Origin of the sequence: Paenibacillus wuxiensis (genome assembly GCF_040195695.1) — a bacterium.
In the GTDB taxonomy this organism is placed as follows: Bacteria; Bacillota; Bacilli; order Paenibacillales; family Paenibacillaceae; genus Paenibacillus_B; species Paenibacillus_B suaedae.
The window spans coordinates 250,096-307,766 of record NZ_JBEFZI010000009.1; the positions used below are offsets into that span (position 1 = coordinate 250,096).

42 protein-coding genes (1 of these 42 running past the window's edge) are annotated in these 57,671 nt (G+C 45.8%); 40 read left to right on the top strand and 2 right to left on the bottom strand.

Annotated features, from left to right (window positions below; genetic code table 11):
- Positions 1–181 precede the first annotated feature (181 nt).
- The 31 genes from ABN764_RS21785 (at position 182) to ABN764_RS21935 (ending at position 35,800) form a co-directional block, all read left to right on the top strand.
- Complete coding sequence (locus ABN764_RS21785) at positions 182–964, top strand: hypothetical protein (RefSeq protein ID WP_446673091.1); 783 nt, start codon at positions 182–184, stop codon at positions 962–964.
- Positions 965–1,156: 192 nt separating this feature from the next.
- Positions 1,157–1,666 (top strand): hypothetical protein, encoded by a 510-nt coding sequence (locus ABN764_RS21790; RefSeq protein WP_446673092.1) that lies wholly within the window; start codon positions 1,157–1,159, stop codon positions 1,664–1,666.
- A gap of 6 nt (positions 1,667–1,672) precedes the next feature.
- The gene (locus ABN764_RS21795) at positions 1,673–1,921 is read left to right on the top strand and encodes a hypothetical protein (protein ID WP_446673093.1); all 249 of its coding nucleotides are present in this window, start codon (positions 1,673–1,675) and stop codon (positions 1,919–1,921) included.
- A gap of 365 nt (positions 1,922–2,286) precedes the next feature.
- Positions 2,287–2,697 carry a BlaI/MecI/CopY family transcriptional regulator gene (locus tag ABN764_RS21800; protein ID WP_446673156.1) on the top strand — a complete coding sequence of 137 codons (411 nt, stop codon included), beginning with the start codon at positions 2,287–2,289 and terminating at the stop codon, positions 2,695–2,697.
- Complete coding sequence (locus ABN764_RS21805; RefSeq protein WP_446673094.1) at positions 2,694–4,607, top strand: M56 family metallopeptidase; 1,914 nt, start codon at positions 2,694–2,696, stop codon at positions 4,605–4,607. Before ABN764_RS21800 ends, ABN764_RS21805 begins: the two co-directional genes overlap by 4 nt.
- Positions 4,608–4,756: 149 nt before the next feature.
- Entirely contained in the window at positions 4,757–5,167 is a 411-nt protein-coding gene (locus ABN764_RS21810; protein ID WP_446673095.1) for a BlaI/MecI/CopY family transcriptional regulator, read from the top strand.
- Positions 5,168–5,346: 179 nt separating this feature from the next.
- A complete protein-coding gene (locus tag ABN764_RS21815; RefSeq protein WP_446673096.1) occupies positions 5,347–6,105 on the top strand; it encodes a hypothetical protein in 759 nt (252 codons plus the stop codon).
- Positions 6,106–6,175: 70 nt separating this feature from the next.
- A complete protein-coding gene (locus tag ABN764_RS21820; RefSeq protein WP_446673097.1) occupies positions 6,176–7,144 on the top strand; it encodes a DUF5643 domain-containing protein in 969 nt (322 codons plus the stop codon).
- Positions 7,145–7,348: 204 nt separating this feature from the next.
- Entirely contained in the window at positions 7,349–9,928 is a 2,580-nt protein-coding gene (locus ABN764_RS21825; protein WP_446673098.1) for a PEP/pyruvate-binding domain-containing protein, read from the top strand.
- A gap of 13 nt (positions 9,929–9,941) precedes the next feature.
- Entirely contained in the window at positions 9,942–11,153 is a 1,212-nt protein-coding gene (locus ABN764_RS21830) for an MFS transporter (protein ID WP_446673099.1), read from the top strand.
- Between the two features lie 104 nt (positions 11,154–11,257).
- Complete coding sequence (locus ABN764_RS21835) at positions 11,258–11,854, top strand: TetR/AcrR family transcriptional regulator (RefSeq protein ID WP_446673100.1); 597 nt, start codon at positions 11,258–11,260, stop codon at positions 11,852–11,854.
- A 338-nt stretch (positions 11,855–12,192) separates the two neighbouring features.
- Positions 12,193–13,254, top strand: a complete 1,062-nt coding sequence (gene aroF, locus ABN764_RS21840) for a 3-deoxy-7-phosphoheptulonate synthase (RefSeq protein WP_028531878.1) — start codon at positions 12,193–12,195, stop codon at positions 13,252–13,254.
- Between the two features lie 156 nt (positions 13,255–13,410).
- On the top strand, positions 13,411–14,472 hold the full coding sequence (locus ABN764_RS21845) for an oxidoreductase (protein ID WP_446673101.1): 1,062 nt from the start codon (positions 13,411–13,413) through the stop codon (positions 14,470–14,472).
- 42 nt (positions 14,473–14,514) lie between these two features.
- Positions 14,515–15,252: a GntR family transcriptional regulator gene (locus tag ABN764_RS21850; RefSeq protein WP_446673102.1), complete on the top strand. Its 738-nt coding sequence runs from the start codon at positions 14,515–14,517 to the stop codon at positions 15,250–15,252.
- A gap of 567 nt (positions 15,253–15,819) precedes the next feature.
- Positions 15,820–17,244: a type I glutamate--ammonia ligase gene (gene glnA / locus ABN764_RS21855; protein WP_028531881.1), complete on the top strand. Its 1,425-nt coding sequence runs from the start codon at positions 15,820–15,822 to the stop codon at positions 17,242–17,244.
- Between the two features lie 217 nt (positions 17,245–17,461).
- Positions 17,462–18,757, top strand: a complete 1,296-nt coding sequence (locus ABN764_RS21860; RefSeq protein ID WP_446673103.1) for a sugar ABC transporter substrate-binding protein — start codon at positions 17,462–17,464, stop codon at positions 18,755–18,757.
- Between the two features lie 78 nt (positions 18,758–18,835).
- Complete coding sequence (locus ABN764_RS21865) at positions 18,836–20,152, top strand: sugar ABC transporter permease (RefSeq protein WP_446673104.1); 1,317 nt, start codon at positions 18,836–18,838, stop codon at positions 20,150–20,152.
- A complete protein-coding gene (locus tag ABN764_RS21870) occupies positions 20,153–20,986 on the top strand; it encodes a sugar ABC transporter permease (protein WP_138187246.1) in 834 nt (277 codons plus the stop codon).
- Between the two features lie 175 nt (positions 20,987–21,161).
- A complete protein-coding gene (locus tag ABN764_RS21875) occupies positions 21,162–22,913 on the top strand; it encodes a glycoside hydrolase family 13 protein (protein ID WP_446673105.1) in 1,752 nt (583 codons plus the stop codon).
- A 125-nt stretch (positions 22,914–23,038) separates the two neighbouring features.
- On the top strand, positions 23,039–23,953 hold the full coding sequence (locus ABN764_RS21880; RefSeq protein WP_446673106.1) for a LacI family DNA-binding transcriptional regulator: 915 nt from the start codon (positions 23,039–23,041) through the stop codon (positions 23,951–23,953).
- A gap of 25 nt (positions 23,954–23,978) precedes the next feature.
- A complete protein-coding gene (locus tag ABN764_RS21885; protein ID WP_446673107.1) occupies positions 23,979–25,325 on the top strand; it encodes an alpha/beta hydrolase in 1,347 nt (448 codons plus the stop codon).
- A complete protein-coding gene (locus ABN764_RS21890) occupies positions 25,322–26,665 on the top strand; it encodes an alpha/beta hydrolase (protein ID WP_446673108.1) in 1,344 nt (447 codons plus the stop codon). The genes ABN764_RS21885 and ABN764_RS21890 overlap by 4 nt, the downstream gene beginning before the upstream one ends.
- 97 nt (positions 26,666–26,762) lie before the next feature.
- Positions 26,763–27,485: a hypothetical protein gene (locus ABN764_RS21895; protein WP_446673109.1), complete on the top strand. Its 723-nt coding sequence runs from the start codon at positions 26,763–26,765 to the stop codon at positions 27,483–27,485.
- Positions 27,486–27,715: 230 nt separating this feature from the next.
- On the top strand, positions 27,716–28,291 hold the full coding sequence (locus ABN764_RS21900) for a sigma-70 family RNA polymerase sigma factor (protein WP_446673110.1): 576 nt from the start codon (positions 27,716–27,718) through the stop codon (positions 28,289–28,291).
- Positions 28,281–29,111: a hypothetical protein gene (locus ABN764_RS21905; protein ID WP_446673111.1), complete on the top strand. Its 831-nt coding sequence runs from the start codon at positions 28,281–28,283 to the stop codon at positions 29,109–29,111. Before ABN764_RS21900 ends, ABN764_RS21905 begins: the two co-directional genes overlap by 11 nt.
- Positions 29,108–29,983 (top strand): carbohydrate ABC transporter permease, encoded by an 876-nt coding sequence (locus tag ABN764_RS21910; protein WP_446673112.1) that lies wholly within the window; start codon positions 29,108–29,110, stop codon positions 29,981–29,983. Before ABN764_RS21905 ends, ABN764_RS21910 begins: the two co-directional genes overlap by 4 nt.
- 13 nt (positions 29,984–29,996) lie before the next feature.
- The gene (locus tag ABN764_RS21915) at positions 29,997–30,875 is read left to right on the top strand and encodes a carbohydrate ABC transporter permease (protein WP_446673113.1); all 879 of its coding nucleotides are present in this window, start codon (positions 29,997–29,999) and stop codon (positions 30,873–30,875) included.
- Positions 30,876–30,895: 20 nt separating this feature from the next.
- Entirely contained in the window at positions 30,896–32,056 is a 1,161-nt protein-coding gene (locus ABN764_RS21920) for an efflux RND transporter periplasmic adaptor subunit (RefSeq protein ID WP_446673114.1), read from the top strand.
- Positions 32,057–32,106: 50 nt separating this feature from the next.
- Positions 32,107–33,429 (top strand): ABC transporter substrate-binding protein, encoded by a 1,323-nt coding sequence (locus ABN764_RS21925; RefSeq protein ID WP_446673115.1) that lies wholly within the window; start codon positions 32,107–32,109, stop codon positions 33,427–33,429.
- Positions 33,430–33,490: 61 nt separating this feature from the next.
- Entirely contained in the window at positions 33,491–34,099 is a 609-nt protein-coding gene (locus tag ABN764_RS21930; RefSeq protein WP_446673116.1) for a hypothetical protein, read from the top strand.
- Between the two features lie 825 nt (positions 34,100–34,924).
- The gene (locus ABN764_RS21935) at positions 34,925–35,800 is read left to right on the top strand and encodes a lipoate--protein ligase family protein (protein ID WP_446673117.1); all 876 of its coding nucleotides are present in this window, start codon (positions 34,925–34,927) and stop codon (positions 35,798–35,800) included.
- Positions 35,801–35,997: 197 nt separating this feature from the next.
- On the opposite strand, the gene cydB is transcribed toward ABN764_RS21935, so the two are convergent.
- Both cydB and ABN764_RS21945 read right to left on the bottom strand, forming a co-directional pair.
- The gene (gene cydB, locus ABN764_RS21940; protein WP_446673118.1) at positions 35,998–37,014 is read right to left on the bottom strand and encodes a cytochrome d ubiquinol oxidase subunit II; all 1,017 of its coding nucleotides are present in this window, start codon (positions 37,012–37,014) and stop codon (positions 35,998–36,000) included.
- Positions 36,998–38,407: a cytochrome ubiquinol oxidase subunit I gene (locus ABN764_RS21945; protein ID WP_446673119.1), complete on the bottom strand. Its 1,410-nt coding sequence runs from the start codon at positions 38,405–38,407 to the stop codon at positions 36,998–37,000. Before ABN764_RS21945 ends, cydB begins: the two co-directional genes overlap by 17 nt.
- Before the next feature lie 431 nt (positions 38,408–38,838).
- On the opposite strand from ABN764_RS21945, the gene pdxR reads away from it, so the two are divergent.
- The 9 genes from pdxR to ABN764_RS21990 all read left to right on the top strand — a co-directional run.
- Positions 38,839–40,287 (top strand): MocR-like pyridoxine biosynthesis transcription factor PdxR, encoded by a 1,449-nt coding sequence (gene pdxR, locus ABN764_RS21950; RefSeq protein ID WP_446673120.1) that lies wholly within the window; start codon positions 38,839–38,841, stop codon positions 40,285–40,287.
- Between the two features lie 193 nt (positions 40,288–40,480).
- The gene (locus tag ABN764_RS21955) at positions 40,481–44,011 is read left to right on the top strand and encodes a discoidin domain-containing protein (RefSeq protein WP_446673121.1); all 3,531 of its coding nucleotides are present in this window, start codon (positions 40,481–40,483) and stop codon (positions 44,009–44,011) included.
- Positions 44,012–44,226: 215 nt separating this feature from the next.
- Positions 44,227–47,964: a hypothetical protein gene (locus ABN764_RS21960; RefSeq protein ID WP_446673122.1), complete on the top strand. Its 3,738-nt coding sequence runs from the start codon at positions 44,227–44,229 to the stop codon at positions 47,962–47,964.
- A gap of 42 nt (positions 47,965–48,006) precedes the next feature.
- Positions 48,007–53,262: a polymorphic toxin-type HINT domain-containing protein gene (locus ABN764_RS21965; RefSeq protein WP_446673123.1), complete on the top strand. Its 5,256-nt coding sequence runs from the start codon at positions 48,007–48,009 to the stop codon at positions 53,260–53,262.
- Between the two features lies 1 nt (position 53,263).
- Complete coding sequence (locus tag ABN764_RS21970; RefSeq protein ID WP_090509282.1) at positions 53,264–53,782, top strand: hypothetical protein; 519 nt, start codon at positions 53,264–53,266, stop codon at positions 53,780–53,782.
- A gap of 115 nt (positions 53,783–53,897) precedes the next feature.
- The gene (locus ABN764_RS21975; protein WP_446673124.1) at positions 53,898–54,230 is read left to right on the top strand and encodes a polymorphic toxin-type HINT domain-containing protein; all 333 of its coding nucleotides are present in this window, start codon (positions 53,898–53,900) and stop codon (positions 54,228–54,230) included.
- 287 nt (positions 54,231–54,517) lie between these two features.
- Positions 54,518–55,045 carry a hypothetical protein gene (locus tag ABN764_RS21980; protein ID WP_446673125.1) on the top strand — a complete coding sequence of 176 codons (528 nt, stop codon included), beginning with the start codon at positions 54,518–54,520 and terminating at the stop codon, positions 55,043–55,045.
- A 444-nt stretch (positions 55,046–55,489) separates the two neighbouring features.
- Positions 55,490–56,530: an efflux RND transporter periplasmic adaptor subunit gene (locus ABN764_RS21985; protein ID WP_446673126.1), complete on the top strand. Its 1,041-nt coding sequence runs from the start codon at positions 55,490–55,492 to the stop codon at positions 56,528–56,530.
- A 1-nt stretch (position 56,531) separates the two neighbouring features.
- Positions 56,532–57,671 carry the 5' portion of an efflux RND transporter permease subunit gene (locus ABN764_RS21990; RefSeq protein WP_446673127.1) on the top strand. The gene runs 1,962 nt beyond the window's last position, so 1,140 of the gene's 3,102 nt are visible here — the first part of the coding sequence; it begins with the start codon at positions 56,532–56,534; the stop codon falls past the right edge of the window.

A 57,671-nucleotide genomic window follows, 5' to 3' on the forward strand; every position in this document is an offset into this window, starting at 1 on the left:
AAGCAGGGTTTCGTAATCGGACGAAGTATATCGAGTAACCCCCGGGGAAGCTGTGAAGATTAGCAGTTTTTCAGGGGGTTGTTTTTTAGGGATTTTTTGATAATGATGTCACGAAAGGCATGGTGAGAGTTGTTATATAAGATAAGGCGTCAAAAGCTTAACTAGAGAGGGGCACTTTGATATGAAAATGACAATGAAACTTGCAATCGCAACGATAAGCGGCATCCTATTATTTGGTTCGATGAATCTCGCGGCAGAGGCGGCGTCTTCTCGTTCGATAAGCGATATAACGTTGAAGACGGCAGCGGCTAAACCAAAGACCATGACTGAGGGCGAGAAGTTGGAAAAAGCAGAGAGGGAGAGAATCAACAAATTACTTGAAAAAAATCCGGAAGATACCTATATCTTATATGTCAGTAATGAATTGACGAAAGTTAAAGGCAAAGCAGAGGTCGACATGTTGGGCAACAGCATGCCGAAATTTAGCAAGTATGAGGACTATCTAAAGAAGGCAGCCAGTTTGAAGGAAGCAACGCTGCAAAAACCTGCTAACTTGCCCAAAGGATATGTCTTCTCCGCAGCAGAGATTGTAGGTCCATATACCGCTGATTTTGCTGCAGAATTGAAAGCAGAAGCAAAAAAATTAAACAAACAGATTTACTCTAAAAAACTGAATTGGACAACTACAAATGAAACCAAATTAGAATTCAAAAATGGAGACAATTTTATCAAAATAAGCAGCCGTAAGCCTGATGCGGTGGATAAGAAAAATTATAGTCAAGAGTATACCTATACAAGCGCGGAAAAAATGAAAAAAGATAATCCATATGTAGGCGAGAAATATCTAGTAAATTCGTTGGTTTGGATCCAACACGGCAAGCTGCTTTCCGTTCATACGAATCCAAAGAATCCAATGACGAAGGAAGAGATGATCAAGTTGGCGAAAACGATGGTCAAAAAGTAAGAATCGCCATGTTATTGCTGCGAAACGTAAGATAATCCGATATTGAACACCCTCAGGGGAAGACGTGGATCAGCATGTCTAACCTGGGGGTATTTGCGTTTCTTCGATTGAAGTCATGTCACAAACCAGACGGTTGAAATTGTTATATAAATGGTAGATATTACATGTCAAACAGGAAAGGTGCGATTTTATATGAATACGAAGATGAAAATAGCAATTGCTTCACAATGCAGCATTCTATTGTTCGGATCCATGCACCTCATGTCAGGCACAGCGTCAGATCATGCTATAAGCGGCATCAGCTTGAAGGCAGCAGCAACGAAACCAATGACTGCAAATGAAGGCGAGAAGTTGGAGCAAGCCGAGAAGGCTAAACTTGACAAACTGTTGGAAAAAAATCCGTGTGATATGTATCTGATATACAGCAGTTATCAGCCAAAGGGATTTGAGGTTTTTGGTTATGGCAATTTTAATCCGCGCTATGAGAAATACGAGGACTATGAGAAGTTGTTGCGTGTTATGAAAGAGCCGGCTCCGCAGATGCCTGCTGATCTGTCGAAGAGCTATACGTTCGACGGGGTTATTGTTGCTGCGCCATATACAAATGAGTATGCGGCGGCCATGCAGGCTGAGGCGAAAAAGCTCGGCAAAAAGGTGTATTCAAAGAAGCTTGAATGGAAGGATACGAATATGATCCAGTAGCGTTTTGTGAACGGCAAAGATTATATTCAGTTCTCTAGTTATCGGATTGAAGAGATGGAAAAGAAACAACAAGGATATGTCTATATCGCTGCTGCGGATGTGAAAAAGAAAAATCCAAAACTTGATCCTAAATTTATTACGACCACATTAAATTGGTATGAACAGGGTAAGGGGTTCTCGATTTCAACCAATGCTGAGAATCCGCTGACGAAGGAAGACCTGATCAAGCTGGCGACAACGATGGTGAAAAAATAGCTTTGACATCGCTAAATTTTGGTGAATACATGTTGACATATATAAACTACGGTTGTAGTATATTAATTAACTACATCCGTAGTTTAATTTATTCCAATTGATCGTTGAAAGGAGTGTTGTGGAATGATTGCAGTATCAAAGTAGTATAGCGGCTCTAAGTAGCGTGTTGTTACTAGGTTCAAGTGTGGATCAATCCGTACACCATCATTTCTGCTGACGGTACAAATTATGAATGCATGCAGCATAAACGAGAGCATTTTGTATGTTAAATCTGTTGACATCGATGCAGTAAAAATATAGCATGTATTTATAACTACAAATGTAGTTAACTAAATGATTGGACTTTGGGGGTTTCATGCATGAATCTGAATCAAATACCACCGATTACGGATGCGGAATTGGAAATAATGCGCGTCTTATGGGCAAATCCGAATTGCCCATCCAGTGAGGTCGTAAAACAGCTGGCGGAGCGCATGGGCTGGAGTCCGAATACGACACGAACGCTTCTAAATCGCTTGGTGCAGAAGAAAGCGGCGGGGGCGAAGCTGGAAGAGGGTTCGAAGCGCACCCAGCTATTTTTTTCGATCATCAGCGAGCAGGAATACTTGCGATCGGAAACTACGTCTTTTATGAAGAAACTGTATGGCGGGGCCTTAAAGCCGATGCTGGCCCACTTCTTAGAGGATAAGACGCTAAATCCGCAGGAAATCGAGGATTTAAAGGCTTTATTTGACGAAAATCGCGGCGACGAACCGGAAATGAGAGATTGCAAATGAGTTCGACAATGCATGAATGTTTATTATCGTTTTTTGGCTGGGTGATTCGCGGCTCATTTATGGCAAGCATCTTGGTTTTACTGGTTTTGATGCTGCAACTTCTATTAAAAAACAAGCTTGAAGTCAGATGGAAGTACCTGCTGTGGATCCCTGTGGCGATTCGTTTGCTGCTGCCTTGGGCACCGGAGTCTTCACTTAGCCTGTACAATGTGTTTTCATTGGAGACCATAGTGCCCGATACTAGACAACAAACTCAAAATGCATCAGCTTGGCACAATTTGTGGAAAAGGCCAGGTGAAAAGGGAGAAGCGGCAGCTCAAGCAGAGAATTCTATTGATTCGGAGAAAAGCAACCTATTAAGAGGGAGTGCACAAATATCGGATTCGCCTCATGAATCTGGTGCTTTATGGGACATACGCTTCTGGTGGAGTGGGTTCAAGCAATTGGGCTTCATCAATATGCTTATGTCGGTTTGGCTATTGGGTATCTTGTTTTTTGCTGCGAAGACTGTCTTCGACCAACTTCGATTGAGCCGAGCCTTACGTGCGGCCAAAAAAATTGAAACGCCTTTTTTAACGACAGTGTTCCGTGAAACGAAGCGGCTAATGGGCGTAAAGCGTGACGTGCAGTTTGTCGCTAGCGAGATTATTCCCGGGCCTGCCGTTGTTGGCTATAGCAAGCCAGCGATCCTTATTTCGCCAAGTTTGCTCGTCACGCTGCAAGAGGATCAACTTCAATACATATTGGCGCATGAATGTGCCCATATACAGCGGCGGGATGTGGCGGTGAATTGGATGATGCATATCCTACTAATCTTCCATTGGTTTAATCCATTATTGTGGCTTGCCGTACATAAAGCAAGGCAGGATCAGGAGATGGCCTGTGATGCATACGTGCTGGATCGGATCAGTTCACAGGAGCATGTACAGCAAAACCATGCATACGGGCAAACGATTATCCATGTACTGGAGCATTTTTCGGGAGAACATCATTACCCGGGGGTTGCCAGCCTGTCCTCTACTCATAAACAAATGAAAAGGAGACTTATCATGATCAAACAATTTGACAAAAAATCCTACCGCTTATCTATTCTGGGATTGGCAATGATTCTTATGCTAAGCAGTGTGTCGTTGGTTAATGCAAAGGAAGGAAATGCTGCGAGTGCGCCACAAAAGAGCTCCGTGCAGGAGCAGGAACCACAGTCTGCTGTGAACAATGAGCCGGGTGCTGTCAATCCAGATGGGAAGATTGGGACAGCTAAACCAAAGGAAATGAGTGAAGGTGAGAAGCTGCAGAAAGCGGAGGAGAGTAGAATTTACAAATTGCTTGAAAAAAATCCAGACGACACGTATATCGTATACGTCAGCGGTGAGATCCTTCAACGTAAAAAAGCCAGCACATATTATATGGGAAGTGTTTATCCAAAATTCGATACGTATGAAGACTATCTTAACAGAGCATCTGCATTGAAGGATGCAGTACTTCAGCAACCTGTGGACATGCCTAAAGGTTACCAATTCATTATTGGAGAAATTAGAGGCCCTTTGGGCGCCCATGATGCTAAAGAAATTGAGACCGAGGCCACGAAGTTAGGGAAGAAGGTTCACTCTAAAAAAATCAACTGGACAACCTCGAGCGGGATAATATTGGAGTACACAAATGGAGATGATAAGATTACGTTGGGAAGCAGAAATCTTGATTCAGTAGATAAGAAGCAACTTAAACAAGGGCATTATACCTATATAACTGCAGCAGAAAACAAAAAGGAAAAGAGCGCTCTTAAAGTCGAGATACGAAATGATTTGATCTGGAGAGATAATGAAAAGTTGTACTATATAAGCACCAATCCAGGCAATCCATTGACGAAGGAAGACCTGATCAAGCTGGCGAAAACGATGGTGAAGAAATAGTTTGTGTCCAAGCCCATGCATTCTGAATAGGATGCATGGGCTTTAATATGGTCAAAAACATAAAACAGGTTGACATTGTAAAAGTACAATTATAGCATGAGTATAACTACATGCGTGGTCTTGAATGATTGAGTTTGGAGGTTTCATGAATGAATAAAGTACCGCCTATTACGGATGCTGAGCTGGAGGTTATGCGCGTATTGTGGGCGCGTCCCGATTGTCCTTCCATTGAGGTAGTCAATCAAATGTCGGATTTGATGGAGTGGAGCCCGAATACGACTCGGACGCTCCTGAGCCGCTTGGTTCAGAAGGAAGCAGCTGGTGCAAAGCTGGAGAAGGGGTCGAAACGAAACTATTTGTACTACCCGCTTATCAGCGAGCAGGAGTACCTGCGATCCGAAACCAAATCCTTCATGAAAAAGCTGTATGGCGGAGCTTTGAAGCCGATGCTGGCCAACTTTTTGCAGGATAAAAAGCTGAATGAGCAGGAAATCGAGGATTTAAAATCGTTATTTGACGAGAACCGTGATGACGGTGGATCAAAAAAGAGCGATGCGTAAATTCGAATTCATGCGCTACTACAACCCTTGGAGAAGACGGCGATACAGCCAGTCTTATTCTAAGGGATTTTTTTATTTATTTGATAAAAAGTCGATCCGTGTCACAATTCTCGTTTTTAAGTTGTTCATATAGATGAGAAGAAAATTTCCATAATAGAGGTGCAGGGGAGAATTGGTTTATGAAAATGACGTCAAAACTAATCATTGCAGCAATATGCGGGTTGCTAATGTTCAGCTATGTGAACAATGCCGCGGAGGCGGCGCCAGCCAAGAGTACAATTGACTATACCGTGAAAGGTCCTTCGGGAGAGCCGAAGGTCTTTGAAGATGAGTTGGCAAGACTGCACAAGCTGGTTGAGCAAAATCCAGGTGATGCTTATGCCGTATTTATCGACAATGAAAAGACGAAAAGCAAGGGGCAGGAAATTATCTTCACCGGACATGTCGCCCCTTCATTTGAAACCTATGAGAATTATTTAAAGAAGGCCACTGATTTGAAAGGAACCGTATTAGTAGAGCCTACAAATCTGCCAGAAGGGTATTCCTTAACGAAAGCAGAAATACGGTGCCCATATAGTCCGCAATTTAAGAACGATTTGCGAGCAGAAGCCAAAAAGAAAGGTGCAGCGGTGTTGTCGAAGAAATATGAATGGACGGAAGCGGGGCAAATTGTACTGAAATATATGAACGGTGAGGATACGTTGCTTTTGGAATATATTGCACTTGGTTCGAAAGCATCCCCTGCCCAGAAAGGGTATCATTATCAAACTGCTGAAGAGGCAAGACAAAAGTTGCAGCCAGAATATCGGGATAGCCCGCAGCAAAACACACTTCTATGGACGGAACAAGGCAAGCAATTTCGAATTATAACCAACGAAGGAAATGCATTGACTCAGGAAGACTTAATCAAACTTGCGGAAACGATGGTCAGAAAATAATGTCACAAATGAGGAGGTTGAAGTTGTTCTATATAATAGGTGATTCAAGAATGAAGGAGGAAATGTGGAAATGAGTACATATAAACAATCATTAATGAAGAAGATGGTAGCGGTAACTTGTATGGCAGCTATATTGGGTACAGGAGTAGGAATGACTGTTGTTAATTTGCCTACCGCAAGTGCAGCGGCATCCGGATCGAGTGTGTTACAGGAATGGGGGGACTCAGGGGCAAAGGCAGCCAGCAAAAAAGGCTTGACCACAGTGAAAAATGCGAAGGCAACAAAAGATGGAGTTACATTGATCGTGCCTGAGCTTATGTACGACGGTGCCCGCTTTGTCATGGTGTTGAAGGCCGAAGGCGGAGAGAATCCGCTATATGCTAGTAAGAGCTATCTGCTGAATGGACAGCCGCTTCAGGTGGACAAGCTGGCGATGATGGCAAGTTCAGTTCCTGTGGAAAATGGAAAAGAGAATAATATGTGCATGATAGAGTTTACAAATGCTGCTGATCCGAAAACGGGAGAGCCTATTCTTCCCAATGAATTTGAGTTGACGATTAATGCGAAATTTGAGGCAGCGGAGATGACTCTAGTCATTCCGGTGAAAAACATCTCCAAACGGGATATTAACATACAGCCGAATGCGAAGAAAAATACGCAGAAATTCAGTTACGAAGTAATGAATCTGCGAATGACCGACGCGACGACAATGCTGCAGATTCACAGCAAGGGAGAAATTCCAAGCAGCAGCACGAAGCGGCCGAATAAGTATCATCAATCCAAAATGTATTACGAAATCGTAGACGATAAAGGTAACGAGTTAGTTCAGTTTAGACTGGGCACGTATGCGAAAAAGCCGGATAAAGAGTATAATGAAAAAATCATGTATGCTCCATCTGTTTCTGGAACTAAATTTATTACTGTAAAACCATTTACTCTTTTTGTCGATAAGAACGGGCTGCCTCTTGAGGATAAAAAACGAAACATGATAAAGGACTACCACAAAGCACTGGAAATGAAGATTCCGGTTACTTCATAAAAAGTCATAAAAAATAATAGGAAGGAACTTATCACGAAAAGCCCGAGAAAAAACCGCGTACATCGCGGTTTTTTTTATTTTTTTACACGCACTTATTGACAACATGAAAGCTGAGGGTTATATTTCACTTATTAAGTACTTAGTAAATTAAATGATAAGCTAATGTCTATTATATCTTAAAAGGGTCAAGGAGGTTCGAAATTTATGGATGTCCAATTGGAAAATGACTTGGTGTTTTGGATTCATCATGTGGGAAAAGGAGACATCTCTCTGGTTGGAGGAAAGGGGGCGAATCTCGGGGAAATGATCCGGGCAGGATTTCCGATTCCGCGAGCTTTTAGTATATCGGCTTTGGCATATAAGCGTCAGATTGAGCAAACGATTATCGCAAGTAAGCTGGAAGAATTGGAAAGAGAACATAGCCATGATCCGGAATATCAAAGCCATTCTTCCAGAAAATTGTTTTTGGAAACACCAATGCTTCCAGAGATTGAGGAGCGCATTCGCGAATATTATCGCCAATTGGGCAACGAAGTCAGGGTGGCAGTGCGATCCTCGGCTACCGCTGAAGATTTGCCTGAGGCGTCTTTTGCCGGACAACAAGAGACCTTTCTGGGCGTTCATGGAGAAGAGGCTTTGCTCCACTCCGTTCGGGAATGTTGGGCTTCCTTGTGGGGAGAAAGAGCTGTACATTACCGCAATCAACAGGGATTTACCCACAGCTCCGTTGCATTGAGTGTCGTTGTGCAAGAAATGGTGGACTCCGATGCTGCGGGCGTTCTGTTCACAGTCAATCCCTTGAATAGTTGCCACGATCAGATGTTAATTACGGCGAGCTTAGGTCTCGGTGAAGCTGTAGTGTCTGGAATTGTTACCCCAGATACCTATCGCATTGCGAAGGAAACCCTTGAAATCATTGATTGCGAAATTGGAAAAAAGGAAGAGATGGTAGTCCAACAGGAGCAGGGAAGTGTCGTCGTGCCGGTTCCACCCCAGTTACAGACGAGACCTTGTTTGTCGGATTCGATGGTTATAGATCTTTGTCGCATAGCCAAAAAAGTGGAGGAGCATTATGGTTCGCCGCAGGATATCGAGTGGGCCGTGAAACATGACCGAATTTACTTGCTTCAGTCCCGTCCTATAACAACATTGCACAGCTTGCAGCATGCAACAGATGGAGCGATCCGTCTTCCCGATGAAGACGAGCAGGTGTACGCTGGTTGGATTTATCTCGGACGAATTCCTCGTTTTGCTCGTAAGCGATTTTTACCCGTACTCGTTGACCATTTTCCTGAGCCGCTGCGTCCGCTAGATTTTGATAGTAGTCTTACTCCAGCTCTTGCCGGAGTAAGGAGGGCAGCAAAAGAATTAGGTATAGAAATGCCTGAAGATATTTCCTATCAGCATCCGACTGGACTAATTTTATTCAATCCGCCGGTTCCAGCCAACTTGCGAACGATAGCTGCTCTTCCGGTTGCCTGGTTGAAGCTGAAAGGCTGGATCAAGTATGACCCGCTGCAAGAGTGGCTGCAGGTAGACCAACCGTATTTGCGTTCCCTGCTTCCTGTTGAATCCGTCCATCTGGATTCCTCACCGCAAGATTTGGTTAGGGAGATTAAGAAATTGGAAGGGGTGATAAGTGAGCTTATGTATCGCCGTTTCCGAAAATATATGGCCGCTGGCGTCGCGGCCCAGAGCAAGCTGGACAAGATGCTTCATCGTGCGAATGTAAAGCAAGTCTATTTAATGAAGCAAAAATTGCTGCAGGCTCTGGATTATAAAACGGCTGTTGCAAACCGGGACATGAAGGAGTTAGCTAGAGTTGCGGCTGCCAGTCCTGTTGTTTTGGACATATTGGAGAAGCAGCCGTTTGGCAGAATGTACGAGACTATTATGAATAGTGATGGCTGTAGGGCATTCAAGGAAGCGATTGGACGCTTCTTGAGCAAACACGGATGCCGATGTGCATCAGGAATGGAACCGCAGCCGAGCTATCCGTCATGGAGAGATGAGCCTGACAACGTCTTAAGCATGGTCCAAGCTCTGATTCAACATCCAGAGGGGCTGATTGATGATAAGAAGGAACGAACAGAAGAATATCATAATGCCCGTGCGGAAATCGTACGACGATTGAAAAAGCCGCAATGGATTGAAACATTCGAAAAGGCGCTGGATATGACTAGGGGATTTTGGGTCGCTCGCGAGGCTACGTTGGATATGTACGAAGAGATTGTTGCGATTCTACGCGACCGTATCAAGCGAGTTGCTGCGTGGCTCATAGCAGAAGAGAAAATACGGGATGAACGGGATCTGTATTTTGTTACGTTCAATGAATTGGAGAGCATGATTGCTGACAAACATGAAGCGGAAATGGCGGAACTCGCACTTCAGCGCCGAGAAGTATGGAACCGAATGAATAATTACAGAAGTTCCGATGCCATCAATAAGTCAGAAATTGAAGAAAAAGTACTCACTGGAGCCGGGGCAAGCCAAGGAGAAGCTCAAGGTGTCGTTAAGGTGATTCGAGGGCCTCAAGAGTTCCATAAACTGAAGCGGGGAGATATTCTCGTATGCGCGAATACGAATCCAGCTTGGACACCACTTTTCTCTGTAGCTGCAGCTGTTGTAACGGATACAGGTGGCGTATTGTCACACTCGGCAATTGTAGCCAGAGAATATGGCATTCCTGCGGTCATGGCATGCGAAAATGCTACGAAATTCCTTTCTGATGGTGATCGGGTTATCGTGAACGGAACAACAGGCATGGTACAACTGTTGCGATGAAGGCGGGGGCGACATGAGGCATAACTTTACTATCATTTGTATGATTATTGGAATATTTGTGGTTCCGCTCAATTCATCCATGGTTGCATTAGCTCTGGAACCAATAGCAAACGAGTTCCAAGTGCCGCTTTCCCAAGGGGCATGGGTCGTCACGATATATCTAATAGGGATGGCTGTCTTTCAAATCTTCGCAGGACGATTCGTGGATCGATTCGGCAGCATGCCAATTCTTTTTAGCGGTACAGTTATGTTTGCGTTAGGAACAATAATATGTTGGCTTGCCCCGACCTTTATGGGCTTGTTAATAGGCAGACTCATCCAAGCGAGTGGGGGCGCTGCACTCGTGCCAGCTAGTTCTGTACGATTGCGTGAGATGACGCCGATTGAAAGACAAGGGAGAATGTTTGGATTGTTAGGGGCTGCAGCTGGGATAGGAGCTGCACTAGGACCGCCGCTAGGTGGCTTATTTATTCAATATTATCATTGGCGTTTTCAATTTATAGTTACATTAATACTGATGCTTTTTCCTATTACGTTAATAGCGAACAAGAACCTAATATGCCGAGCTAGAAAGACGCAAAAGAAAATAAGGCAAACGAATGATTTTGTACTTCTTCGATTAGTAAGAGAGCTGTTTAAAATTCGCTCCTTTCGAGCTGCTGCTGCATCGGTATTCTTAAACAATTTCATGGTGTATCTGTTGCTGATGTGCGTGCCTTTGCTTGTAAAAGAAAAGTGGTATTTTAATTATGCAGGAAGTGGAACGGTAATGCTTGTCTTCTCCGTCGCTATGATCGCAGCTACAGCAGCAGGAGGTGCAATGAGCGATCGATTTGGAAAGCGCCCAGCTGTTCTCGCCGGATGTATACTCGCTTCCATTGCGGGTGGACTACTCTTGATAGCAAGCTCAAGCCAACTATTAGCACTGTTTATTGTTGGTGTCGGTTTGGCTGGGCTTAGCCTCGGAAGTGGAAATGCAGCAATACAGGCAACGGCATTGGAAGCTGGAGAAGCACAAGGAGCAGGAATAGCGGCTGGAATTTATTATGTCATACGATACCTAGGTTCGATTGTATCTACGTTGTGGCTATCCATAGCATCTATCGATGGGTCAGCAGTAAACTTCTCCTTGCTGTTGGCGGGGTTTATGGTCAGCGCCATCGCGGCAATACCTTGTGCTATTGGTATACCTATGAAAACAAGCGTTGCTTCGGAGAAAAATTGACATGTATAGATTGATTTGTTAGTTTGATAGTAAATCGGTCTAAAAGTTTCTAAAAGCTCAGCCAGACTTTTTGAACATGAAATATTCGTTAAATGGAGCCGCAAATGACAAAAATCACTCTTCGTCAACAAAAAGCACTTGAAACCAAGAACAAATTAATCGATTCTGCGTTAAGAGTTTTTTCTGAAAAGGGATATGACTCAAGCACGACCAAAGATATTGCTCGTGAAGCAGAGGTCACGGACGGATTAATCTATCATTATTTCAACTCCAAGGAAGAATTGCTCTGGGCAATTTTAGAGAAGCACACCATTAATCATGAATTGAAGAATACAGCAACTATGGATTCCTTGCAAAATCAACCATTAGATGTGATGCTCAATATGTATTTTGCAAATTTGATGGATATGCTGCATGACAAAAAAGAGCTAATTGTCATGTTTTTCGGAGAAGCGCAACGAAATCAAGAAGTACGGAATCGGCTTGTTATGACGATAGAAGAGGGAATGCAGCCTTTGTATCAATTATTGAAACAGCATGTGAGTAGGGATGATGAATACCTCTTCTCTGCAATACGTAATGTCCAGATGACATTGGTGATGTACTTCTTATTGTATGACAGATTTCAAACCGAACCCGTGGAGAGAGCACGTTATATTCAAATAACTGTTCAGCAGTTCATGCAAGTGATTTCGCAATGAGAAGAGCCATATATGGTTGTGCGAAAGTTTTAATAGCTGCCTCAATGAGAATGAGGATGCGAAGGAATCGTGCCTATTCAGCACGATTCTTTTTTATATATGACGAATTGTCAAAACTCCGATTGTGACAACTTACTCGAAAAATAGTTGCATCAAAAGGGTTGACGATCCGGTAGTTGTTCTGTATAGTTTCTTTAACAGTTAAAAGCATAAAAGCTTATACGCATTAAAGTGGTAAAGTAATTGTAAAAGTAAAACTACAATAAGAAGTGTCATCGATGAACGCATTTCTGCTTTAAGGGGTTAACTGGCACTGCGCATAGAAAGGGTGTACAATCATGATTGTTATTGTAAATAATGAGACATCTGAAGAACAGATCGCGAATATAGCCAGCATCATTGAAGGGCAAGGCAATCAAGTTCATATATCCCGTGGCACGGCTCATACGGTAATTGGGATAATTGGACATGCGGAGCCGAAGTTGGCAGAACATCTTAGACAAATGAAGGGCGTAGAGAACGTGGTTAAAATTACGAAATCATACAAACTGGCAAGTCGTGACTTCCATCCGGAAGATACGGTAATTGAAATACGCGGCGTGAAAATCGGCGGCGGCAATTTGGTAGTTATGGGAGGGCCGTGTGCGGTTGAATCACCTGCTCAAATCAATGAGATTGCACGGCTGGTGAAGGCAGCAGGCGGACAAGTTCTGCGCGGAGGAGCATTCAAGCCGCGTACTGGACCGTACAGCTTCCAAGGCATAGGCGTGGAAGGACTAGAGATGATGAAGGAAGCGGGCGAGAAGCACGGACTTCTTACCATTACAGAAGTGATGACGCCTGAATATGTAGATATTTGTGCGGAGCATGCGGATATTTTGCAGGTAGGCACACGGAATATGCAGAACTTCGATCTGCTGCGCAAACTTGGAGAATGCGGCAAACCGGTATTGCTCAAGCGCGGCTTCAGCGCAACTTATGACGAGTGGCTTAATGCTGCGGAATATATATTGGCAGGAGGCAATCCAAATGTCATGCTGTGTGAGCGCGGTATTCGCACATTCGAGACGTATACACGGAATACGTTTGATTTGACTGCAATTCCGGTTATGAAGCAGCTTAGCCACTTGCCGGTCATTGCCGATCCAAGCCATGCGACAGGACGCCGCGAGCTTGTTGAGACGATGTCGAAGGCTTCTGTAGCTGCTGGTGCGGACGGTCTTATTATTGAAATGCATACCGATCCAGACAATTCGATGACAGGCGATGGGGTGCAGTCCCTCTTCCCGGATCAATTCGCTGGCCTGCTGCGCGAGCTGGAGCAGCTTGCGCCACTGTGCGGCAAAACATTCGAGACGAAGAAGATGGATCCAGCCTTTTTTGATACGTGGGAAAAATAAAGGCGACGTAAGGCGTAAAGCGAGAGGTAAGAGGTAGACCTACATCATTGGGTTTGCCTCTTTTTTGTATCCTTTCAAATATAAAACTATATACTTTTAAATCAAAATATATATAATATTCTTAGAAGTGAATTTAAAAAAAGGAAGTTATAGCATATGACATTAACCATGGGCTTTATCGGGTTTGGGAAGTCAGCCAACCGGTATCATTTGCCTTACGTGAATACGCGTAAGCATATAAAAGTAAAAACAATTTATGTCCGGCACGTTAACGAACAATTAGCGGCTCCATATCGCGAAAAGGGTGTTGCCTTCACCACTGATTTGGATGAACTATTGAACGACAAAGAAATTCAATTGGTGACGATCTGTACGCCAGCACACACGCACTACGAATTGGCGAAACGAGTTATACTTGCAGGGAAATCAGTTATCGTTGAAAAACCATTCTGCGATACCGTTGAACACGCGAAAGAATTATTAGCTTTAGGCCGCGAAAAGGGTGTAGTCGTGATGCCTTACCAAAACCGTCGCTTCGATGGTGATTTCTTAGCTGTGAAGCAGGTCGTTGAACAAGGCTTCCTTGGCGACATTATGGAAGTTGAATCGCATATTGATTATTTCCGTCCTGGTTCAATCAGCCGCGAAGGTGCGAAAGAAGAAGGTTCATTCTATGGATTGGGTATTCACATGATGGATCGCATGGTTTCGCTATTCGGACGTCCAGATGTGGTGACCTACGATATTCGCAATAATGAAGTGGCAGGTGCGGTTGATAACTATTTCGATGTGGATCTTCATTACGGACACCAATTGAAAGTTAAACTGAAAACCAACCATGTCGTAGCAAAAGATTATCCGCGCTTTATCGTTCACGGAACAAATGGCTCATTCATCAAGTACGGTGAAGATCAGCAGGAAAATGATCTGAAAGCAGGCATTATGCCTGAGAGTGCAGGCTTTGGTGAAGATTCACCGATGTACTATGGCATTGCAAAATACCGGAACGCGAACGGTGATTGGATTGAAAAACAAATCAAAACTCCGCTTGGCGATTACGGTCGTTTCTATGATGCAGCGTATGAAACCATCGTACATGGCGCAGCAAAGCTTGTGAAAAACGAAGAAGCGATAACAAGCATGGAAATCTTGGAGAACGGATTTGCAGCACCATCCCCTTCCGTTTATAAGCTTGAGGCATTGCATTTGAATGAATAGAAGGTGTCTAAGCAGAACATCCAGCACATAGGAGGCGAGGAAATGGCAAGCGGGTCTACGCAAGTAAAATACCTCGCCATTTACCAAAAAATCAAACAGCAGATTTTAGACGGTGAGTATAAAGTCAATGAGAAAATCCCAAGCAGCCCGATCCTTGCTGAAGAATTCGGTGTGTCGGTTCTCACCATCAAAAAGGCGTTGGATCTGTTAGTTCGTGACGGCTACATCATCCGCCGACGGGGCAGTGGAACGGTGGTACAGGATTGGCATCAGCAGGAGAAGGCGCGAATGATTCAGACCTTAACCGGTACGAAAGCTGTGTACGGCAGTGAGGTTGAAAGCAAGATCATCGAGTTTGCGATTGTCGGAGCAGATGAAACCATTGCTGGAAAATTGGGGATTGCAGCCGGCGATTTTGTCTATAAAATCATCCGCCTCCGCATCATTCACGGTATTCCAACGATTATGGAGCATACATGGATGCCGATTTCGGTCATACCAGGTGTTGAAGCTTCGGTTCTAGAGCAATCAATATACTCGCACATACAAAACAAGCTTGGTCTTGAAGTGGGGACATCGATTGTCCGGGTCAAAGGAATTCGCCCAGATGAAAGGGAAAAGCAGTTTATGGACGTGCAGGATCAGGATTTCCTGATGCGGGTCGAACAGGTAGCCTACCTGACTGACGGACGCACCTTTGAGTACTCTTACGCCGACCATCTGCCAGAAACCTTTGAATTTGAAACTGTCATTACCGCGAAGAATTATAAAGAATCATAGACGTAACAGGATGGAGCGATTTTTTTGCCCATCCTGTTTTTATTTATCCTCAATTAAGCGTTAACCTCAGAATCACTTTTGTAGCCCGGTTTCCTTTGGAAATCTCGAATGCGTTCAGGAATGAAGTTTGATCGATGAACCTCCAGGTGTAAAAGTTGATGCTGGTGTAAGCATGAAAAAATACGGATATAAAAGATGATTTCTTAGGCGAGTAAGGAATTGAAGCAGCTGAATTTTTTAATGATAAAACTTATCTATATGTGTGATTGTGCAAATAAAATGAATGATAGGTTATGTACCGAAACGTAGTGTATTGATAAAAATTAGTTCAAACGATCAGGTATTGATGAAGTTAGTCTAAAATATACCGGAATGATCATGAGTATTTAAGGTGTGTAGGGAATGAAATCAATGTCAATGTTAGATAACCTTACATATAATAAAAAAATACCTTACATGAGTATTGACGAAAGAGCATCCTGCTACATATAATAATTTCAACAAATAATACAAAGTGAACATTCGGATGAAAAGAATATGAAATGTTCGGATTGGGGAGGAATCGAGATGTCAGTCAATACCGTGTTGGAGTTAATGAAAGAGAAACAAATTGAGTATGTGGATTTTCGTTTTATTGATCTGTTAGGTCGTGCGCATCATATCAGCTTGCCTGCATCCGAAGTGGATGAGAGCACGTTCGAGAACGGCGTTGCGTTTGACGGTTCCTCGATTACGGGTTTCCGTGGAATTGAAGAATCCGATATGGTCATGATGCCAGATACGGAGAGCAGTTATGTCGATCCATTTACGGCACGTCCGACGCTCATTATTATGTGCAACATCTTCACGCCTGACGGCGAGCGTTATGAGCGTGATCCTCGCAGCATTGCACAGAAGGCGGAAGAGTATTTGGCAACCACAGGAGTAGGCACGGATGCTTACTTTGCGCCAGAATCTGAATTTTTCATCTTCGATGATGTTCGTTATGAGAATACAATGAACAGTTCTTCCTTCTTCGTCGATTCCGAAGAGGCTTCTTGGAACACGAACCGTAAGGAAGAGGGAGGGAACCTGGGCTTCAAGATTCATACAAAAGGCGGATATGTACCCGTAGCGCCGATCGATACACAACAAGACTTGCGCAGTGAGATGTGCAGCCTGCTGCAAGAAGCAGGACTTCGCATTGAACGTCACCACCATGAGGTTGCAACGGCAGGGCAAGGCGAGATCAACTTCCGCTTTGATTCACTGACGCGTACTGCGGATAACCTGATGAAGTACAAATACATCGTGCACAACACGGCGCGTCGCTTCGGCAAAGTAGCGACCTTCATGCCGAAGCCGCTGTTCGGGGATAACGGAAGCGGGATGCACGTGCATCAATCGATCTTTAACGGCGATACACCGTTGTTCTATGAAAAGGGCGGCTATGCGAACTTGAGCGAGATGGCACTGCATTATATCGGCGGAATTTTGCACCACGCGCCAGCGCTTATCGCATTGACGAATCCGAGCACGAACTCCTTTAAGCGACTTGTGCCGGGATATGAAGCGCCTGTAAATCTTGTGTTCTCGAAAGGCAATCGTTCTGCGGCTGTACGTATTCCGGTAGCGGCTGTTACACCGAAGGGATGCCGGATTGAGTTCCGTACACCGGATTCTACGGCGAATCCATACCTGGCCTTCGCTGCAATGTTGATGGCAGGTCTCGACGGAATCAAGCGCAAGCTGGATCCTACAGAGCTTGGTTATGGTCCATATGACCGCAATATTTATGAACTGTCGGATGCGGAGAAGCGTGAGATTCGCAGCGTTCCAGCGACGATGGAAGAATCACTTGATGCACTTGAAGCTGACTATGAATTCTTGCTTGAAGGCGGAGTATTTACCAAAGCATTTATCGAAAATTATTTGCATATCAAACGCAAGGAAGCCAAATCCGTAGCGATCCGCATCCATCCGCAAGAATATAGCTTGTATTTTGATTGCTAATACCCACATTCATATCGTCATAGCCCTCGTGTCCCTAGCGGATACGGGGGTTTTTGTTTTTGGAACTTACTACGAACAGCAGCTTATTTTCTTCATGTTGTCCCTGGTTCCACAATTTTTATTTGACGGAATCGGGCATTAGAAGTTATCATGTTACTGAAATTACTTAAACGTTTAAGTTAACAACAACTAATAGATGGGATGGGAGGAGAAGGATGTGTCTAATCGCTTCTTCATTTCAATGTTGATGGTCTCATTGTGCACCATGATACTGCTCTCGGCTTGCGGCGTACAGCATGCGACCTCAACATCTCCGGAAGCTGGAGGGAAGAATGCACATCAGGAAGAAGGGCAAGCCGGAACGCACCCGGAGAAGGGAGCCCATTTGCTCGTATGGGAATCGAAGGGGCCTGAACTGGATTTTTTGAAAGCGGTCGCAGAAGATTTCGAACAGGAATATGGGATTGGTGTAAAAGTAGTGGCGGTTCCGTCAATCGACGCTGTCACGAAGCTGACGACAGATGGACCAGCCGGAATCGGGGCCGACGTGTTTTCCGCGCCGCATGATCATTTGGGGAATGCAGTCATGGCAGGGCTCGTGCTGCAAAATGATGCATACGACGAACAAATGAAACATCAAATTATGGATTCCGCCCTAGAAGGTGTCACCTATGATGGGGTGTTCTACGGTTTTCCAACCGCGATCGATACGTACGCGCTGTACTACAATAAAAAACTGCTGAATAAAGCTCCTGCCACTTATCAAGAGCTCATTCGGTTCGCTGATACGTATAACGATCCAAAAAACAAACAGTACGCCTTTATGTGGAATGTAGGGCAATTGTATCAGTCTTACTCGTTTCTGGCAGGCTACGGGGGATACATCTTTGGCAATGGAGGGAAGGATGCTGGTGATATCGGCTTGAGCAATGCGGAATCGATTGCAGGAGCCGAGTTCTTTCAATCTTTGAAAAAAATCCTGCCTGTCAACAGCAACGATATGAACGACAATATCATTACCGGATTTTTCATGGAAGGGAAAACAGCTGCTATCATAGGAGGGCCTTGGCTCATGACGGACGTGAAGAGCGCGGGCATCGATTTCGGAGTGGCGCCGCTTCCTCTGCTGCCTAATGGAGAACATCCACGAAGCATGTCCGGCATCCGGGCGCTGTATGTGAGTTCCTATACCGAATATCCGGTTGCTGCGAAGCTGTTCGCGAGCTATGCGACCTCTCGCAAAAATCTCGTCAAGCGATATGAAATGACAACACAACTGCCGCCGAGACAAGACATGATGGAGGAGCCGAGCATCAAGGGGAATGCGAACGCACTTGCCTTTCTGGAACAAACGAAGCATTCTGCTCCAATGCCGTCCATCCCAGAAATGGGCAACGTATGGGTGCCGGCGGGGGCTGCCCTTGCTGCAATATGGAATGACAATCAACAACCAGGCGAAGTTTTAAAAAAGGCAGTCGAGCAGATCAATACAGCGATTCAGACAAAAAAATAGCTTCATCCTGAATTACATCGTGCTCAAAGCGGACTTTTTGAACTACATCTAAAAAAATCGACGAAGGCGGTCTTCCGAATGGAACTGACAACAGGTGCCCGTCGGCATCGGACGAAAGCGGCTGTATTCTCCGCTGTGTGTATCGGATTAGGCCAGCTGTACAACAAGCAGTATATGAAGGGCTTGCTGTGGATGATCGCGGCACAGTTATTCTTTTGGATCTACTATCCGATTGCTTATCGAGGAATTAGAGGGCTGATAACGTTAGGCGACGCGCCTACGAAGGTGGTTGCCGGACAAGTGTTCGAAGGCGATCATTCTATTTTCATGATGATTGAAGGACTTATTACGTTGGTGCTCATTCTCTTGTTCGCCGGGTGCTATGTCCTGAATATTTATGACGCAAAGAGAAACGGAGCATTGCGGGATGAAGGACACCCTGCTCCGGGGTTCATCGAATCCATCAAGCAGACGAAGCTTCGGCATTTCCCATATCTGCTGCTGCTGCCTTCTATCTGCTTCGTGCTGTTCGTAACGGTAGTGCCGCTCATCTTCAATGTGCTGATTGCCTTCACGAATTATTCGGCTCCGAACCATATTCCCGACCGGAACTTAGTAGATTGGACGGGGCTAAGCTCGTTTTATGATTTATTTGCACAAGAAGCGTGGCGCAACACCTTCTTCGGCATTTCGGTGTGGAACGTCATCTGGGCTGCGGCCTCTACGGTGTCCGTCTTTTTTAGTGGGCTTCTGCTAGCATTGATGGTGAACCATCCCAAAGTGAAATTCAAAAAGTTTTGGCGTACGATGTTCATTTTGCCGTGGGCGGTTCCGCAATTTATATCGATTCTGGTATTCAGGGTGCTGCTGAACGGTTCGTTCGGACCTGTGAACGATATGATCACCAAGCTCGGATTAGAGCCAGTACCTTGGTTGTCTGATCCGACGATGGCCAAGTTTACGATTCTGCTCGTGAACTTGTGGTTCTCCACTCCGTTCCTGATGGCATTGATGTCAGGGGTATTAACGACAATGCCGAAGGACTTGTACGAAGCTGCCGCTGTGGATGGAGCAACGGGAACGCAGAGATTCGTCAAGCTGACGCTTCCGTTGGTATTGGCGGCGACGGCACCGATTTTAATCATGCAATTTGCTTTTAACTTCAATAACTTTAATTTGATCTACATGCTAACGGACGGCAATCCGACCCAGCCTGATTATTATTACGCGGGCAGCACGGATATTTTAATCTCTTGGATATTCAAGATGACGTTGAATCAAAGCCAGTTCAATATGGCCTCTGCTGTCTCGATCATTATGTTCGTCTTTATCACGGTATTCTCCTTATGGAACTATCGGCGGATGAAGATAACTCAAGAAGAGGATATGGTCTAAATGTCTAAATTGCTGAACAACTTGGTCGTGGCGGGCATCTACGCGGTGTTTGCCGTGCTGCTCCTGACAACGGTATATCCGTTGGTTTGGGTAATCGGAACTTCGCTTAACCCGGGCAATTCCTTAATGGTAAGCCGAATGTTTCCTGATCAGCCCACGCTCGCTCATTATACGGAACTGATTCGAAATACGGATTTCGTGCTATGGTTTTCGAACACAGTCACGATCGCTCTTGCGAATGCGGCATTATCAACGACATTGGTGGCAGCGACGGCCTATGCATTTTCCCGTTTTCGATTCAAAGGGAGAAAGCAAGGGTTAATGACATTGCTCATTCTTCAAATGTTTCCGGGCTTTCTGTCCATCATGGCAATCTTCGTGCTCCTGATGCAGACGAAGCTGCTTGATACGCATTTGGGTCTCATTCTCATCTATGCGGGCGGTTCTATTTCGATGGGAACTTGGGTCATGAAGGGCCATTTCGACACGATTCCGAAAAGCTTGGAGGAAGCGGCCTATATTGATGGCGCGGGCCACCTTGAGACGATGTTCAAAATCATATTGCCATTGTCTTTGCCTGCAATTACGTTTGTTGCATTGAACAGCTTCATTACGCCATTCATGGATTTTATCCTGCCACAAATCGTGCTCAGATCATCTGAGAAGATGACGCTAGCCCAAGGCTTGTACAACATGGTGGCGAATGAGACGAATTCAAGCTTTACGACCTTCGCTGCTGGCGCCGTTCTTGTAGCGCTGCCGATTACGTTCCTGTATATGTATTTCCAGAAGTATCTCATTCATGGGATGACGGCAGGTGCAGACAAAGGCTGACGACAGGGTACATCCTGAGCAATCTTCGTGATCAAAAGCGACCATAAATTAGTGTCTGAAAGTCGGTTTTCAGCACCGAGAAGGTTGCAAGAATTCGAGAGTGAATGCAAGATTCGATGTCGAGTTTACATCCTGAATAATCTTCGTGATCAAAAGCGACAAAAAGGAGTTTGTTATGTTACAGGAAGCGATCTACCATAGACCTGGAAATTCATATTGCTATTCTTACGATAACGACACGATCCATATCCGGCTGCGCGCGAAGAAAGGTGATCTTCAGTCGGTCACAGCTCTGTATGGTGATAAATACGATTGGGACAAGACCGTAAGGGAAGCTGCCATGTTCATCATGGGCAGTGACGAACTGTTCGATTATTGGCATGTGGAGGTAGCTCCTCCGCACAAGCGGCTTCGTTATGCCTTTGAATTAGCTGCGGGCGAGCAGACGATATGGTATACGGAAAAGGGATTCGTTGCCGAAAAGCCAGCTGATCCACTGACGTTTTTCGACTATCCGTTCTTATGGTCAAGCGAGGTGCTACAGCCGCCGGCGTGGGTGAAGGATGCGGTGTTCTATCAGATTTTCCCTGATCGGTTTGCCAACGGGAACCCTGACAATGATCCTGAACAGGTGCGGCCTTGGGCAGCCGACGATCCGGGGCAGGATGATTTCTACGGCGGTGATCTCCAAGGGGTGTTGGATCGTCTGGATTACATCAGCGAGCTTGGCGTTAATGCCATTTACTTTACCCCGTTGTTCGAGGCAAAGACGAATCATAAATATGACACGACGGATTATTTGAAGGTGGATCCGCAGTTTGGCGACGTGGCCCTGTTGAAGAAACTGGTGAAGGCCTGCCACGACCGGGGGATTCGCGTTATCTTGGATGCGGTATTCAATCATTGCGGCTATTGGTTCGCCCCGTTCCAGGACGTTATGAAGCATGGGGAAGCATCACGCTATCGGGACTGGTTCCATATCGAGCAATTTCCGCTCGTGCGGGAGCCGAGAGCATCTTACCGCTGCTTCGCCTTCGAATCTCACATGCCGAAGCTGAATACGGTCAATCCCGAAGTCAAAGCCTACCTGCTTGAAGTCGCGCAATATTGGATTCAGGAATGCGATATCGATGGCTGGAGATTGGATGTTGCGAATGAGATCGACCATGATTTCTGGCGGGAGTTCCGCAGAACATGCAAAGGATTGAAGCCGGATTTTTATATTTTGGGTGAGATATGGCATGATGCGATGCCTTGGCTGCGCGGCGATCAGTTTGACGCGGTTATGAATTATCCGGCTACGGCGGCCATTCTTGATTTCTTTGCAAAAGGGACAATCGATGCGGAACAGTTCTCTTATCAAGTGAACAGGTTGTTGGCTGACTATCCGAAGCAAGTGGGTGAAGCTACTTTCACGATATTGGGCAGCCATGATACCCCGCGTTTGTTAACCATGGCTCAAGATGAACGCAAAATGAAACTTGCAGCGCTGTTCCAGTTCACCTTCCTCGGTGCGCCATGCATTTATTACGGGGACGAGGTGGGCATGACAGGCCGGCCGGATCCGGATTGCCGGAAGCCCATGGTATGGGAAGAGAAGAAGCAGAATGGCGGACTGCTGCGTTTTTATCGGGAACTGATCGCTTTGCGTACCGCCCATCCAGCACTGCGGCAAGGCTCATTCCGATTCTTTTATGCATCCGGAGATCACTTGGTCATCCGAAGACAGCATGCTGACGAGCAAATGTATATTTGCTTCAATAATAGCGAGCAGGCAGGAGCGTTCTCCTTTTCGTTGGAGCAGGCCGATTCGTTGTCGTTATCACCTTCGATGCTCGGAGATGGATCATTTGCGTTGGAAAATAACAACGTTACAATTAACTTGCCTGCGTATGGTTGGGTGGTATTGATGGCTGAATCAAGCTAAATGAAGATAAATGGAGCTGCGACTAGATATGGTCTGCGGGAGACAAGGGCTAAATTGACACCCTATGGGCGGTATGCTTTAATTGGCTTAAACGTTTAAGTCTAAGCCGAGCGAGGTCGAATAAGATGAAGAAGACAACGATAAAAGATATCGCCCAAGCAGCGGGTGTGTCCATTGCTACTGTGTCCTATATATTGAATGACGTTAAGAATCAATCCATTTCGAATGAGACGCGCGTCAAGGTGTTAAAAATCGCGCAGCAGCTCAAATACGTGCCGAACCGAACAGCCCGCTCTTTAAAAGTAAAGAAGTCGGGCTTGATTGGAATTCTGGTATTCAAGGACGATCAACAAAGCCTTGGGTCAGATTTGAAGTACGCCAAGACCATAAGCAAGATCGAACAGCAATGCAGTGCGCTTGGCTATCATGTTATTTATATGCAAATCGACAATACGGAACCGTCATACAAGGTTATTATGGAACGGAATTTGGACGGCGTATTTTTAATCAATGTGGATCAGGAGCGATTTGCGACGATTACGCCCTACTTTGGCTTCGGGATTCCCGTGTTTGTCGTGGACAGTTATATTGAAGACTCGCTTTTTCATAAAATTATGCCTGATGTGGAAGCGGGCTTTCAACGATCCTGCGATTTGCTGAATGAAGCTCCGCAGTTTCTTATCATGGATCGCTACAACAATAACCAATGGGCGGATGTTATCAAGCAGGCATCGGGCTTGCCGGAAGAACGGATTCATGTATATGAACACAGCCAGGGGATGGAGTCCTTCTTGACCAAGTTCGATGGCCAGCCGGGCATCGTACTGAACGAATTTATTGCCAATGAAGCCGCCAAAGTCCATCCCAACTTGATTGCATGGTGCACGTGCCACTGTCCCGAAATTCTCGGTCAAGATACAGAGAGGGTCACTTTCGACTTGAGTAGATACGATTCATTTGTAGGCGTTATGAACAGCTTTATTGATGATGTGGAGTATGTGCACGAGGAGAAGTTTTTGAAATTGCCAGTCTCCTCGTAGATCAATATATGAGGAGAAATGCGTAGTGGATTCATCACGTCTTATTGAGATTGACGAATTTTATTCGAGCATCCTATCTAATCGAAGAAAAGTATTTATTTACTTGCCTCCGAGCTATCGGACGAACGAACAGAAGCGGTATCCCGTGCTCTATATGCACGATGGGCAGCATGCCTTTTTCGCGGATCACAAGGGAGACTCCTGGGATGTCCATCTTACGGTTGATCGTCTTGTAGCCGAAGGCAGGATGAAGGAAATCATCGTAGTGGCCATTTCCCATATCGAAGATGCACGGATTGCGGAGTACATGCATGCGAATCCGGATGGGCACAACCTATTTAACACAGCGAATCAAGGCGAGATGTACGAGCAGTTTCTCGTAGAGGAAGTGAAGCCTTATATCGATCGAGAATACCGTACACTTCCAGGCAAGGAGCACACTGCCTTAATGGGGTCATCCGCTGGCGGCTTGGTGTCCTACAATATCGGATTTCGCCAATCGGATACGTTCGGCATGATCGGGGCATTATGTCCGTTCGTCGTTAGCGTAAATCCGGATACGATGGAGGATCGCTGGCTAAGTCATATCTATACGGAAAAGAAGGATCTCAAGATCTGGATGGATGTAGGTGATGCGGAAGGCTTTACCGTTATGGAGAAGCATGTGCGGCAGGTCGTAGACACGCTCGTTCGGATCGGATATGAGCCGGGGAATGATCTGATGTATTACTATGCCGTCGGTTCCGGACACGCGCAGAAGGATTGGGCCGCAAGGGTTCATGCGCCACTCCTTTATTTCTTCGGAGATATCGGTACGCCTGTACATGCTGAACTGCACGGTTCCCATGTAGTCGGAATTCTGGGGCCGACGCTAAGGTTCAATGCGGTCGTTCATTACGACAGCGGTTTTGTCATGACGGATTTGAACGCTCGGTATGAAGTGGCCGATCCCCGCATCCTAGAAGTAACCGTGGATGGAACGCTCATTCCGAAGCGGTCGGGCAAGACGCGCGTCATCTATCATCATGATCAGCTCACAGCACATGCAGAAATTACAGTTATTCCGTATCTTTCGGAGACGGCTGCAGTTACGTTGGTCGTAAAGGTGCCCGAAAATACGCCGCCTACCGAAAGGCTGTATGCAGGGATCGAGCTGCCAATAATCGATGAAGGGCAATATGGAGGCACGTTCGAGGTGCCGCGGGATATGGCGTTCGAGTTCCGGATTTCCCGTGGCTTGGGCAAACATGAGACGGATCGTTACGGTCAAGAAGTGCCATATCGCAAATTTACGGTTACTGATGGTTTGGAGCTGTATTACGAAGTCGAGAATTGGATCGATTTAGCGTCGGAAAGGTTGGAGGAGCGATGAGCACGAAGTACGGATCAAGCATCCTGCGCGTTGAAACATTTCACTCGGAACATCTGAACAACGATAGAGAGCTGTTCATTTATCTTCCTCCGAGCTACCAACAAGATTCGAACAAGCGGTATCCAGTCTTATACATGCATGACGGTCAAAATATTTTTCATTCGGCCTTCAACGGCTATTCATGGAACGTGCACGCTGCCGCCGATAAGCTGATTGCCGAACAGCGTATTGAGGAGATCATCATTGTCGGCATTCCGAATATGGGGATGGAGCGGGCAGATGAGTTCACGCATGATTTGGAGGGCGTTTGTTATCAGGACGACAAGTTTTCAGTTCAACCGCGAGGCCATCAGTATGAGCGTTTCTTGATCGAAGAGGTCAAGCCTTATGTGGATGCCTTATTCCGCACGCTGCCTGAGCAGGAGCATACGGCCTTAATGGGCTCTTCGAGGGGCGGGCAGGTGACATACCATATTGGGCTACGGCGTCCCGACGTGTTCAGCATGCTGGGGATTGTCTCTCCTTACTTGTATTGCGTTTATCCCGAAACCTTGGAAGAAGTGCCTTTGTACCATACCTTTACCGCCAAGCAGTCCATTAAGAAAATTTGGATCGATCTCGGCAGCCGTGAAGGGCTGCTGGTCATGGAAAAGCATGTGCGCGAAGCAGCAGAAAAATTGCTTAGCATTGGCTACAAAGCAGATGACGAGCTTGTCTACCTCTATGAGCCCGGTGCGGCGCACGTGGAGAAGGATTGGGCAGCAAGAGTATCTGCACCGCTTCTTCACTTCTTCGGCAAGCGCGGCAAGGCTTGCTCTCTTACACTGCAAGGCGATCAAGTGGTTGGGATCGCCGGGCCTCCGTGCCGGCTGAATCCGATTATCGAGTTCGATTCCGGCTTCAAGATGTCAGTGCTTCGTGCTGCGTACTGTGTAGCGGATGAGCAAATCGCGCAGGTTCGGGACGACGGCAGGGTCATTCCGCTTCGCCCGGGCGTTACGGAAGTAACGGTGCAATTTGAGGGATGGGAAGCCTCGCTGCCTCTGCAAATTGTGGAGGAGCTCCGTACGCATGTTGATTTGGAGATCATTGTCCATGTGCCGCCTGGTACACCGCAGGATCTCAAGCTGTACGCTTGGTTCCCGTTGACGTACGATCCGAACAAGGATGTATATGCGACACGCCTGCGTATCCCGCTGCATACAGATTGGCTGTTCCAAGTGAACCGAGAAGACGGAATCGTGGAGGTTGATGGAGCGGGGGCTCGCGTCGAACGCAGCTATAAGGCAGAGCAGGATGCAACCTTAGAGATACATGTTGAGAGATGGAGCGGGCAGTAAGGATAAACGGATGGAAGCGCGATGTGAATGGACGAATAAATGAGTGATATGAGAATCGGCATTGGGAGAAGAATGAGACGAGAGGAAATGATACAGCATGAAGACATGGAAAACAGGCTTCCTATTTGGCGCTATCTTGTTCACGGGCATCGCATTAAGTACTTCGGCGATAATCGCCAATGCTGAGAAGAAAGGACTTGATGAGGAAGGAAAGAAACTGTCGATCGACAAGCTTGTAACGATAGACGATCATCTTCCAGTGCGAGAGCTGTCCGGGGCAATGGGCAATCGAACGATGTCGCCGATGGATAAAGATATCCCTAAGGAGTCCAGTATAGACGCTATCGATCATGGCGGTATAACGAAGGACGAGAATCGTAATCGTAAGAAGCCGGGAGTAAATCCTGACAGCAGCGACAAGAAGATGGACAAGCTGCCAGTAACCTATACGGTGAACGATGTAGAGGTTACGGTTCATTCGATTCGGGTTACGGAAAAGGCTACGGACTTCGAAGTGACGATTAAAAACAACTCGGATAAAGACAAGGTTACACTTGATATGCAAAAAGTAATAACGAAAGCGAACATCGGCGTTAAAGGGAGAACTACAGAAGCGGTCGAGATTGCATCGGATAATCCGGACTTTGCGGACAAAACGATTCGACCGAAGAAGGAACTGCATGGCTGGATCCGCAATCAAGGCTTGAAGGATCGAGATATTGTCAATTTGAAGCTCGCGTTATCCGTAAAAGGAGCCAAGGAGACAAGAACGTATTCGTTCTTTATCGATTGCACCAAGCTGAAGTTTCGTACCCTATAATCGGTAACTGATGCTGATGTGAACAAGGCGTGTGTGAGAAGAGATTTCTCATTCACGTCTTTTTCTTATGTTCTGCCATCTTTGCCCTGTAACGATGCCAACAACGACGCAAGGCTTCATTAACGATATAATCGAATATAATGGCTTGAAAAAAAATAAAAGAAAACCGAACCTTTTCGGGTGAACGAGGCAATATAGATTGTAAGCTTACCAAGGAGGGCCCTTTTTTCATGAAAGATATCAATATCGAGCATTGGATTGAACGGATGAAGGAAGGGGATTCGTCTGCATTTCAAGTGATCTATGATTGGTCATTCCCCGAAATTTACCGCTCCGTTGTCTTTTTGATGACGGAGAAAAATGAGATAGAGGATGTCATGAACGAAATTTATTTTCAGTTGTGGCGATCCATCGATAATTACGATGTGAATCGTCCCTTCCGATTTTGGATGCATGGCATTGCGCTGAAACAAATACAGAAGTGGAGAACAAAAAGCTGGAGGAGGTTCCGAATCTTCGAGAAGAAGAAGCTCTTGGAGAGAGAAGAGCATATGTTCTCGGATCGCCGGATTTTGGAGGCCGAGACCCATCAGGAGATGTTGACCATGGTTCATCAGCTCTCCTATAAGCTTCGAGCGGTGGTTATTCTGCGCTACTATCACGAATACACCTTCGATGAAATCGCTGAATTGCTGGACATTCCCGTAGGCACAGTCAAATCCAGGCATCATGCTGCATTGGGGAAGCTTCGCGAGCTCAGCCCGTATCTTGAATCAGAAAAGGAGCAGGAACTTTATGTCCATTGAACAACAACTGCGCGATAAGCTTCAGGATTGTGCGGAAGCAATGGAAAATCCATCTGACATGCAGAAGCGCATTCAAGAAGTTTCTTACGAACGATATCGTAATGAAAAAAACAAAGAAACATCAAAATCAAATCTGAACATTCGCATGGTAGCATGCGTGCTTGCGGTTGTACTCCTCGCGCCGATTGTCATCTATACCGGGCCTACCGTAGCTGCGCAGATTCGTGCCTTGCTCAATCTATCCGGGACGGAAGATGTGCGCAGCTTCATCACGAAGGATGAGGATTCAGATTATGTTACCACGAACTTATATGCGGATGAGATTAGCGGCAATAAGACGGCGCAAGAAGTGCTTGCACGCATTTACCGTGGGTTCCCTGAGACGAAGGATTTCGACATCGCAAGCGCTCAAATTGCCAAGGGAATCAATGGAGGGGAAAAGATTCATACATTAAATGTAATTCTAATGGGAAAAGGAAAGACATTCGAGGAGACGCATAAAGAGGTTGTAGCCAATGTCGATGTGGAGACAGGACAGATTCGGTTTGTGCAAGCGATAGGTCTAGAGCCATACGCTCCGCATGCTTCACAATTGCAGAAATCGGAAGCGATCGCGATGGCTAATGCATTTTTGAAGCAATTGGATGTGTCTATTGATGGATATCAGCCTGAAGTGGCAGGAACCCAGCCAGGTGAAGCACAAGGAATCGGTCAATTCATCGTCATCTACAAGCGTGTAGCGGATGGCAAAGAGATGTTCCAAGTAAATCTCCAAGATGGCAGTACAAGTGTTGCATTCTTCCCTTCGGAGAAGTCATGAAGCGGAATCGTCTAAGCCGCAGAGAAGGACTGGTAGCAGCAACATTCTTGCTGCCGAGCGCCATTGGCTTTGCCTTATTCTATCTCATTCCGTTCGGGATGGGGATCGTCTATTCGGTATTGGATCGAACGGTTGGCGGTTCATTTGTTGGACTCGCCAACTATCGGGAGCTGTTGAACAGTGATTCCTATCGTAAAGCCGTCTCGAATACGTTCTGGTTCACGGCGGTGAATGTCCCGCTGATGCTTATCCTGTCACTCGGGATCGCGCTCGTGCTGAACCGGAACCTTTATTTACGCCAATGGCTTCGGATGGCTTATGTGCTGCCGTTGGTTGTGCCCGTTGCTTCTGTTGTGATGGTGTGGCAAGTGTTGTTTGATTGGAACGGATCAATTAACGCTTGGATGCATGCTGTCGGGATTGAACAACAGGTAGACTGGATGAAGTCGGCTTGGGCGAGGGGCGTGATCTCAGTGTTCTACCTATGGAAACATATTGGCTACAACATCATCTTATTCCTTGCCGGACTGCAAAGCATCCCGCGAGATTACTATGAGACGGCTGAGCTGGAGGGAGCAGGCAAGTGGCGTCAATGTTACGGGATTACACTTGTCTATCTAACGCCGACGATGGTCTTCGTCGTCCTCATGTCGATGATGAATACGTTCAAAGTATTCCGTGAAACATACCTGATCGCAGGTGATTATCCGCATGACAGCATCTACACGCTTCAGCATTATATGAACAATATGTTCCTCGCAATGGATGTGCAGAAGCTGTCAGCGGCTGCGACACTGATGGTGATCGGGATCTTTATCATCGTGGCGCTGCTGCTTCGAGTAGAGAAGCGATATACACAATTTATGGAATGAAACGGGAGGAAGAATGAAGAAGGCGGGTTTCATTCGGAACCTATCGGTCACGCTGGTGATGGCATGCATCGGGGTCATCATGCTATTTCCTATTGTGATAACTTTCACAAATTCACTGATGACGGAGCAGGAAATTCGCGGCAATTACGGCCTAGTGGGTCAAATGCCAGTCGTTACGCAAGGAGAGACTGCTGTATATGTGAATCTGAAGCTCATCCCGGATTGGCTGTCCTTCGAGCAGTATGGGAGCGTTTTGCTAGAGACGCCGACGTATTTGTTCATGTTATGGAATTCCGTTGCAATGGTCGTGGCGATTATTGCGGGACAGACAGTTGTCAGTGCACTGGCTGCGTACGCTTTTGCCAAGCTCCGGTTCAGAGGCAGAGAAGGCTGGTTTCGGGTGTATTTGCTGACGATGCTGATGCCTTTCCAAGTGACCTTGGTTCCGAATTATATTATTGCTGACAAGTTGGGACTCATGAATACAGCTGGCGCGATTATTTTACCAGGGATATTCGCGGCATTCGGTGTGTTCATGTTGAGACAATTTATGCTCTCGATTCCCTATGCGCTTGTTGAAGCAGCTCAGATGGATGGAGCCGGTCATTACCGTATTTTCTATCAGATTATGCTGCCTTTGATGAAGCCGGGAATTGCGGCGCTGATTGTATTGCTGTTCGTTGATTATTGGAATATGGTCGAGCAGCCTTTGATCTTTTTGGAAGATGTCTTTAAACAGCCGTTATCACTCTATTTATCTAGAATTCATAAGGAAGCCCAAGGCATCGGCTTTGCCGCATCGCTGATCTATATGACGCCAATGGTGCTCCTGTTCTTATATGCGGAGTCTTATTTTATCGAAGGGGTCCAAATGTCGGGGATCAAAGGGTAGCTCATGAGAGGAGGGATAGGATGGCTACAGGGTTTACAGAAGCGCTGGATGCAAGTAAAAAACGAAAAATAGTAAGGCTCTCCAGCCTATTCGTAGGCTTGCTTCTTCTCCTTACCCTATCGAGCAATACCTTGCTGACCTTACATCTGCCGAAGGTGCGAACCGAGCAGGGAAGGCAAGACGCGTTAGTAACCGATTGGCGTGGTACGGCACGGCTGATGCCGCGGCAGCTTATCGAGTTATCGAACAAGGCGGAATGGTCAATCAAGGAAGTCCATGTGAAGGAAGGAGATCGAGTGGCGAAGGGGCAGACATTAATCACCTATGAGAACCCTTCTGCTGCTCAGGATATTCTGGACGTGCAGGCTGGTCTTGCAGGGCAGCAGCTCTCACTGGCTGACTTGCAAGATGCCTACATTGAAGCTGTACAAAATAACGATGAGATACAGGCGCGCCGCACGAAGCGGGAGTTGGAGCGGGCGCGAATAGCTATAGGAGTTCAGGAGCGAAAAGTGACCACGATGCAGTCGGAGGCGAGTGATCGCAAACGCATTATCGCGCCTTTTGACGGTATTGTGACACAGGTTCATGCGACGCCGCAGCAGCCTTCGGGGAGTGGCGGGCCAGATATTAGCATAGCTAATAGGCAGCAAGGTTATCAATTCGAAATGGTCATCCCGGATGACTTAGGCCTGAAACTGCGTACCGATGAGAAGTTGAAAGTTCAAATCGAGCATGAGGGGACCAAAATCCCGGCTGAAGGGATTATTACGGACATTCGTCCGATGTCAGGTGCTGATGGAGGTGCTTCCTTGCAAGATGGGGTGGGAGGAAGTGCGTCTCAGACGGTTTCCGGCCAACGGGTCGTTGTAAAGGTGCAACATCCGAATGTTCAGGCGAATGAACTTGTGAGTGTGGAATTGACACAATCGGAGAAGACCGATGGAGGTATGCTCGTATCGAACGAAGCGATACGTCAGGAAGGGAAGAACAGCTATGTTCTTGTCATCGAAGAGCGTCCAGGACCGCTCGGCAATACCTTCATTGTTCGCAAATCTCCCGTCCGGTTAGGGAGGACGAATGGGCAAGAAACACTGGTGCTGCAAGGGGTATATGGGAAAGATCGAATAATTGTCGAGAGCAGCGAACCGCTAACCGAAGGTCAACGTGTTAGGGTGTAATGCGCTTGAACTGCATGAATCGTATGGAGAATGGGGAGGAGAGGTTTAGGATGAACAAAAGGAGTGTGCTTGGTTTACTCGTTGCCTTAGCAATGGCGTTGACAGCGTGCGCAGGTGGACAGAATGGTGAGTCTAAGCAGGAAGGAAAGCAGGGCCGCGACGGGAAGAAAACCTTAGTTCTATCTGTATTTCAAACGGATCCTGTGTATGCGCAGGCGGTGAAGTTGTATGGAGAGCAGCATCCTGATGTGGATATTCAAATCAAGGTATACAACAAAGGGGAAGGCTCCAGTCAAGAAGGGGATCTAGAGAAATATGTGAACACCACGAATACAGAGCTATTGTCTGGTAAAGGGGCCGATCTGATTGCTTTAGATGTGGAAGGTCTGCCGGTTGGGAAATACGTAGACAAGCAAGCGCTGGTGAACTTGAGTGAGTTGATGAAGCAGGACCCTGCCTTTGATTCCAGTTCGTATGAGATGAACATCTTGGATGGGGCTAAGATGCGAGGGGGGCTTTATTCGCTGCCTTTGCGGTTTTTCTTAGACAGTTTGATGGGCGATGCAAAGGCAATTCAGCAATCCGGCGTGAAATTCGATGACCGCACATGGACATGGGGAGAATTCACGACGGTGGGCACACGTCTGGCGGTATCCGGCGGACATACGTATTCGATGGGGAATACACCGCCCGAGCGGATGTTGAACTTTCTATTCGCCGATAACTATACTCGCATTGTTCATGAAGAGAAACGCTCTGCTAGTTTCGATGCCAATGCATTCGTTGAACTGATGGAGCAAGTGAAGACGATGTATGCGGACAAGGTGGTTACGGATGCGGAAGTGGAAGCAGGAGATTATTTCTTTGCTCCGGCCTTGATCCTATCGGCTGAAGATTATTTCATTGGACCAGCGATGTTCTATGAGCAAGGAAAGATCTATCGCAAGCCGCTCACAACGGGGCAACAGACTGGAGGCACCTTCATGATGCATAAGAACTTAGGGCTCAACGCGAATTCGAGCATGCAGGCGGAAGCGTGGGACTTCATGAAGTTCTTATTGTCCGAGGAGATCCAGACGTTGCCTGGACTACAAGGATTCTCTGTCAATAAAAAGGTAAACGAAAAGACGTTTAAGGATCTTCTAGACAAAGGAGCGATCGAATCGCCCATGGGTTCCTCGATCCCGGTTCAGAAGGCAGACATCGACATGATCAAGCAGATGCTGGAGCATGCGACTACACCGCAAACGAATGATTCGAAGATTCAATCGATTATTGATGAGGAAGCGAAGGCTTACTTTAGCGGTCAGAAATCGGCACAAGCGGTCGCGGAGTTGATCGCGAACCGTGTGACGACCTATTTAAATGAATAGACGATAATGGGGGTAGACGCCAATGGGAAGAAATAGGGAAGGAAACAGGATGAGATAGTGGATGACAATCCTATCGCTCGCGGTAGCAGTAAGCATTTCGGCTTGCGGATTTCAAGGACACGAAGAGAAGGATGCTGGCGAGAGCAAGAGAGTCTCTTTGAATGTGCAGCAGGAACAAGGACACGAAGAAAAAGACAATAACAAAACGGAAAATAAGGTTGCTGAGCAAGGAATAATCCAAGTGTTCTCAAATTTGATGTCGGTAAAGCTCCCACAGGGATTAGAGTTGCAATTGGATGAGACATCGAACTCGGAGCTTGTCTATACGGACAGCCATAAGAGAGTGAAGCTCGAGATGCGGCATGACCCAGAGCAACGCGTGACCGATGCTGGTATTGATGGAGCACGATTGAAGATGAAGTTGATTTTGGAACAAGACAGTGAAGGCGAACAGCTGGAGTGGTTGAAAAATGAAACGTTACTCGTTCATGGAAAGCACTTTGCAGTCAATGAAGTCATCATGCCTTCACAGAAGGGAGACACTTATCTTTTCGTTGGTTGGGCGGAATTAGCTGGGGCACTTCTGGAGATTCATTTTAGCGCTCCAGCTAATGAGCAAGATGAATGGCAGAAGGCCATTCATGAGATGATTGAATCGATTCAGATGTAGGAATATGAACCGCTTAGCGACATCGCTAAGCGGTTTTTTGCTTATGGAAAACCATCTCTAGAGAACAAAACCGAAATCTTTGGCGTTACCCTGGAGTTTTTGAGATCATAATCCATTTCTTCAAGGATTGTTTGTGGAACTTCCGCTTTAGTTAAGATTGTGTCCAATTCGGTTTCGGTATATGTTGTATTCTCGGCGAATGTTGTACCCATGCTGATAGTGAATGTAAGAACCAATACCGTGAGTAAAGTTATTTCTTGATACTTTTACTACTCAAAATTTTTTAGTTGTCGGTAAAACATATCTTGCAACTTATGAACACTTCAAAAATGATAGCACTTACAAATTAGTGATAATAGATGAAACTGATACAAAATAAACCGAGGAATATATTGCCTGTATACTAATTTTTGTTAAATTCCGCAATATTCGAAAGTTGCATGCCTTCCTCGAGGGGAAATAATAATGCAAATGTATTACATGACTAAAAATTAGATCGGACTCGATGTATTACATATACACCGCCAATTTTTTAGTTGTATCTTCGTTTTAGCAACTGAAAAAAGGTTACGTCTATCCCTCCTTTGGAGGGGTTTTTTATAGGCGCTAAAGTCAGGGGAATTACCGATGAAACACTTGTTTTCCGTAACGAACGCATCCATGTTAAGATACCTATAGATTCGAGATTGGATAGATTCATAATAGTGGCTCGGTAATTCCGAATGGTCGGTCAAGATGATGCATAATGTTGATGATCCGTATCTCTAGGAATCCGATGAGTATAAAGGTTCGGTAGGTTTTATGATCGATAAGGGGGATGCAGAAATGGCGGAATGTACGGCTTCATTTCGTATGGGAGAAGGACTAGACAATATCCTCGTGCTGGATCGCACGCAGCATCTGGAGGAGCTTGACATTCTGTATCCTTTTGCATTGGACGAGCTGCTGTGCAGACATACAGGCAAGGGAGGACCTGCTGTATGTCACCTGTGGCGTCATCCGCGGGGCTTTGTGATGGGACTGCGTGACAGCAGACTGCCGCATGCGGCAGAGGCGCAGCAATGGCTGGAATCGATTGGCTACTCGACGGCTGTTCGCAGCACGGGTGGGGCTGCCGTGCCACTTGATTTGGGAGTTGTGAATATTTCCTTGATACTGCCGAAGGAAGGGATGGGCGACAAATGCTTTCGCTCAGACTATGAGCGCATGTATCAGTTGATCAAGCTTGCTCTGCAGAACACGGGCTATACGGTCTACAAGGGTGAAATCGCTGGCGCGTATTGTCCTGGTGATTATGATCTCAGCATAGGCGGCATCAAATTTTGCGGCATTGCGCAGCGGCGTCAGGCCCATGCCTTTGTCGTGCAAGCATTCGTCATCTGCGAGGGTTCGGGCAAGGAGAGTGCTGAGCTCGTCCGCTCCTTCTATGAGCGTGCTGCGTCGGGTGAGGTGCAACCGGATCATCCTATTGTGACGGAAGATAAGACTGGCAGTCTGGAAGAGCTGGCTTCGCTCGGCAGCAGTGTTGGCGGCGGGGCGGCGCAAGTTTTTATAGAAGCTGTGAAACAAGTGGTGCGGGAACGTCAATCGAGCCGCAACATGGAGGAAGCAGCCGCAGGATTATGGATTCCGGAGCCGAAACAAGTACATGCGGTTATCGACACGCTGCGGGAGCGGTACGGTATCAAGTTCTCCGTGTGAGATATCTTAGTAAAAATATCTTAGTAAAATTTTTGAGTGAAAATTCAATGTTGTACACGGTACAATCGAGTATTCACATATATGCCGCACAACGGGCACTATCGTACAACAGGTACTATAACGATAAAAAGAGCAGAACCATTCGGGATGGAATGGTTCTGCTCTTTCTATGTTGCTAGCTTGATCCTGCATATACTTTAATACTCCAAATGCTCCTTATCGTCAATCCGCTTGCGGAAGACATAGTAGCTCCAAATTTGATATCCGAGCACAAATGGCAGAATCGTCAGAGAGATATACGTCATCACCTTCAGCGAGTAAGCACCAGAAGCAGCATTCATAATCGTCAAATGGAACTCAGGGCTGATTGAGCTGATCATCACTCGTGGGAATAAGCCGATGAACATGCTCACGGCCGACAAAATGATAACGGCCCCTGTCATGGCGAATGCCAAGCCATCCCTTTCCCGTCTAATGAACAATATTGCTAGAAGTAATGCGCACCCAGCTAACAGTGGCAGGACGATCCATCCACTGCCGTGAATAGTATAAATATCGGTGCTGACATACGTCATCATGGCAAATAGCAATAGTACCACGACAACGGCAGGGCCTATATCGCGAGCTGCCTTCCGGGCCCGATCTCGCAACTCGCCGGTGGTTCGCAGCGTAATGAAGACGAGCCCATGCAGGATGCATACCATGACTACGGCCACACCGCCAGCGAGGGAATATCCGTTCAGCAGATCAAACACGCTTCCGACCATTTCCTTGCTTCCGTCGATCGGCACACCTCGGATAATATTGGCAAATACGACACCGAACAGGAACGGAGGCAGCAGACTGCCAATGAATATCGCCGCATCCCACGCTTTTCTCCAAGCACCATAATCCATCTTGCCCCGGAACTCGAACGCTACGCCGCGCGCAATAAGCGCCAACAGCAGCACGACGAATGGAATATAGAAGCCACTGAGCATCGTGGCATACCATTCTGGAAAGGCGGCGAACATAGCCCCGCCAGCTGTAATTAACCATACCTCGTTCGCATCCCAATAAGGGCCGATTGTGTTGATAATGATGCGTCGTTCATGATCCGTCTTCCCGAGGAATCTAGCGACCATACCTACCCCGAAGTCAAATCCTTCGAGGAAGAAGAATCCGACGAATAAGATGGCAACGAGTATGAACCATAACTCATTTAGCGATAGCATGTGTTACCTCCTTATCAAATGGATCGTAGTTCTCCATATCTTCTTCCTCCGGTTCTTCCAGCTGCTCATCTTTACGAATCACCTTGACGAACAGAACAGCGTCAATAATGGCCAGTACCGCATAAATGGTCGTGAATGCAATGAGCGAGAAGAGCAATTCTTCCGCTGTCACCGTCGGCGATATGGCGTCCTCTGTGCGCATGACTCCGAACACGACCCACGGCTGACGACCCATCTCGGCCATAAGCCATCCCGCCGAATTGGCGAGGAACGGAAAGGCGATCATGCCGACCATCAGCTTCAAGAACCAGGGGCGCTGCTCCAGCTTCTTCTTGCGGGACAATATCAGTCCGTAGATGCCGACAAGGCACATGAGCCCTCCTGCAACAACCATCATGCGGAAGCTCCAGAACGTCATCTTGATCGGTGGAATATAATTTCCTGGTCCGTATTTTTGTTCATAGCGCGCTTGAATTTGATTGATCCCTTCCACACTGCCGTTAAGCTTGTTGTACGATAGCAGACTGAGCATATATGGGACTTGGATTTCGAACGAATTCTCTTTCTTTTCTGTATCGATTTTGGCAAATAACGTGAACGGTGCCGGATCCTCGCTCGTATCCCAGAGCGCTTCGGCTGCTGCCATCTTCATCGGCTGAGAAGTGAGCAGATGCTGCGCCTGTGCATGCCCAATGTAGGCAACGATGATGGACGAAATCAAGGCAACGGTAATCGAGACGCGGAACGAACGGCGGAACATGTCCGGATTGTGTCCACGCAGCAGCTTCCAAGCACTGACGCCTGCCATGAAGAAGGCGCCGGTTGCGAATGCGGCGAACAGCGTATGCGGAAATTGCAGCCACAATTGCGGATTCGTAATGAGTGCGAAGAAGTCGCTCATCTCTGCCCGTCCGTTGTTGAATTCATATCCGACAGGCGCATGCATGAACGAGTTGGCGGTCAAGATCCAGAACGCGGACAATACGGTACCGATCGAGACAATCCAGATGCAAGCGAGATGAACGCGCTTCGATAAGCGATCCCAGCCGAACACCCATAAGCCGATGAAGGTGGATTCCATAAAGAAGGCGAGCAGCCCTTCAATGGCAAGCGATGGCCCGAACACATCACCGACGAAGCGGGAATAATTGGACCAGTTCATCCCGAACTGGAACTCCTGCAAAATGCCGGTGACGACGCCAACTGCGAAGTTAATCAGAAATAATTTGCTCCAGAACAAGGCTGCTTGCTTGTAAATCTCCTTGTCCTTGACGACATAGAGCGTCTCCAAAATAGCGATTAAAAACGCCAGTCCAATCGTCATAGGGACGAAGATGTAGTGGAATAACGTTGTTGATGCGAATTGGATTCGCGCGAGAATGACTTGATCCATGTAGACCTCCTTGTAAAACATGTGTGATCGTCGTTCAAAAAGAGAACTTCGTTTGTGAGCTTCCTAAAATGTGAATATCTTCACGTTATGGAGTGCTGGTTGCGGCACCAACTATCAATCGGTCGATAGAAAAGCTTTAAGTAAAGAGCATGACGAGGCTGAATGTGCATCGTTATACACTTCGTTCACACTTACTTTCATGGAACTGCTAACCCGACAAGTGATGTTCTCACGTTCAGCCTTATCATAGAGCAGAGTGGATGGGGTGTCGCCATCCACTTCAACGGGGGGGAATCATCCATGTTCAAGAGACTGACACAGAGTTGACAACGTTTCGATGAAATCGAGTCATCTGAGAGTCCGTAGGGGAATGATATACTTATTTATATGTGATAAAAATCACAGATTATAATAGTAAGAGGTGTATTCCTATGTGGCAACCGGATCGTTCCAGCAATCAACCACTATATCAGCAGATTGCCGCATATATTGAGCGCAGCATTTATAACGGTGAATTTACTCCGGGAAGCGTCCTTCCATCGGAACGTAAATTTGCTGAGCAAATACATGTTAATCGAAGCACTATCGTTCAAGCCTATGAAGAGCTGCGTGCAGCAGGCATTATCGAGAGTATGGTCGGCAGTGGTACTCGAGTAAGCAAGTCGAAGTGGGGGGCAGACTCTCAACAAACGCCAGATTGGCATCAATACTTAGATAACTGCAAGCTGGTACAGCCTGATCCGGTATACGCAGAACTAATTCGTTCCGCACTGGATTCGGGCAGCAACTGTATAGACTTTGCCAGCGGAGAATTGTCACCCGATTTGTCGCCAAATGAAGAGATGCGGACGCTATTGAGCGAGCATCTGCTGCATGAGGATATGAGCTACGACGATCCTCAGGGCTATGTGCCGCTGCGGGAGGTTCTGTCCACTTCTTTACACCAATATCGCGGCATTCGGACGACAGAATCATCGATTCTCATTACCTCTGGGTCTCATCAATCGCTCTATTTAATAACTCGTCGATTGCTTCAGCCTGGGGATGCGATCGCGATCGAGGATCCTTCCTATTATTATTCTCTGCCTATGTTTCACTCGGCGGGCTTGCGCTTGTTTCGGCTGCCTGTGGACGAGAAGGGAGTATGTCCGGAAGGGATATTGTCCTTGTATCGGGAGCACAACATACGGATGATATTCGTGAATCCGAATTATCATAATCCAACGGGCCGTGTGCTTGACCCCTCTAGACGGGAACAATTGCTTGAGATTTGCGGCAGCTTAGGCATTCCCATTGTGGAGGATGATCCGTTCAGTCTGACTTCCTTCACAGGCAATCCGCCGCCGACACTGAAGTCGATTGATACGAACAATACCGTCATTTATATTGGCTCATTATCCAAAATTGTAGCGTCTGGCCTGCGAATCGGATGGATGGTTGCCCCGCAATCTGTTATTACGCGGCTTGCTGCTGAACGACAGCAGATCGATTTCGGAATGAGCGTGCTGCCGCAGCGGATCGCCGCACGGTTGCTGTCGGAAACTTATTTTGACCGCCACTTGGCGCGGCTGCGGCAGGAACTCCTCAAGAAACGAAACTTGCTTATCGATGCGCTGGAGCGCGAACTTCCGGGGGAGGTGGCGTATTCCCTTCCGCAAGGAGGGCTGCACTTATGGTGTAAAGTAAAAACACCGATTCCTGATGCGAAATTGCTAGAGGAAAGCATAAAGCGAGGGGTTCTCTATAATCCCGGAACGGTCTACGGTTCAGAACCAGGGTATGTCCGGTTTACGTATGCAAGACCGCATGAGGAGGAAATTGGGTTAGGAATAGCACGATTTGCTCAAGCGATTCATGCATCCCAGCAGCGAAAAAAATGATTTATATCGGAGTATAAATTCACAAAAAGAAATGCAATTGGAAAGTTCCTCCTTTCTGATTGCATTTTTTTGTAATATTATAGAGAGGTAAGAACAAAGAAAGCGTTTACGTAGTTCGGCGCAGATGAGAGATTGGAGGGATGAAGAAGGAGGGACTATGCAATCCAATAACTACATGAGATGGAGGGAAATAATGAAGAAATCTATCTATTTGAAGGCGGTTTCGATGCTGCTCAGTTTGATGGTTGTGATGACTTCGACGCTTACAGTCGTTCAGCCTTCGAAGGCGTACGCTCAATCAAACGGGCAGGAGAATGTAAAGGTGGAGAATCACGATGTTGGCCCAATCCTATCTATTTCAGATAAGGGCAATGGGACTCTGCCGAGCGTTACAGATGTCGTGTATGACAAGGACGGCAATATCATTCCGAATCCAACTGGGGACTCCAATGAGGAAGCGGCTCGCCTTCTTGCGGCTGCTACATTTAGCGGAACGAATCTAGCTCTGCACAAGCAGGCCTTCTCCTCTGGCAATGAAGTGGATTATTTGGGGCCTGAGCTGGCTGTAGACGGCAAAGGGAATACAAGATGGTCTTCAGCGAAAGAAGATGATCAATGGTTCTATGTAGATCTCGGAGAGAAGAAAGCTTTCGATCGTGTTGTAATCCGCTGGCAGACTCCGGCTGATACATACAAGATCCTCGTATCGGATGACGCTCAGAATTGGACGAATGTGAAGGAAAACGATGGTCTCATCCAATGTAAAGGCGGTGTGGAGACGGTTGATTTCCCTTCGCTCGAAGCTCGTTATGTGAAGTTTCAAGGCGTTAAGCGCGCTCCTGTCGATGGGGTGCTGTATGGCTATTCCTTTTTTGAATTTGAGGTGTATCAATTGAATGACTTGCAATCTGTCATCGATAAGGTAACGGCTGCGCTTGCGGTGCAAGCCGGACAGACGAAGCTCGATTGGTCCGCTGCAGGTGTGCCTGAAGGCTATAGTGTCAGCATATTTGGCAGCGACAGAGTTCCTGTCATCGACCGCGAAGGCAATATCCGTACACCGCTAGTAGACGCCAAGGTGAATCTGATTATTCAAGTAGAGGATCAGAACAATCCGGATCGGAAGCTGTTGTCAGGAAGTATTCCTGTCATCGTTCCGGGCTTGTATAAGCAGACACCGGATCGCAATGCCGAGCCGGAAGTGATTCCTTCTCTGCGCGAGTGGTATGGGGATTCCGGCAATTTCAAGTTGAAGAAGTCCTCGCGAATTGTAGTCAATCCGAAGGATGAGTCTTTGCTGCGCAAGGCGGCAGAGCAGACTATCGAAGATGTATTGGATCTGACGGGATACCAGCTTACAGTTGTCTCTGGAACGCCGAAATCTGGGGATTTGTATCTGTCGATTGATCCGACATTATCATGGCTTGGCGATGAAGGAAACGTATTCAAGGTAGGGGAGTATGTATCCATTACCTCTTCTTCAGCCAAGGGGGCTTTCTTCGGAACGAGAACAGCGCTCCAAATTATCAAGCAGAATAAGGACTTCACGATTCCACGAGGTGAAGCAAGGGATTATCCGAAGTACGAGAAGCGTGGACTCATGATCGACGTAGCCCGCAAATTTTTCACGATTGATTTCCTTCGTGATTATGTGAAGCTGTTGTCATGGTACAAGATGAACATGTTCCAAATTCACTTGAATGATGATGTCGGGGAGCCATTCGCAGATGGCACACGTGCAGCTTATCGCTTGGAAAGCACGACGTATCCGGGGCTTGCAAGCGCTAGTGGGCATTATACGAAGCAAGAATTCAAGGATTTGCAGCTTATGGGCATGGACTATGGCATCAATATCATCCCGGAAATCGATACACCCGGACACTCTCGTGCATTCACGACTTACAATCCGGCGCTTGGAGACGATTCCCATTTGGATATTTCTAAGCCAGAAACTGTGGAATTCATCAAGAACTTATTCAACGAGTATATAGACGGAAGTGATCCAACCTTCGTCGGGCCAGAAGTGCATGTTGGCACGGATGAATATTGGGGTCCGGATATTGAGCGCTTCCGTTGGTACATGGATACACTCGTGAAGCATATGAACAGCAAAGGCAAGCACCCGCACATATGGGGAGGCTTGACCCAGTATAATGGAACGACGCCAATTAGTAATGACGCAACGATGGATATCTGGTATGAGCCATACGGTGCGCCACAGCAGGCGGTGGATCTCGGCTATGACGTCATCAACTCGCAGAATGTATATATGTACATCGTGCCTACCCTTTATGGGAACTACTTGAATTCTCAATTCCTGTACGATGAGTGGGAGCCGAACAAGTGGGAGAACACATCGCTGCCACTTGGCCATCCGCGCGTGAAGGGCGGCATGTTCTCCATGTGGAATGACGTATCCGAAGCAAATGGCTTATCGATGGACGATGCGCATATCCGACTGCTGCCTGGCATACAGGTCGTAGCAGAGAAGCTATGGACGGGAACACGTGATGATAAATCCTTCGCGCAATTTAACAATCGTACGAAGGTGATCGGCGATGCACCGAATGCCGATCGTTCTCACAAAATTTCGATAAATAATCCAGACAATCTTGTTATGCAGTACATGTTCGAGAAGGGATTCAAGGATAGCTCGGGCAATGGCTTTGATGGCAAGGCTGTCAATGTGGATATGACGGAAGGCAAGTATGAACAAGGCGCGCACTTCAATGGCGGCAAGAGCTACATCGAGACACCAGTCGATGCAATTGGATTTGGCTGGACCGCTTCCATGTGGATTAAGCCCGACAAGAACAATCCGGATGACGCCGTATTAATGGAATCGCCTGTTGGTACGCTGAAATTGAAACAGGGCAACACAGGCAAGCTCGGATTTAGCAAGGAGCATTATAACAGCACGTTCAATTATGTCGTTCCAGAAGACAAGTGGACCCATATCTTGCTGAAGGGCGATGACAAGGGCGTATCACTGTTCGTCAATATTGATGAGTATGTGGAGCGTCTGGAAATGGAGTATCCGAAAATGAACACACTCGTCTTACCGACGCTTCGCATTGGCAGCGAGACCAACGCCTTCAAGGGCACCTTGGATAATGTGGTCATCTACAATAAAGCGATTGAGCTGCTCAGCACGGAAAATCTGGCTCTGCACAAGGCTACGGAATCCTCGGAACCAGAGTTCCCATACTATTCTTCTGACAAGGCCGTAGATGGCAATCCTTCTACTCGCTGGGCCAGCAAGTATGTGGATGATGCGTGGTTCCTTGTAGACTTGGGAGAGGTCAAGGATATCAATAAAGTAATTATTAAGTGGGAAGGCGCCTATGCGGAGAAGTATCAGCTCCTTGTGTCTGATGACAAGACGAACTGGAGAAATATTTCCGGTGAAGGTGGAATCATTGAGTCCAAGGGTAAAATGGACATTCTCGAATTTGATATGACGCCAGCACGCTATGTAAAGTTCCAAGGCATCCAGCGGGCAACCGTCTTCGGTAACTCGTTCTACGAGTTTGAGGTATATTCACCAGGGCAAATTCCTGAATACAAGCAGTTGATCGCTGCAATGGATGATATGCTGACGAATATCGGTAACAAGGGAAAATGGTACAAATTGCTGCTCGAAGTGCTGAACCGATACCCTTACGATGCCAATCGTCCGATTGATGAGATGAAGACGATCATGACGCAGCTTGAACCGAATTAACAGACAGGTGAAAACCTCGCTTCCTTGCTGGAGGCGAGGTTTTTTTGTGCAGATGAAAGAAGATACATCGGTCTTTCGATCTAAAAATAGTAAGACGAAACCCTAATTATAGGATTTTAAAAAGGTACTTTTTCCCTATTAATATTCCTTATTGTGGAACCGTTATAGAATGGATGATTGTTAAATTCTAGAACTTCTTTGGAGAGGAGAATAAGATGATTTACAAGAAGCTAGTAAAGTGTGTTCTTGCCATCGCTATAGCGATAAGTATTCCGGGAACGGGACAAGTGTTAGCGCTTGACCTAGAAGAGGAAGAGGTTATCGCTCCATTGCCGGAAGATATTGAATCTGATGTTTCAACTATACCTGTTACAGAAAATGTATACGGAGATAGGGTCGCGATTGCCGCTGAATATGTAGAATTTGTCATTCAGCCCGGAGAATCGTATGAATTCCTCTATGAGGGCTCATCAACTTTTCGAACAATATATACGGATGCAAGCGAATCCAAGAACATCTTTTACGATTATGTCGTCTTTGGAAAAAAAGGTGATGTCAAACGTAAAGCAATGGATCATACGGGAAGCATAACCTACGATATGGGGCAGACAGCAATCGTTACAGTGCCGTCTGAATCTAATCCGATGACGGTGAAGATTCGCGACGATGCTACCTACTCTATAACATCTGAGCCTGCGTTATTAAAATTCACCTTACAGAAAGGGGAAAGCTATCGCTTACTAAATGTTGGCCCGGACGAATCAAAGTCAATCGCGAGCAACGTATCTTCAAGTCAAGAGCGGCGCTATGACTATTCTGTGTACAATGCTGATGGCAAGCGGGTTCATGGAACCTATTATTCCGTAGGTAAACCACAGATTTCTAATGACGAGGAGCTAATAATTACAGGAGTAACTTCGAACCCTGTGACGATAGGCTTTCCTTACCGAATCGCAGATGGTGAAGTGAGTGATGAGCCTGCTTATTTACGCATTGATTTGAAGCCTGGTGAAAGCTATGAACTGACCAATCTAAGTACGAAAACAGAATCCATTCAGTTTGAAAATCCAAGCAAACACCGATTTGATTATGTAATTTATAAGCCGGACGGTACAGAATACTCCCATAGATCGAACAGCAGCAGTGAGCCAAGTGTTCAATCAGGCTTCAAGATCGTTATAACATTAGTTAGCGATAACCCTACTACGATAGGTGCACCTTATCGAGCGTTCGAGGGCAGCGATTCTGATGAAGCAATTCATCGTATCACAGTTAGCAAAGGTGAGTCATATATCATTACAAATAATGGTAGTAAGAGTCACTCGCTGCATAATGATGCGGTTAAGCTCGGAGGAACATTTGATTATGTGACTTATCGAGCAGATGGGGCTCGATTATATGATGAAATGAACTCTAAGAAGCAACCGAGCATAGTATCAGGGGCATCGACAATTGTTACGGTTCAATCGGACATACCAGTAACTTTTGAATATACTGATGATTTTTCAATGGAATATACCGGAGAACCAGCTTATGTTCGTGCGACATTGACACAAGGGCAGACTCATGAGTTCACGAACAGAAGTGAGGGCTCAGCCTATCTACGCAGTGACTCTTCCTATTCTGGAGGAAGATTTGATTATGTCATTTACTATCCAGATGGAAGTGAACGGTCGAGAGGGAAAAATTCATATAGTAAACCGAGTGTGCCAGCAGGCCATACAATCGTAGTTACCAATGTAACGGGCATACCTATCACGTTTGGTGGTCCATATCGCATATTCGCTGAACAGGAAAACCCAGGTGAGGCAATCCAGCGCATTACGGTGAATCAAGGTGAATCCTATGTATTTCATAATAATGGTTCACGAATGCAATCCGTTCGAAATGATGCCCCTAAGGTAAAAGGGTCATTTGATTATGTTGTATATGAATCAGGCGGGAACATTCACGGCGATGGGATCAATTCGAAAGTTGCAACGTATATCCCGGTGGGAGGCTATGCAATTGTGACTTCTCAGTCTCTCGAGCCAATTACTTTTGAGTATGCCGATACTATTACTGTTCAGCAAAGTTCCGATCCATCTCATCTGCGGGTCACACTTACGCAAGGGAAAAGCTATGAATTCACGAATGTAAGCACGAAAACAAGAACGCTGAATAACGATGCAACCATCTCTTCGGGAGGAAAATTTGACTATGTTATTTATCGTACAGATGGTACCGAAAGCAGTAGTGGATTAAGCACTTCTTACAGCCAATCCGTTGCAGCGGGCAATCGAGTCGTAGTGATGACAGCTTCTGATGCTCCCGTAACCTTTATCGGAATTTACACGGTGTTTAAGGGTCAAGAAAACGCTAGCGGTACGTATCAACAAATTACGATAAATAAGAATGAATCTTACACATTTTTAAATAAGGGTCCATCAGGAGTGGTAATTAGAAAAGATGTCACTTCTGAACATGGGGCATTAGATACAGTAGTATACGACGCAATGGGGAAAGTGGCGAGTAGAACGCCGGACTCAACAAGTAGCTTTACAACATCAGTATCTGGAAAAATGATGGTTACCGTCACATCAGCTACACCCGTGGTACTCCGGTACAACGATAGCATCTCCGTAGAGAAGTCAGCTTACCCTGCTATGCTCCGTGCTTTAGTAGCAAAAGGGAATAGTTATTCTTTTACAAATATAAGCGACTCTACGGAAACGTTATTTTCTCTCCCGGGAGGATTACAGTATGAATACGCTTATATTCTAACGGGGCCTGACGGTCGTGTTCAGAAAATGAGTGACCGATACGTTGGTACATTAAGTATTCCTGCAGGATGTAACGTAGTGGTTACAACTGTAAGTGCCGAGCCAATTACCTTCGCAGGTGTATATACTTCCTTCCAAGGAGGAGAAACCGTTACGCCAGGGAAATCGTTCAAAGTAAACAAAGATGAGAGCTACGTACTCGTAAACCAACACAACCAGTCCGTATTGCTCGATAATTTGGCACCGTCAGATGTAGGACGTCACTATGATTACGCGGTATATGATGTTCAAAATATCCCATTAAGCGCTCAATTGGAGCATGTAGGAAATGTGACTATACCTGCTGGTGGCACGATTGTGATTACAGGTACTTCCGAACTCCCTGTTCTTTTCAAGGAGAATGACAAGATTATCGCGACTCCAAGCAAAGAACCAGCTCTGCTTAAGAGAGTGCTTGATTTGAATCAGCAAGTCATGTTCCAGAACAAGACGAATTCGACAGCTCACGTTGTAACCGATGCATCGAAGGCGAATGCGAAATTCTATGATTTTGTTGCTTATAAGGCAGATGGAAGTATTCATAAGCAAGGCACTCAAGTGGATACGAGTGTAGAAGTTTCTGAAGGAGGCAATGTTCGGATTACGCTAACCTCCAATTCGCCAGTTAAGTTCGGAGCGCCATATCGAGCCTTTACGATCCCTAGAGGGGATGTCGTATTTGAGGAATTACTTAATAACGTACAGAAAACGGTAATCAAACAGCCGAATCAAACAGGCTACTACAAGTATAAAGCCGCTCGTACCGGGTTGGTTCGGTTTGTGACGAAAGAAAAAGAACCATTTGAACTGCAGCCTGTCATCACACTATATGCAGATGAATCACTGACGAAACCAATTAAGGCCTCCAAAGAAGTAAAGCAAATGCACGGGGAAGACTACACAGTACTGGAATATGAACTGACAATTAATCAAGTCTACTATCTGACCTTGGAGGAAGAGAAAGGCAAAGGGCTAGATGTTGTTCTTGTTGCAGCATCCTTGTACTTGCTGCCTAAAACAACTTACCAATACAACTATGGAAATAACACCTTAAGCAAAATAACGCTCTATACAGGAGACGAAATTCAATTCGAATATGACGCTAGAGGGAATCTAATTAAGAGAACGAAAAAGGTTTACCCGTTTAGATAGTAAAAATAAGTTCTCGAATTTGAACAGGAAAGGATTTTGCAGATGTTTAAGAAATGTTTAGCGATTCTGTTATGTATAGCAATCGTTCTACCTAGCTTTCCAATAACGAATGTCTATGCAGAAGTGGAACAAAACAGTAATAGACAGGCCCGGGCAAGTGAATCTGTTAAGCCTATTACAATTAACTGGGTACTAGAGCAATTTCAAGTTACAGAGGAATGGCTCTTTAAACAGATTGCTTCCGGCCATTCATTATACAACATTTATCAGGCATTACTGGATCAGAAGCAGGGCAGAGGAAGTGCGGATGAAATTCTGAAGAGCGCTTCTGTAACAGAACCAATCCTATGGGATGCAGGGGAAAAACCTAGGGAAGTATATTCGAAGAATTCTCAACATCAATTGGTAGAAGTAGAAGCAGGGCAACCTGCTTTTGCTTCAGCATCCTATGATGAATCTGCGTTGCAGCATCATAAGTTAAGAAATGAGACTTCTTCATACGAAATTGGTTACGGTCAAGATTCGATTTCTACGACGACTGGTGATTTCTACGTTCAATCTGTAGATATTGTACTGCCAGGTACGATTCCTTTTGCTCTCGTACGGAAATATGATAGCGCATTAGCAAGTCAGGAAATGGGTGTGGAGAAGGATGCGCAATCGGGTCAATATCGTAATGCTGTGAAAGTACGAAGAGAAGAGGCTAGCTCCGCACTAGGTCGGGGCTGGAGATGGGATCTGCCTTATCTGCAAACGAATAACGGAAATAAGTATTTGTGCGTTCCCGGAATTGGAACCTATCAATTAGGTACAGATTTGAGCTTATTAGGATACGGGCTGAAAAATGTGCTTCTCAAGGTGGATGCCAGCCAGTCAGTATCAGGCATACCAAGTGCCTATAAGCTCTCTATATTGAACGGATATGATTATTTTCTGGATGCGAACGGATACTTGATTCTGATTAAGGATAATTACGGTAATAAAGTTGAATTTGGATATACCACGAATGATGGCAATAAAGTACTGTCATCGATTTCGAATAATGATGGAAATAAGCTGATTTTTACATATAGTACGAATCAGGTTATCGTTCAACAATCAGGGACGGAACGGAAATACACATATAACAAAGGTCAAGAGGAAGGCCGCACGGTATTGAACCAGGTCGTCGATCCGGCTGGTCGCAGCACCAAGTATATATACTACTTTCCGGAATCGAGATTTAACTTTTTACCGGATCTCGTGAATGATATAGATAATCAAGGGATGAACGAATATGCCATGTTAACCCGAATTGTTCATCCTTCGTCTGCGTTTACGACTATTGACTATGTGGCTAAGCGTAAACAGATCGGAGCATATGCTTCTGAATTTGTATACAAAGTTCGGAGCCGAGAGGATTCTTATGCTTCGATGGAAGGAGACGTGAAGTTACATCCTATTAAGCTGGAATATTCGAACGAGGACTTAGAAAGCTTCGGGAAAGACGCAGCTTGGACGACGAAGGTAATTTTCGAACAGTTAACGGAGCAATATCGAATTAAAAAAGCATATGCATCTCAAAATCAGCCCGACTTGCATGTTATGGAGCGGGTTCAGATAAGCGATGGAACGACAGAGATGGTTCGCTCGATGACTTATGATATGGCAGCCAAGCATAATCTGCCGCTCCGAGTTGAAGAAACGACTTCTCAGAATGGAGCATCGACGAAGGCTGAATCCATATCGTACAGCTATGATGATAAGGGATTGTTGTTGTCTGAAAAACTTAGCACAGGACAAGAATCGACAATTCAATATCAGACAGGCTCAACGCCGTACAATTGGTCAAGACCTAGTCAGGTTCTAACGAAGATTTTACCTGCATTGAATCAGAATCGTGTAACTGTACTCAAGTACGATGATAAAGGAAGCGTTACAAATCATTCTGTTCATGAAGGTGCTTCGTCCAACAAAGCAATTGCTTCGTCCGAATATAGATACGATTCAATCGGGAACGTGTCAACGAGCATTGTATATGATGATGGACGCCTAATCATTACGTCCTTCGGTTATGAATCTCCATACGGGAAATCACTCGTTACAAGTCGAGCGTTGAATGTAACCGATGCAGATGGAAGCAAGAATATGATTACAACGAGATTCGAATACTTGCCGACGGGTCAATTGAACAAGGTGCTTGATGGTCGAGGTATTTCGGAACAGTACCAATATGATCGCGTAGGACGTATGCTGCAGTTGATCTATCCAGACGGAACCTCAATTCGCAATGATTATGACGATTCGAATAACGAGGTAACCACGACGGCTCCGGATGGAATCATAACGGTACAACGATATAATCCTGTAGGAATGCTGGCAGAGGAGCAAAATGGTCAAGCTCGTTACAAATATACTTATGATGAACGAGGAAACTTGATCTCACAATCTGATGCGGAAGACAATAAGACACAATTCCGCTACGATGCATTTAGCCGTCTGCTAGAAACGCAATATGCGGATCAAACGAAAGATCGCGTAGATTATGATCTAATTAATCGTAAGTTAACGTATACGGATGCGGCAGGATATCAGGTTCGTGAAACGTATGATTCACTATGGCGAGTGATCGCTATGGAAGAAAATACGGGTGCTGGTTACAACATTACAAGCAAACTAACTTATAATCTCGCAGGTAATGTTTTGAACAATGAAGATGCCAAGGGAAAACAAGTGAAATTTGGCTACGATGTGCTCGGCAGATTGAGAAGCGTTGAGGATCGAGATGGGAAATTAACCTCCTATGCGTATAGCCAAGGTGGTTTTCTGAAGGAAGTTTCATCTTCAAACAACATGCGGGATCTGCTTAATTATGACGAACTCGGACGTCTTACGAGATATACAAGATCGGGAGGCACTGAGAAATTCTACTACGACGAAAGCAATAATTTGAAAAAATTCGTCAACAAAGCTGGCCAAGCCACCGAATACTCGTACGATCAAAATAATTTGCTGAAGACAATGAAAACAGCAGAGGAAACCGTAGATTATAGTTATGATTCCAATGGCAGCATTACTGTGATGAAGGATCGTCATGGGGTAACTGGCTACAAATATGATGCGGATGATGGTATGCTGATTGGCATTTCTTATCCAGACGGTACGAATTTGGATTATGAACGGAACTCGCAGCAGCATACTGGATATACCTTAACAGGCGCGGATAAGCAAGTCATGCGTGTTCAAGGACAATTAAATGAAATGAATCAAGTGTCGGAGCTTCAGGTATACGGAGGAAATGCAAACAGTAAAGGGTTGAATGCTGCGGCAAATACACCACTGGATCGATTCACCTTCGAGTACAGTCCGAACCAGCAAATGAAGCGCCAAGCAAATGGCAAAGGGTTAAGCACTGATTATTCATTCAATGGATATGATCTAACAGGATTATCGAATAATGGCGCACCTAGTGACCAGAAATTTAATTACCAGTATGATGTGAACAAAAATATTACGGGCATAACATCAGGAAATCAAGTCAGTGAGTTCACTTATGATGCTTTGAACCGAATACTAAGCGTCAAGGATCAGAATACAGATGATACGTATACGTATGACGTAATTGGTAACCGGACTGGATTAGTCAACAAGACCGTGTCTGGCATGAAGAATGCATCTTATACCTTTGACTTGCTTAATCGTCTTACTCAAGTAAAAGGGGGCAATGGAAAGGAAGTTAATTACGCTTATAGCGGGGATGGACTGCTGTATGAGCGGGCAACAAAGGAGAAGCGGACTCGCTATTACTATGATGCATCTGCAAATCTAGTTGCAGAAGCTGAAGTAGGAGCAGATGGCAAGCCAAGCATCGCATATGCATACATCTATGATGTGCAGGGCAAGCTGTGGGCACGTCAAGATATGAAGTCCAAGGAGCTCCAATACTATCGTTTTAATGGACATGGAGACGTCGTATCACTGTTGGATAGTGCAGGCAAGGAATTGAACACGTATACGTACGACATCTGGGGCAATCCGGAAACGGAGAAGGAGCAAGTACCGAACATATTCCGCTATTCCGGAGAGTATTGGGACTCAGAGACAGGCTTGCAATATTTAAGAGCGCGCTGGTATGATCCGAGCCAAGGCCGCTTCATGTCGGAAGACACATATGCTGGGAATCTTACTAATCCGTTAAGCATGAATCGGTATACGTATGTTGAGAACAATCCATTAATCTATTCTGATCCATCTGGGAACTATTGTGTGTCAGTTGACGGGAAATATGCTCATACAGGTCAATGTGCTGATCAAAGTAATGCTGATTATTATATGGATGATAGAATCGTCATGGCCTATATATTGCCTTATATGTCAGCCGGGGTAGTAAAAGGTTTTTATAATAACAAGGCGCAAATTGAATATTTATTACCAAAGGAACAAAACAGACAGACTTTTTGGGAGACTTACAGCAAAGCGGAATTTAATCAAATGAAGCTTGAGCTCCCTTTAACAGATGCGGAATATATGTTTGCTACGATATCCAATAATTCGCTATCAACAAAAGGCCTTCCAAAATTCAGTGCTAAAAATAAGCCGAGTGTGAAAGTTGGAAAAAACAGTGGTTGCAATTGTTTTACCGCTGGAACCAAGGTTCAAACAGACGAAGGGGAGAAGAATATCGAAGACATTGAAGTCGGAGATAAGGTTCTTGCTAAGTCTGAGTTTGATGCAAATGGAGAATTGGCTTATAAGGAAGTCACAGCACTCTATACGAATTACCGTAATGATATAATAAAGCTATACATTGGTGATCTCCTCATCGAGACGACCGACAACCATCCGTTTTGGGTGGAAAGTAAGGGATGGATCTTCGCAGATGAGCTTAAGGTGGGGGATAAACTCCAAAAGGCTGATGGAAGTAATCTGACGATTGATAGAGTAGAGTTTGTCTTACTGGACGAGCCAGTGATGGTATATAACTTTACGGTTGCGGACTACCATACGTATTATGTAACGGATTTAGGGATATGGGTTCATAATACAAAATGTGGTTGGGTAAGGATGACAACGAAGCAGGCCACAAATGCTGCCAAGAAATTAGGATTCGAACCAACCAAGTTTACTGCAAAGACCAAAGAAAAAATTTTTTATAACAAAAAAACTAAAACATATATCAGTCAAGATATTGGCAGTGGTAACGGTTTGGGGCCGCATAATGGTGGTGTTTGGAAGCAGGCAACGACACCAGAACGGCTTAATAGCAGAGATACGAGAATGGGAACGTATGATGCTAATTTGAATCGCGTAGGTGATTAAATTGTACAAATACGAGATAACAAAATATAATCCTGATTTTCGTGATGAAAAAAGGCGATATTTGAAGGAAGATTGGATTGGAATTGGTGATATTGGCAAGTCTTTTGAAGGAGAAATGCTGACAGTCGACAAATACAAGGAAATTGAAGATTGCTATATTAATGCAATACATTTAATTATGGACTACATGAGGATTCCTTATTTAACGATTAATGATGTTAGACGCAGTTTTTCATATGATACATTTCAAGGTATTAGAAAAAAAATCCAAGAACTTTATTCAAAAGATGTTTTAGAAACCTATTTGCATGTTAAGGATAGGGATAAGTTAGATAATAAGAAAATAGATTTGTTTTGCAGATTACTTTTACGTGAAGATATTGGTGCAGAGGTTTATTATCCCAGAAGGATGAAGGTGTTTATAGGATATGATTATTTGATGGGAATTCACACTTCAAAATCAATTGATTCAATAATACCGTCGATTGAGCAGATGGGGTTGTTTGTGGAAAAGCACTAAACTTATAAAGACCATGGGAAACGTTCCTTCATGGTCTTTATTTTCCCCTACCCAGTGTCGAATGAATCGGGAGGCATGCCCTATTAGAAATTACCCTCATAATCCGCGTGTGATATTGCTTCAACAAGTCCGTGCAAAGATTGTCGTCGAAGGTAAGGTTGAAGCGAATAGGGCCGTCACGATTATGATTATGGCACGACCGACGACCGACAACCATCCTTTCTGGGTAGAAGGAAAAGGTTGGGTCTTTGCGGATGAACTCCAAATAGGCGATAAGCTCCAAAAAGCTGACGGAAGCAACTTGACGATTGATAAGGTTGAGTTCGTTAAGCTAGTTGAGCCAGTTACGGTTTATAACTTTACGGTTGCTGATTTCCACACGTATTATGTAACTGATATTGGGATTTGGGTGCATAATTACGAATGGATGTCTGAGACCAGAGGCTAAATATCTTAAGTCAGGTAAATATGGGGTTAAATGGAAATATGGTTCGGCAACAGCTAAAAGTACGGGAACACCCCAAGGACAATGGAGTAAAACGGATTTGGAGTATGCCGCTACAAAAGCCAGTTCTTTGGAAAAGGGTCAAGGGGCTTGGTTTGAACTTCCAACCGGTTCAACATCCGTTGTACACATGCCTAATGGAACTACTGTACAAGCAACAAGAATGTGGGTTAGAAATAATGGTACTGGTACTTTCCACGGATATCCGGCCCCATAAAGGAGGTTTCGAAATGTCATTTATTATACAAGCAAGTTGTCCAAGGATTACTGGAGTATTTGATAGTGAAGCAGAATCTCTGTCAGATGCGATAGAGAGTTCATTTCCACTTTTGACTGAAAATGCGGTGATTGTATGGAATTATGTTCCGATTTTACTGGGTTATAAATATGATATTAGTATTATGATTGATGATATATTAGAAATTTTAGAAGTATTAAGAAAAGAAGACTCAGGTGCAAAGACTATCCATTGGGCTTCGAATACGTTTGCACATGTATGGCATTTGTCATGGGACTCAACACAGTTAGTGATTAAAGCCAAGTGGGGGGATGTTTCAGGAAGAACAGGGCAACTATTGCAAAATAGTGGAAATGTTACATTAACAAAGCAATCATTTAGTTCTGAATGGAAAAGAGTTCTGCAAAACTTAATAACTGCATTGAGTAAATTGGGATATTCGGAAGAGGGGCTTCCGGGCATGAAACGTTTGGTTCATGAGTATGAAGTAATAGAAACGGAAGGGAAAATCTATCGATAACTATATAAAGTAAGTGTGTTTATTTGGCCTTGAAAGATACTCTCTTTCAAGGCCTTTTCTTTAATACCCACCCAGTGCCGAATGAATCGGGCGGAACAACCTGAAAAATTTAACCCTCGTTAGTCCGATATCAAAATTCCGTCAAAATTGTATGCGTACAGCATTATGCTTGGATTTTATACCCTGTTTATACTTTTTCTATCTTCTCAACTTATATACCGAAACTACCCACCCCTTTTCGTAAACATTTAATACTTTCCAGTAAATCTTCACATCTTCATCGACTCTATGGAATGACCCACAGTTCATTCTCGTGTTATCATTAAGGGGAGCAGCTGATATTTTACGTCTAAACCATATAACTAGAACTTTAGTAAGTAGGCTGCGCTGAAATGCTAGGGGGATTATTTCATACATGATAGACAAAAGGGGAGTGGGACAATTATGGCAGTGAGAAGATGTTGGCTGATTATGGGGAGCATTCTGCTTATGCTCGGAGCCGCAACAGGATGCGGAAGTCCGGAGGCGGAACAGCCAATGCAGGGAGCACAGGAGAAGGAGACGCCTGTTCAGGTGGCAGCCGTGCAGAAGGGAGCGCTGAATCAGACCAATGAGATGATTGGGACAGCGAGTGCAAGCCGATCTGTCGAGGTGATCCCGAAGCTGAGCGGTGAATTGAGAAGTGTGAATGTGAAGAAGGGTGACACCGTCAGCAAAGGCGAGACTCTGGCGAGCGTGAAGGCAGACGATCTGGACATCCAGCTCCGCTTGGAGCAGCTGGGCTTGGAACAGGCGCAGGACCAATATAAAACGCTGCATAATGCACAGGCGTCTGAGCTTGAATTGGATCAGGCGAAGCGCAGTATCGAACAGGCCGAGCTCCGTATTCAGCAAGCGAGCAACCGTAAAGCAGACGCGTCCATCAAGGCGCCGATCAGTGGTCAGGTGGTGCGTGTAGCGGCCGAGCAAGGCGAGATTGCTGCAGGCACTTCGCCGTTGTTCACGATCGTGTCAACCAACCCGATCAAGTTCACGGCAAATGTGAGCGCTAATCAGATGCTGCTTCTGCAGAATCGGAAGGAAGTCAAGGTGGAGCTGCCGGATCTCGGCAAAACCATGAATGCGCACATTACATTCTTGTCTCCTGTGGCGAACGAATCTGGATTTTACGCACTGGAAACACAGGCAGAGAACAAGAAGGACGAGATTAAGCCGGGCATGACGGCCAAATTCTTAGTTGATCAGCAAGTGCTGAAGGATGCCTTGCTCGTGCCGACAGAAGCAATCGTCGAGAAGAATGGTGCTTCACACGTATTCGTTATTCGCGATGGACAAGCTGTCGAGGAAGCGGTAGAGGTGCTTGAGGCGCAATCCAAGCTGACGGCGGTGAAGGGCAATCTTCAGCCGAATGATCAGGTTGTTGTCAAAGGACAGCTGACTCTGACAAGCGGCAATAAAGTCAAAATTGTCGAGGGGGCACGCTAACGTGAAAGTAATCGACGTCTCCGTTAAGCGTCCTATCGGCGTAATGATGCTCGTGCTGGCGATTCTGGCACTGGGCTTGTTCAGTCTGCGCAGTCTTGCTATCGACCTTTTCCCGAAAATCGATGTGCCGATTGCTGTGGTCGCGACCTCCTATCAAGGGGCGGCTCCAGAGGAAATTGAGAAGCTGATCTCCAGACCGCTGGAGTCTTCTCTGAGCACGATTCAAGGGATTGACACCCTGTCGTCTCAGTCACAGGCGAATTCCTCGCTGGTTATGCTGCAATTCAAGACCGGCACGAATATGGACAACGCCCTGATCGATGTCCGGGAGAAGGTCGATCAAGTGAAGGGGATGCTTCCTGATGATGCCAATGATCCGACCGTGCTTCGGTTCGACCCGAACCAGATGCCGATCATTACGCTTGGCTTGACGGGCGCATCTCCAGAGAAGCTTCAAGAATTTGCGGACAAGACCATCATTCCATCCTTGGAACGAGAACGTGGAGTTGCATCTGTCTCTGTTGCTGGGGGTAAAACGCGTGAAATTCTCGTTGAGCTGAATCGTGCAAGCTTGTCGCGGTACGGCATTACGCCATCTCAAGTGGTGCAGGCGATCAACGCAGAAAATAAATCTCAGGCAGCGGGCTCTGTACCGAAAGGTGTGCAGGATCTGCAAATCCGAGTGAAGGGCGAATACGGTTCCGTAGATGATATCAAGCAGACTATCATTCATTTGCCGCGTGGGGGACAAATACAAGTTAGTGATGTAGCTGTCGTCAAGGATACGTTCAAGAAGCAAACCTCGCTGACGTTAGTAGATGGCAACCCTGCCCTCGTTCTGTCGGTACAGAAGCAATCGGATGCGAATACCGTAGCGGTTGCGGATAACATCGACAAGGGACTCGCGAAGATGAAGGATGTATTGCCGCAAGGTATTGAATTGAAGAAAGTGTCCGATACGTCGACCTTCATTCGTCAATCGATTGACAGCGTCATCGGCAATATGATGAGCGGCGGCGCATTGGCCGTCGTGATCCTGCTTCTCTTCTTGCGTAGCGTACGCTCGACCTTCGTTATCGCGCTCTCCATGCCGATCGCGATTATTTCGACGTTTACGCTCATGTATTTCACGGGGCAGACG

Excerpts from the sequence above, each read along its gene's own strand:
- ABN764_RS21785 (WP_446673091.1), top strand. The coding sequence starts at position 182 with ATGAAAATGACAATGAAACTTGCAATCGCAACGATAAGCGGCATCCTA.
- ABN764_RS21790 (WP_446673092.1), top strand. The coding sequence starts at position 1,157 with ATGAATACGAAGATGAAAATAGCAATTGCTTCACAATGCAGCATTCTA.
- ABN764_RS21805 (WP_446673094.1), top strand. The coding sequence starts at position 2,694 with ATGAGTTCGACAATGCATGAATGTTTATTATCGTTTTTTGGCTGGGTG.
- ABN764_RS21810 (WP_446673095.1), top strand. The coding sequence starts at position 4,757 with ATGAATAAAGTACCGCCTATTACGGATGCTGAGCTGGAGGTTATGCGC.
- ABN764_RS21815 (WP_446673096.1), top strand. The coding sequence starts at position 5,347 with ATGAAAATGACGTCAAAACTAATCATTGCAGCAATATGCGGGTTGCTA.
- ABN764_RS21820 (WP_446673097.1), top strand. The coding sequence starts at position 6,176 with ATGAGTACATATAAACAATCATTAATGAAGAAGATGGTAGCGGTAACT.
- ABN764_RS21825 (WP_446673098.1), top strand. The coding sequence starts at position 7,349 with ATGGATGTCCAATTGGAAAATGACTTGGTGTTTTGGATTCATCATGTG.
- ABN764_RS21830 (WP_446673099.1), top strand. The coding sequence starts at position 9,942 with ATGAGGCATAACTTTACTATCATTTGTATGATTATTGGAATATTTGTG.
- ABN764_RS21835 (WP_446673100.1), top strand. The coding sequence starts at position 11,258 with ATGACAAAAATCACTCTTCGTCAACAAAAAGCACTTGAAACCAAGAAC.
- aroF (WP_028531878.1), top strand. The coding sequence starts at position 12,193 with ATGATTGTTATTGTAAATAATGAGACATCTGAAGAACAGATCGCGAAT.
- ABN764_RS21845 (WP_446673101.1), top strand. The coding sequence starts at position 13,411 with ATGACATTAACCATGGGCTTTATCGGGTTTGGGAAGTCAGCCAACCGG.
- ABN764_RS21850 (WP_446673102.1), top strand. The coding sequence starts at position 14,515 with ATGGCAAGCGGGTCTACGCAAGTAAAATACCTCGCCATTTACCAAAAA.
- glnA (WP_028531881.1), top strand. The coding sequence starts at position 15,820 with ATGTCAGTCAATACCGTGTTGGAGTTAATGAAAGAGAAACAAATTGAG.
- ABN764_RS21865 (WP_446673104.1), top strand. The coding sequence starts at position 18,836 with ATGGAACTGACAACAGGTGCCCGTCGGCATCGGACGAAAGCGGCTGTA.
- ABN764_RS21870 (WP_138187246.1), top strand. The coding sequence starts at position 20,153 with ATGTCTAAATTGCTGAACAACTTGGTCGTGGCGGGCATCTACGCGGTG.
- ABN764_RS21875 (WP_446673105.1), top strand. The coding sequence starts at position 21,162 with ATGTTACAGGAAGCGATCTACCATAGACCTGGAAATTCATATTGCTAT.
- ABN764_RS21880 (WP_446673106.1), top strand. The coding sequence starts at position 23,039 with ATGAAGAAGACAACGATAAAAGATATCGCCCAAGCAGCGGGTGTGTCC.
- ABN764_RS21890 (WP_446673108.1), top strand. The coding sequence starts at position 25,322 with ATGAGCACGAAGTACGGATCAAGCATCCTGCGCGTTGAAACATTTCAC.
- ABN764_RS21895 (WP_446673109.1), top strand. The coding sequence starts at position 26,763 with ATGAAGACATGGAAAACAGGCTTCCTATTTGGCGCTATCTTGTTCACG.
- ABN764_RS21900 (WP_446673110.1), top strand. The coding sequence starts at position 27,716 with ATGAAAGATATCAATATCGAGCATTGGATTGAACGGATGAAGGAAGGG.
- ABN764_RS21905 (WP_446673111.1), top strand. The coding sequence starts at position 28,281 with ATGTCCATTGAACAACAACTGCGCGATAAGCTTCAGGATTGTGCGGAA.
- ABN764_RS21910 (WP_446673112.1), top strand. The coding sequence starts at position 29,108 with ATGAAGCGGAATCGTCTAAGCCGCAGAGAAGGACTGGTAGCAGCAACA.
- ABN764_RS21915 (WP_446673113.1), top strand. The coding sequence starts at position 29,997 with ATGAAGAAGGCGGGTTTCATTCGGAACCTATCGGTCACGCTGGTGATG.
- ABN764_RS21920 (WP_446673114.1), top strand. The coding sequence starts at position 30,896 with ATGGCTACAGGGTTTACAGAAGCGCTGGATGCAAGTAAAAAACGAAAA.
- ABN764_RS21925 (WP_446673115.1), top strand. The coding sequence starts at position 32,107 with ATGAACAAAAGGAGTGTGCTTGGTTTACTCGTTGCCTTAGCAATGGCG.
- ABN764_RS21930 (WP_446673116.1), top strand. The coding sequence starts at position 33,491 with ATGACAATCCTATCGCTCGCGGTAGCAGTAAGCATTTCGGCTTGCGGA.
- ABN764_RS21935 (WP_446673117.1), top strand. The coding sequence starts at position 34,925 with ATGGCGGAATGTACGGCTTCATTTCGTATGGGAGAAGGACTAGACAAT.
- cydB (WP_446673118.1), bottom strand. The coding sequence starts at position 37,014 with ATGCTATCGCTAAATGAGTTATGGTTCATACTCGTTGCCATCTTATTC.
- ABN764_RS21945 (WP_446673119.1), bottom strand. The coding sequence starts at position 38,407 with ATGGATCAAGTCATTCTCGCGCGAATCCAATTCGCATCAACAACGTTA.
- pdxR (WP_446673120.1), top strand. The coding sequence starts at position 38,839 with ATGTGGCAACCGGATCGTTCCAGCAATCAACCACTATATCAGCAGATT.
- ABN764_RS21955 (WP_446673121.1), top strand. The coding sequence starts at position 40,481 with ATGAAGAAATCTATCTATTTGAAGGCGGTTTCGATGCTGCTCAGTTTG.
- ABN764_RS21960 (WP_446673122.1), top strand. The coding sequence starts at position 44,227 with ATGATTTACAAGAAGCTAGTAAAGTGTGTTCTTGCCATCGCTATAGCG.
- ABN764_RS21965 (WP_446673123.1), top strand. The coding sequence starts at position 48,007 with ATGTTTAAGAAATGTTTAGCGATTCTGTTATGTATAGCAATCGTTCTA.
- ABN764_RS21980 (WP_446673125.1), top strand. The coding sequence starts at position 54,518 with ATGTCATTTATTATACAAGCAAGTTGTCCAAGGATTACTGGAGTATTT.
- ABN764_RS21985 (WP_446673126.1), top strand. The coding sequence starts at position 55,490 with ATGGCAGTGAGAAGATGTTGGCTGATTATGGGGAGCATTCTGCTTATG.